58 protein-coding genes and 4 tRNA genes (1 of these 62 cut by a window edge) are annotated in these 55,213 nt (G+C 71.2%); 41 read left to right on the forward strand and 21 right to left on the reverse strand.

Features of this window, described 5'->3' with window-relative positions:
• Positions 1 to 337 precede the first annotated feature (337 nt).
• Genes NUV38_RS13090 through NUV38_RS13105 form a run of 4 tightly spaced genes read left to right on the forward strand, consistent with a single transcriptional unit; the run spans position 338 to position 4,514 of the window.
• The gene (locus tag NUV38_RS13090; RefSeq protein WP_257729548.1) at positions 338 to 1,360 is read left to right on the forward strand and encodes a 2-keto-3-deoxygluconate permease; all 1,023 of its coding nucleotides are present in this window, start codon (positions 338 to 340) and stop codon (positions 1,358 to 1,360) included.
• Complete coding sequence (locus NUV38_RS13095; protein WP_257729549.1) at positions 1,357 to 2,613, forward strand: four-carbon acid sugar kinase family protein; 1,257 nt, start codon at positions 1,357 to 1,359, stop codon at positions 2,611 to 2,613. The genes NUV38_RS13090 and NUV38_RS13095 overlap by 4 nt, the downstream gene beginning before the upstream one ends.
• Complete coding sequence (gene pdxA, locus NUV38_RS13100) at positions 2,610 to 3,650, forward strand: 4-hydroxythreonine-4-phosphate dehydrogenase PdxA (RefSeq protein WP_257729550.1); 1,041 nt, start codon at positions 2,610 to 2,612, stop codon at positions 3,648 to 3,650. The genes NUV38_RS13095 and pdxA overlap by 4 nt, the downstream gene beginning before the upstream one ends.
• A gap of 45 nt (positions 3,651 to 3,695) precedes the next feature.
• A complete protein-coding gene (locus NUV38_RS13105; RefSeq protein ID WP_257729551.1) occupies positions 3,696 to 4,514 on the forward strand; it encodes a GntR family transcriptional regulator in 819 nt (272 codons plus the stop codon).
• Between the two features lie 9 nt (positions 4,515 to 4,523).
• Here the strand turns inward: NUV38_RS13105 and rarD are convergent, their stop codons facing one another.
• Positions 4,524 to 5,465 carry an EamA family transporter RarD gene (gene rarD, locus NUV38_RS13110; protein ID WP_257729552.1) on the reverse strand — a complete coding sequence of 314 codons (942 nt, stop codon included), beginning with the start codon at positions 5,463 to 5,465 and terminating at the stop codon, positions 4,524 to 4,526.
• Positions 5,466 to 5,558: 93 nt separating this feature from the next.
• Between rarD and NUV38_RS13115 the strand changes: the two genes are divergently transcribed.
• The 4 genes from NUV38_RS13115 to NUV38_RS13130 all read left to right on the forward strand — a co-directional run bounded on the left by NUV38_RS13115 (position 5,559) and on the right by NUV38_RS13130 (position 7,855).
• On the forward strand, positions 5,559 to 6,146 hold the full coding sequence (locus tag NUV38_RS13115) for a bifunctional 2-polyprenyl-6-hydroxyphenol methylase/3-demethylubiquinol 3-O-methyltransferase UbiG (RefSeq protein ID WP_257729553.1): 588 nt from the start codon (positions 5,559 to 5,561) through the stop codon (positions 6,144 to 6,146).
• A 17-nt stretch (positions 6,147 to 6,163) separates the two neighbouring features.
• A complete protein-coding gene (locus NUV38_RS13120) occupies positions 6,164 to 6,904 on the forward strand; it encodes a TIGR02206 family membrane protein (protein ID WP_257729554.1) in 741 nt (246 codons plus the stop codon).
• 82 nt (positions 6,905 to 6,986) lie between these two features.
• Positions 6,987 to 7,367, forward strand: a complete 381-nt coding sequence (locus tag NUV38_RS13125; RefSeq protein ID WP_257729555.1) for a hypothetical protein — start codon at positions 6,987 to 6,989, stop codon at positions 7,365 to 7,367.
• A 116-nt stretch (positions 7,368 to 7,483) separates the two neighbouring features.
• Positions 7,484 to 7,855 (forward strand): hypothetical protein, encoded by a 372-nt coding sequence (locus NUV38_RS13130; protein WP_257729556.1) that lies wholly within the window; start codon positions 7,484 to 7,486, stop codon positions 7,853 to 7,855.
• Between the two features lie 18 nt (positions 7,856 to 7,873).
• Here the strand turns inward: NUV38_RS13130 and NUV38_RS13135 are convergent, their stop codons facing one another.
• The 3 genes from NUV38_RS13135 to NUV38_RS13145 all read right to left on the reverse strand — a co-directional run bounded on the left by NUV38_RS13135 (position 7,874) and on the right by NUV38_RS13145 (position 9,383).
• Positions 7,874 to 8,365 carry a YajQ family cyclic di-GMP-binding protein gene (locus NUV38_RS13135; RefSeq protein WP_055964084.1) on the reverse strand — a complete coding sequence of 164 codons (492 nt, stop codon included), beginning with the start codon at positions 8,363 to 8,365 and terminating at the stop codon, positions 7,874 to 7,876.
• A 138-nt stretch (positions 8,366 to 8,503) separates the two neighbouring features.
• Positions 8,504 to 8,989 (reverse strand): SRPBCC domain-containing protein, encoded by a 486-nt coding sequence (locus NUV38_RS13140; RefSeq protein ID WP_257729557.1) that lies wholly within the window; start codon positions 8,987 to 8,989, stop codon positions 8,504 to 8,506.
• Between the two features lies 1 nt (position 8,990).
• A complete protein-coding gene (locus tag NUV38_RS13145) occupies positions 8,991 to 9,383 on the reverse strand; it encodes a helix-turn-helix transcriptional regulator (protein WP_257729558.1) in 393 nt (130 codons plus the stop codon).
• A gap of 127 nt (positions 9,384 to 9,510) precedes the next feature.
• Here NUV38_RS13145 and NUV38_RS13150 point away from each other — a divergent pair.
• Positions 9,511 to 9,592, forward strand: a tRNA-Tyr gene (locus tag NUV38_RS13150).
• A 250-nt stretch (positions 9,593 to 9,842) separates the two neighbouring features.
• On the opposite strand, the gene NUV38_RS13155 is transcribed toward NUV38_RS13150, so the two are convergent.
• Entirely contained in the window at positions 9,843 to 10,757 is a 915-nt protein-coding gene (locus NUV38_RS13155; protein WP_257729559.1) for a dihydrodipicolinate synthase family protein, read from the reverse strand.
• 202 nt (positions 10,758 to 10,959) lie between these two features.
• Positions 10,960 to 12,225: an Nramp family divalent metal transporter gene (locus NUV38_RS13160; RefSeq protein ID WP_257729560.1), complete on the reverse strand. Its 1,266-nt coding sequence runs from the start codon at positions 12,223 to 12,225 to the stop codon at positions 10,960 to 10,962.
• Positions 12,226 to 12,488: 263 nt separating this feature from the next.
• On the opposite strand from NUV38_RS13160, the gene NUV38_RS13165 reads away from it, so the two are divergent.
• Positions 12,489 to 13,505 (forward strand): LacI family DNA-binding transcriptional regulator, encoded by a 1,017-nt coding sequence (locus NUV38_RS13165; protein ID WP_257729561.1) that lies wholly within the window; start codon positions 12,489 to 12,491, stop codon positions 13,503 to 13,505.
• 15 nt (positions 13,506 to 13,520) lie between these two features.
• Here the strand turns inward: NUV38_RS13165 and NUV38_RS13170 are convergent, their stop codons facing one another.
• Positions 13,521 to 14,990: an NAD-dependent succinate-semialdehyde dehydrogenase gene (locus NUV38_RS13170; RefSeq protein ID WP_257729562.1), complete on the reverse strand. Its 1,470-nt coding sequence runs from the start codon at positions 14,988 to 14,990 to the stop codon at positions 13,521 to 13,523.
• Complete coding sequence (gene gabT / locus NUV38_RS13175) at positions 14,987 to 16,339, reverse strand: 4-aminobutyrate--2-oxoglutarate transaminase (RefSeq protein WP_257729563.1); 1,353 nt, start codon at positions 16,337 to 16,339, stop codon at positions 14,987 to 14,989. The genes NUV38_RS13170 and gabT overlap by 4 nt, the downstream gene beginning before the upstream one ends.
• A gap of 108 nt (positions 16,340 to 16,447) precedes the next feature.
• On the opposite strand from gabT, the gene NUV38_RS13180 reads away from it, so the two are divergent.
• Entirely contained in the window at positions 16,448 to 17,371 is a 924-nt protein-coding gene (locus NUV38_RS13180; RefSeq protein WP_257729564.1) for a LysR family transcriptional regulator, read from the forward strand.
• Here NUV38_RS13180 and NUV38_RS13185 read toward each other — a convergent pair.
• Both NUV38_RS13185 and NUV38_RS13190 read right to left on the reverse strand, forming a co-directional pair.
• On the reverse strand, positions 17,355 to 18,077 hold the full coding sequence (locus tag NUV38_RS13185) for a cache domain-containing protein (protein ID WP_257729565.1): 723 nt from the start codon (positions 18,075 to 18,077) through the stop codon (positions 17,355 to 17,357). The two genes, NUV38_RS13180 and NUV38_RS13185, sit on opposite strands and share 17 nt — an antisense overlap.
• A gap of 5 nt (positions 18,078 to 18,082) precedes the next feature.
• Positions 18,083 to 18,871, reverse strand: coding sequence for a FadR/GntR family transcriptional regulator (locus tag NUV38_RS13190; protein ID WP_257729566.1), 789 nt, complete (start codon positions 18,869 to 18,871; stop codon positions 18,083 to 18,085).
• A gap of 129 nt (positions 18,872 to 19,000) precedes the next feature.
• Between NUV38_RS13190 and NUV38_RS13195 the strand changes: the two genes are divergently transcribed.
• The 10 genes from NUV38_RS13195 (at position 19,001) to NUV38_RS13240 (ending at position 27,451) form a co-directional block, all read left to right on the forward strand.
• Entirely contained in the window at positions 19,001 to 20,032 is a 1,032-nt protein-coding gene (locus tag NUV38_RS13195; RefSeq protein WP_257729567.1) for an ABC transporter ATP-binding protein, read from the forward strand.
• 38 nt (positions 20,033 to 20,070) lie between these two features.
• Positions 20,071 to 21,246 carry an extracellular solute-binding protein gene (locus NUV38_RS13200; protein WP_257729568.1) on the forward strand — a complete coding sequence of 392 codons (1,176 nt, stop codon included), beginning with the start codon at positions 20,071 to 20,073 and terminating at the stop codon, positions 21,244 to 21,246.
• A gap of 1 nt (position 21,247) precedes the next feature.
• The gene (locus tag NUV38_RS13205) at positions 21,248 to 22,168 is read left to right on the forward strand and encodes an ABC transporter permease (RefSeq protein ID WP_257729569.1); all 921 of its coding nucleotides are present in this window, start codon (positions 21,248 to 21,250) and stop codon (positions 22,166 to 22,168) included.
• A 9-nt stretch (positions 22,169 to 22,177) separates the two neighbouring features.
• Entirely contained in the window at positions 22,178 to 22,978 is an 801-nt protein-coding gene (locus NUV38_RS13210) for an ABC transporter permease (RefSeq protein ID WP_257729570.1), read from the forward strand.
• Positions 22,979 to 23,093: 115 nt separating this feature from the next.
• Positions 23,094 to 24,440, forward strand: coding sequence for an NAD-dependent succinate-semialdehyde dehydrogenase (locus NUV38_RS13215; RefSeq protein ID WP_257729571.1), 1,347 nt, complete (start codon positions 23,094 to 23,096; stop codon positions 24,438 to 24,440).
• Positions 24,441 to 24,604: 164 nt separating this feature from the next.
• Positions 24,605 to 25,696, forward strand: a complete 1,092-nt coding sequence (locus tag NUV38_RS13220; protein WP_257729572.1) for a quinone-dependent dihydroorotate dehydrogenase — start codon at positions 24,605 to 24,607, stop codon at positions 25,694 to 25,696.
• A 74-nt stretch (positions 25,697 to 25,770) separates the two neighbouring features.
• Positions 25,771 to 25,843, forward strand: a tRNA-Thr gene (locus tag NUV38_RS13225).
• Between the two features lie 29 nt (positions 25,844 to 25,872).
• Positions 25,873 to 25,946, forward strand: a tRNA-Met gene (locus NUV38_RS13230).
• Between the two features lie 56 nt (positions 25,947 to 26,002).
• The gene (rpmG, locus tag NUV38_RS13235; RefSeq protein WP_055964149.1) at positions 26,003 to 26,173 is read left to right on the forward strand and encodes a 50S ribosomal protein L33; all 171 of its coding nucleotides are present in this window, start codon (positions 26,003 to 26,005) and stop codon (positions 26,171 to 26,173) included.
• A 252-nt stretch (positions 26,174 to 26,425) separates the two neighbouring features.
• Positions 26,426 to 27,451, forward strand: coding sequence for a UDP-N-acetylmuramate dehydrogenase (locus NUV38_RS13240; RefSeq protein ID WP_257729573.1), 1,026 nt, complete (start codon positions 26,426 to 26,428; stop codon positions 27,449 to 27,451).
• A gap of 32 nt (positions 27,452 to 27,483) precedes the next feature.
• Here NUV38_RS13240 and NUV38_RS13245 read toward each other — a convergent pair whose 3' ends face one another.
• From NUV38_RS13245 to NUV38_RS13260, 4 genes are all read right to left on the reverse strand, one after another.
• On the reverse strand, positions 27,484 to 27,810 hold the full coding sequence (locus NUV38_RS13245; RefSeq protein ID WP_257729574.1) for a hypothetical protein: 327 nt from the start codon (positions 27,808 to 27,810) through the stop codon (positions 27,484 to 27,486).
• Entirely contained in the window at positions 27,807 to 28,817 is a 1,011-nt protein-coding gene (locus tag NUV38_RS13250; protein ID WP_257729575.1) for an adenosine deaminase, read from the reverse strand. The genes NUV38_RS13245 and NUV38_RS13250 overlap by 4 nt, the downstream gene beginning before the upstream one ends.
• Positions 28,814 to 29,311: a hypothetical protein gene (locus tag NUV38_RS13255; protein WP_257729576.1), complete on the reverse strand. Its 498-nt coding sequence runs from the start codon at positions 29,309 to 29,311 to the stop codon at positions 28,814 to 28,816. The genes NUV38_RS13250 and NUV38_RS13255 overlap by 4 nt, the downstream gene beginning before the upstream one ends.
• Positions 29,312 to 29,391: 80 nt before the next feature.
• The gene (locus tag NUV38_RS13260) at positions 29,392 to 30,816 is read right to left on the reverse strand and encodes an NAD-dependent malic enzyme (RefSeq protein WP_257729577.1); all 1,425 of its coding nucleotides are present in this window, start codon (positions 30,814 to 30,816) and stop codon (positions 29,392 to 29,394) included.
• A gap of 243 nt (positions 30,817 to 31,059) precedes the next feature.
• Between NUV38_RS13260 and NUV38_RS13265 the strand changes: the two genes are divergently transcribed.
• The 5 genes from NUV38_RS13265 to rplA all read left to right on the forward strand — a co-directional run bounded on the left by NUV38_RS13265 (position 31,060) and on the right by rplA (position 33,564).
• Positions 31,060 to 31,135, forward strand: a tRNA-Trp gene (locus NUV38_RS13265).
• A 54-nt stretch (positions 31,136 to 31,189) separates the two neighbouring features.
• On the forward strand, positions 31,190 to 31,411 hold the full coding sequence (gene secE, locus NUV38_RS13270) for a preprotein translocase subunit SecE (RefSeq protein WP_055964164.1): 222 nt from the start codon (positions 31,190 to 31,192) through the stop codon (positions 31,409 to 31,411).
• A gap of 16 nt (positions 31,412 to 31,427) precedes the next feature.
• The gene (gene nusG / locus NUV38_RS13275) at positions 31,428 to 32,285 is read left to right on the forward strand and encodes a transcription termination/antitermination protein NusG (RefSeq protein ID WP_257729578.1); all 858 of its coding nucleotides are present in this window, start codon (positions 31,428 to 31,430) and stop codon (positions 32,283 to 32,285) included.
• A 50-nt stretch (positions 32,286 to 32,335) separates the two neighbouring features.
• Positions 32,336 to 32,764 (forward strand): 50S ribosomal protein L11, encoded by a 429-nt coding sequence (gene rplK / locus NUV38_RS13280; RefSeq protein ID WP_055964170.1) that lies wholly within the window; start codon positions 32,336 to 32,338, stop codon positions 32,762 to 32,764.
• A gap of 83 nt (positions 32,765 to 32,847) precedes the next feature.
• Entirely contained in the window at positions 32,848 to 33,564 is a 717-nt protein-coding gene (gene rplA, locus NUV38_RS13285; RefSeq protein WP_257729579.1) for a 50S ribosomal protein L1, read from the forward strand.
• A 72-nt stretch (positions 33,565 to 33,636) separates the two neighbouring features.
• On the opposite strand, the gene NUV38_RS13290 is transcribed toward rplA, so the two are convergent.
• From NUV38_RS13290 to NUV38_RS13320, 7 genes are all read right to left on the reverse strand, one after another.
• Complete coding sequence (locus tag NUV38_RS13290; RefSeq protein WP_257729580.1) at positions 33,637 to 34,842, reverse strand: HAMP domain-containing sensor histidine kinase; 1,206 nt, start codon at positions 34,840 to 34,842, stop codon at positions 33,637 to 33,639.
• A complete protein-coding gene (locus NUV38_RS13295) occupies positions 34,835 to 35,557 on the reverse strand; it encodes a response regulator transcription factor (protein WP_308219700.1) in 723 nt (240 codons plus the stop codon). Before NUV38_RS13295 ends, NUV38_RS13290 begins: the two co-directional genes overlap by 8 nt.
• The gene (locus tag NUV38_RS13300) at positions 35,547 to 35,924 is read right to left on the reverse strand and encodes a hypothetical protein (RefSeq protein ID WP_257729582.1); all 378 of its coding nucleotides are present in this window, start codon (positions 35,922 to 35,924) and stop codon (positions 35,547 to 35,549) included. The genes NUV38_RS13295 and NUV38_RS13300 overlap by 11 nt, the downstream gene beginning before the upstream one ends.
• Positions 35,924 to 37,759 (reverse strand): Ig-like domain-containing protein, encoded by a 1,836-nt coding sequence (locus NUV38_RS13305; RefSeq protein ID WP_257729583.1) that lies wholly within the window; start codon positions 37,757 to 37,759, stop codon positions 35,924 to 35,926. Before NUV38_RS13305 ends, NUV38_RS13300 begins: the two co-directional genes overlap by 1 nt.
• A gap of 70 nt (positions 37,760 to 37,829) precedes the next feature.
• Positions 37,830 to 38,459, reverse strand: a complete 630-nt coding sequence (locus tag NUV38_RS13310) for a signal peptidase I (RefSeq protein ID WP_257729584.1) — start codon at positions 38,457 to 38,459, stop codon at positions 37,830 to 37,832.
• Positions 38,460 to 38,644: 185 nt separating this feature from the next.
• Complete coding sequence (locus tag NUV38_RS13315) at positions 38,645 to 39,172, reverse strand: CalY family protein (RefSeq protein WP_257729585.1); 528 nt, start codon at positions 39,170 to 39,172, stop codon at positions 38,645 to 38,647.
• Between the two features lie 132 nt (positions 39,173 to 39,304).
• Entirely contained in the window at positions 39,305 to 40,477 is a 1,173-nt protein-coding gene (locus NUV38_RS13320; protein ID WP_257729586.1) for a GAF domain-containing sensor histidine kinase, read from the reverse strand.
• Positions 40,478 to 40,624: 147 nt separating this feature from the next.
• On the opposite strand from NUV38_RS13320, the gene NUV38_RS13325 reads away from it, so the two are divergent.
• The 15 genes from NUV38_RS13325 to rpoB form a co-directional block, all read left to right on the forward strand.
• A complete protein-coding gene (locus tag NUV38_RS13325) occupies positions 40,625 to 41,434 on the forward strand; it encodes an LppX_LprAFG lipoprotein (protein WP_257729587.1) in 810 nt (269 codons plus the stop codon).
• Positions 41,435 to 41,704: 270 nt separating this feature from the next.
• Positions 41,705 to 42,346, forward strand: coding sequence for a 50S ribosomal protein L10 (gene rplJ, locus NUV38_RS13330; protein ID WP_257729588.1), 642 nt, complete (start codon positions 41,705 to 41,707; stop codon positions 42,344 to 42,346).
• 57 nt (positions 42,347 to 42,403) lie between these two features.
• The gene (rplL, locus tag NUV38_RS13335; RefSeq protein ID WP_257729589.1) at positions 42,404 to 42,799 is read left to right on the forward strand and encodes a 50S ribosomal protein L7/L12; all 396 of its coding nucleotides are present in this window, start codon (positions 42,404 to 42,406) and stop codon (positions 42,797 to 42,799) included.
• A gap of 337 nt (positions 42,800 to 43,136) precedes the next feature.
• Entirely contained in the window at positions 43,137 to 44,096 is a 960-nt protein-coding gene (locus NUV38_RS13340; protein ID WP_257729590.1) for an ABC transporter ATP-binding protein, read from the forward strand.
• 53 nt (positions 44,097 to 44,149) lie between these two features.
• The gene (locus NUV38_RS13345) at positions 44,150 to 44,869 is read left to right on the forward strand and encodes an ABC transporter permease (RefSeq protein WP_082480398.1); all 720 of its coding nucleotides are present in this window, start codon (positions 44,150 to 44,152) and stop codon (positions 44,867 to 44,869) included.
• Between the two features lies 1 nt (position 44,870).
• On the forward strand, positions 44,871 to 45,701 hold the full coding sequence (locus tag NUV38_RS13350) for an ABC transporter permease (RefSeq protein ID WP_055964208.1): 831 nt from the start codon (positions 44,871 to 44,873) through the stop codon (positions 45,699 to 45,701).
• Between the two features lie 2 nt (positions 45,702 to 45,703).
• Positions 45,704 to 47,167 (forward strand): MCE family protein, encoded by a 1,464-nt coding sequence (locus tag NUV38_RS13355; protein ID WP_257729591.1) that lies wholly within the window; start codon positions 45,704 to 45,706, stop codon positions 47,165 to 47,167.
• The gene (locus NUV38_RS13360; RefSeq protein WP_257729592.1) at positions 47,164 to 48,267 is read left to right on the forward strand and encodes an MCE family protein; all 1,104 of its coding nucleotides are present in this window, start codon (positions 47,164 to 47,166) and stop codon (positions 48,265 to 48,267) included. The genes NUV38_RS13355 and NUV38_RS13360 overlap by 4 nt, the downstream gene beginning before the upstream one ends.
• Positions 48,264 to 49,214 (forward strand): MCE family protein, encoded by a 951-nt coding sequence (locus NUV38_RS13365; RefSeq protein ID WP_257729593.1) that lies wholly within the window; start codon positions 48,264 to 48,266, stop codon positions 49,212 to 49,214. Before NUV38_RS13360 ends, NUV38_RS13365 begins: the two co-directional genes overlap by 4 nt.
• A complete protein-coding gene (locus NUV38_RS13370) occupies positions 49,211 to 50,392 on the forward strand; it encodes an MCE family protein (protein ID WP_257729594.1) in 1,182 nt (393 codons plus the stop codon). Before NUV38_RS13365 ends, NUV38_RS13370 begins: the two co-directional genes overlap by 4 nt.
• Positions 50,389 to 51,843: an MCE family protein gene (locus tag NUV38_RS13375; RefSeq protein ID WP_257729595.1), complete on the forward strand. Its 1,455-nt coding sequence runs from the start codon at positions 50,389 to 50,391 to the stop codon at positions 51,841 to 51,843. Before NUV38_RS13370 ends, NUV38_RS13375 begins: the two co-directional genes overlap by 4 nt.
• Positions 51,840 to 53,054, forward strand: coding sequence for an MCE family protein (locus NUV38_RS13380; RefSeq protein ID WP_257729596.1), 1,215 nt, complete (start codon positions 51,840 to 51,842; stop codon positions 53,052 to 53,054). The genes NUV38_RS13375 and NUV38_RS13380 overlap by 4 nt, the downstream gene beginning before the upstream one ends.
• A complete protein-coding gene (locus NUV38_RS13385; RefSeq protein WP_257729597.1) occupies positions 53,024 to 53,650 on the forward strand; it encodes a hypothetical protein in 627 nt (208 codons plus the stop codon). Before NUV38_RS13380 ends, NUV38_RS13385 begins: the two co-directional genes overlap by 31 nt.
• Entirely contained in the window at positions 53,647 to 54,591 is a 945-nt protein-coding gene (locus tag NUV38_RS13390) for a hypothetical protein (RefSeq protein ID WP_257729598.1), read from the forward strand. Before NUV38_RS13385 ends, NUV38_RS13390 begins: the two co-directional genes overlap by 4 nt.
• Before the next feature lie 293 nt (positions 54,592 to 54,884).
• Positions 54,885 to 55,213 carry the 5' portion of a DNA-directed RNA polymerase subunit beta gene (rpoB, locus tag NUV38_RS13395; protein WP_374627167.1) on the forward strand. 3,157 nt of this gene lie beyond the right edge of the window, so 329 of the gene's 3,486 nt are visible here — the first part of the coding sequence; the start codon lies at positions 54,885 to 54,887; its stop codon lies beyond the right edge, outside the window.

The following is a 55,213-nucleotide window of genomic DNA, read 5'->3' on the forward strand; positions in this document are numbered from 1 at the left end:
ACAGGGCCGACCTGCCCGACGTGCCGGCCCGCCGCGCCCTCGAGGCGCTCTGCGACTCCCTCGCCACCCGCCTCGCCTGAGGCCCACCCGTCGGGCGCCGCCCGGCCGTGCTGCGCCGGCACGGGACGTCGGCGACCGCTCGCGTCGACCTGTGCAGGGGTCGGCGGTGTCGTGCCCTGGGCGCGGGGTTTCGCCCGCGGTCGGGTCGTGCCTGCGGGTGCCTCGGCGCGAGGGCGCGAGGGCGAGCCCTTGACACGGGGCGGTGTGCTGGGTCACAGTACGTACAACCTGTACGTACAACTCGTACGTATCCTGCTACGCTCCACGGAGATCCCCCATGACGAACCCCGCAGCCGATCGCACCATCGTGCCGATCTACGACTTCATGAACCGCCTCCCCGGCGGGCTCATGCTCATCCCCCTGGTGCTCGGCTCGATCGTGGGCACGTTCGCGATGCCCGCCCTGGAGATCGGCAGCTTCACGACGGCGCTGTTCCGTGACAGCGCCCTCGCTCTCATCGCGCTGCTGATCTTCGCGACCGGCACGCACATCACGGCCAAGACGTCGGGTCCCGTGCTGGCCCATGCCGGCGTCCTGCTGCTGACCAAGTCGCTCATCCCGGCGACCCTGGTGGTCGCGCTCGGCCTGGTCGTCGGTGTCGACGGCGTCGCGGGCGTGTCGATCCTGGCCCTCCTGGTGGTCGTCGACAACTCCAACGGGGGCCTCTGGCTGGCGTTCACCGGACGCTACGGCGACAAGCGTGACCGCGGGGCGTACATGGCCTCGGCCATCAACGACGGCCCCTTCCTGTCCATGGTCTTCCTCGGGGTGTCCGGCCTCGCGTCCATCCCCGGCACCCTGCTGCTGGCGGCCGTCGTGCCGTTCCTGCTCGGCATGCTGGTGGGCAACCTCGACCCGAAGTTCCGCGAGGTGCTGCGGCCGACGCCCAGCATCGTCATCCCGTTCTTCGCCTTCGCGCTCGGCACCGGCATCGATCTCGGCAACGTGGTGCGAGGTGGCGCCTCCGGCCTCCTCGTCGGCGTGATCGCCGCACCGATCACCGGGTTGTTCGTCTACCTCGGCTACAAGCTGATCCTGCGCCGCGGAGCCAAGAGCGGGATCGGCTTCGCGGCCGGCACGACGGCTGGCAACGCGATCGCCACGCCGGCCATCGTCGGTGCCGCGGACCCGACCTTCGCGCCGTACGTCGAGACCGCGACCGCGCAGGTCGCCGCCGCGGTGCTGGTCACCGCCGTCGTGGCCCCCACGCTCGCGGCCTGGGTGCTGCGGCGTGAGGGCGGGCTCACCGTCGTCGACGAGGATGGCGTCGTGCTCGAGGACGAGGACGTCCGCCTGTGACGCGCGACCCCGGCGTCCGTCGCGTCCTGGTGGTGGCCGACGACCTGACGGGCGCCAGCGACACGGGCGTGCAGTTCGCCGGGGCCGGCTGGAGCACGGTGCTGCGGTTCGGCCCGGGCGAGCCCGCGTCCGCGGCGCCCCCCGGGTCCACGGTGGCGGTCTCCGCGGACTCCCGCGCCCTGGGTGCCGACGACGCGCTGGCCGCCACGGCCGAGGCCATCTCGACCGAGGCCCTCGACGGCACCGACCGGCTGTACCTCAAGATCGACTCGACCCTGCGCGGCTCCGTCCCCGCGCAGGTCGCCGGGGCGCTCGCGGTGCGTCGGCGCACGGTGCCCGACGCCGTGGTGGTGCTCAGCCCCGCCTACCCGGCCATGGGTCGGACCGTGCAGGACGGTCGACTGCTCGTGCACGGAGAGCCGGTCTCGGCCTCGCCGGCCGGTCGTGACCCCGTCACCCCGGTACGCGTCGACACGGTCGCCGAGATCGTCCCGGGCGCGGTGCCGGTCGCGGTCCGGCCCACGGCCGCTGCCTGGGCCGACGCCCTGCTCGCCGCCGGTGACCAGGGTGACGTCCTGGCCGTCGACGCCACGACCGACGACGACCTCGTCCGCCTGGCCGAGGCGGTCGACCTGCTCGGCGCCCGGGCCGTGCCGGCCGGCTCGGCCGGCCTGGCCGCACCGCTCGCCGCTCGCTGGTGGGGCGGGGACGCGCCGCCACAGGCCGCCGCACCCGCGGTTCGACGTCCGCTGTTCCTCGTGTCCTCCCACCACGCCGTGGCACGCGGCCAGGTCGCGGCCCTCGCGCACGACCAGGCCGACGTGACGCTCGTCGAGACCCAGGTCGACGCCCTGCTCGGCGGGCAGGAGCTCGACGCTCCCGGCTCGGGGAGCGCCGTGCTGCTGTCGCCGCACGGGCGGGCCGGGGTCGATGTCGCCCCCGCGCTCGCCGTGGCCCTCGCAGGCCACGCCGCCCGGTGGCTCACGGCGCCCCGTGACGCACTCGACGACCGGTGGTTCGACGCCGTCGTCCTCGTGGGCGGCGACGGAGCCGAGGCCTTCCTCAGGGCGGTCGGCGCCCACGGCATCGAGATCCACGGCCGCCTCGCCGAGGGCGTCCCGCACGGCCGGATCGCCGGGGGGCCCTGCGACGGTCTGCCGGTCGTCACGAAGGCCGGCGGCTTCGGCGACGACACCACCCTCACCACCGTGCTGCGCACCCTGCGCAGCCCCATCGGATCGGAGTCACGATGACCAGGCCCACCCTCGCCCTCACCCTCGGCGACGTCGCCGGGATCGGCCCGGAGATCACCGCGCGGACCCTCCTGCACCACCCCGACCTGCGCGAGCGCTGCGTGCCCGTCGTCGTCGGGGACGCCGACGCGATGCGCCGCGGCTGCGAGACCATCGGCGCCGACCCGGCGGTCGTGCGGGTGCTCGACGACGTCGCCGACGCGACGAACGATCCCGGCCTCGTGGAGGTGGTCCAGTCCGGACCCTCCCTCGCCCACGTCCCGTTCGGCGAGATCCACCCGGACGCCGGCGACGGGTCGCACCGCTACGTCGTGACCGCCGTCGACCTCGCCAAGCAGGGCAAGGTCCAGGGCATCGTCACCGCCCCGCTGAACAAGGCCGCGATGCACGCCGCGGGACACCAGTTCCCGGGCCACACGGAGCTGCTCGCGCACGAGTTCGGGGTGAAGAACTTCTCGCTCGTGCTGTCGGCCGGCGACCTCTACTTCTTCCATCTCACGACGCACGTGTCGCTGCGCCGCGCCATCGAGGACGTGACGCCCCAGCGCACCGACGCCGTGCTGAAGCTCGTGGGCGCCTTCACGAAGGCGCTCGGGCGTCCGCGGGAGCGGATCGGCGTCGCGGGACTCAACCCGCACGCCGGGGAGAACCGGATCTTCGGCGACGAGGACGCCGACGTCCTGGCGCCCGCGGTCGAGCGGGCCCGCGCCGCCGGGCTCGACGTGCACGGTCCGTTGCCCGCGGACGCACTCATCCCGCAGGCGGTCAAGGGTCGCTGGAACCTGGTCGTGGTCTGCTACCACGACCAGGGCCACGCCCCCTTCAAGGCGGTCTACGGCGACGACGGCGTCAACATCACCGTCGGCCTGCCCGTGGTGCGGGTCTCCGTGGACCACGGGACCGCGTTCGACATCGCCGGTGAGGGTGTGGCTCGCGAGGCCAGTCTCGTGCTGGCGGCCGAGCGAGCCGCGGACCTGGCGCCCGGCTGGGACCACGTGTGGCGCACGGCCCAGGAGGCGGAGGGCGCACTAGTCTGACGGTCCAGGCCCGGACGGGTGAGGGTCGGCGCAGGAGGAGGGAACGTGGCCAGGACGCCGCTGCACGCACGCATCGCCGCCGACCTGCGTGGCCGCATCCAGGACCGTGAGCTCACCCCCGGCGACCTGTTGCCCAGCGAGAGCGCTCTTCAGGAGCAGTTCTCGGTCTCCCGTTCGGTCGTGCGCCAGGCCCTCGGCACGCTCGAGGCCGAGGGCCTGGTGCGGCGCGCCCGGGGCCGCGGCACCATCGTCGCGCCCCGCCCGGAGCTGCGCCGCGACGTCGACCTCACCTCGGGGCTGATGTCCCAGCTGGAGCTGATCGGCAACCGCACGAGGACCGCGGTGCTGCGGTTCGAGTCGACGGCCCCGCCCCAGCACGTCGACCACCTCGGCGAGGAGGTGGTCGTGCTCGAGCGCCTGCGCAGCGTCGACGACCAGGTGGTGGCGTTCATCCGCACCTACCTCCCGCGCGACGTCGGGGCAGCCCTGGATCCCACCGCCCTCGTGGACGGCTCGCTGCACGGTGCGGTCCAGGCGGCCACGGGACGCCGGGTGCTCGACGGGCGGCGGACGGTGCGTGCGGTGGCGGCGGCGCCGCCGCTCGACGCGGCGTTGGACGTGCCGGCCGGGTCGCCGCTGCTGCTGCTGGAGGGCTCGAGCCTCGACCAGGACGGGCTGCCGATCGAGGTGTTCTCCACCTGGCACCGCTCCGACCTGGTGGCCTTCGACCTGGCGCTGCACCCGCGTCCGGACACGGCCGTGGGCGACGACGACGCCGCGGCGGTGGCGCCGAGCCGGCTGGACCGCGCCATCGCCCTGGCCGAGGAGCTCGCGGCGGAGCTGAGGGCCGCACGCGACGCCTGAGGTCGGTGCTCAGCAGGCCTCGGCGTTGGCGGCGGTCTGGCGCAGGATGCGGCGTCGGTTGCCGATCGCGTCGATCGTGAAGATCACGAGTGCCGACCACACGAGGGCGAAGCCGATCCAGCGTGCGGTGCTCATCGCCTCGTCGAAGACGAACAGGCCGAGCAGGAACTGCAGGAACGGTCCGAGGTACTGCAGGAGCCCGATGGTGGTGAGCGACAGCCGGGTGGCGGCGGCGCCGAACATGAGCAGCGGGATGGCCGTGACCACTCCGGTCCCGACGAGGAGCGTCGCGTTCGCGGCACCGGCGTGGCCGAAGGTCAGGTCGCCGCGCAGCTGGAGGACGACCAGGAACGCGACGGCCACGGGCGCGAGGATGAGCGTCTCCATGCCGAGTCCCTCGAAGGCCCCGAGCGAGGCCCGCTTCTTGAGGAAGCCGTAGGTCGCGAACGAGCCGGCGACCAGCAGGGCGATCCACGGGAGGCGCCCGTAGTCCACGGTGAGCACGACGACGGCCACGAACCCGATGCCCACGGCGGCCCACTGGGCGGGCCGCAGCGTCTCCTTGAGCACGAACACGCCGAGCAGCACGGTGACCAGCGGGTTGATGAAGTAGCCGAGCGACGTCTCGATGACGTGCCCGTTGGTGACGCCCCAGATGAACCCGCCCCAGTTGAGCGCGATCGTGACCGACGCGAGCGCGAGGAACAGCATGAGCGTCCGGTCACGGGCGATGTCGCGGAAGCGTCCCCAGCGGCGGGTCGCGGCGATGAGCACCAGCACGAAGACGAGCGACCACACGATGCGGTGGGCCAGCACCTCCAGCGGTCCGGCCGGCTCGAGCAGCGGCCAGTACAGCGGGAACAGGCCCCAGCAGAGGTACGCGCCGATGCCGTAGGGGAGCCCGCTGCCCTCCCGAGGCGCCGTCGTGGTGGGGGTGTCCTGCTGCGTCACCGTCCGAGCGTAGGCCCGGTCCGGTCCGGGTCGATGCGACGGTCCGTCCGGTCGGACGCGCAGGGGTGTGGGCGATCGTCCACGATGGTGTCCATGACGTCGACGCCACGCTGGTTCACCGACACCGACGAGAACCACTCCACCTGGTACCGCGACCGGTTCCGCGCGCTGGCGGCCGAGGGTGCCGACCTGGAGGGCGAGGCGCGCCTCGTCGACGCTCTCAGCCCGCGCGGCGCCCGGGTGCTCGACGCCGGGTGCGGCGCGGGACGTCTCGGCGGGACCCTGCACCGGCGGGGCCACGACGTCACCGGCGTCGACGCCGACGAGGTGCTGGTCGCCGAGGCGCAGGCCACGCACCCCGGACCTCGCTGGCTCGTCGCCGACCTCGCCGACCTCGACCTCGGCGAGACGTTCGACGTCGTGGTCACGGCCGGCAACGTGATGGTCTTCCTGGCCCCGGGGACCGAACGGCGGGTGGTGGAGCGGCTCGCGCGCCACGTGACCGACGACGGAGCGCTGGTGCTCGGCTTCCGCCTCGACTGGCACTACGGCCTGGCCGACCTCGACGCCGACCTCGACGCCGCCGGCCTCGCCATGGAGCAGCGGTTCGCCACGTGGGACCTACGTCCGCTCACGCCGGCGTCCGACTTCGCCGTGACGATCGCCCGGCGGCCCGCCTAGCGGTCTACGCTGCGGTCGTGGTGGTCGACGGACGGGACGTGCTCGCAGCGGGGGAGTTCCAGGCCTACGACACCAGCCACGTGACGGTGCTCGTGCTGTTCGCCGTCGGCCTGGTGCCGATCGTGCTGCTCGGACGGCGGGTGCGCGGAACGGCGGGGGAGGCCATGACGAGCCGCGTCCTCGCCGTCGGCATCGTCGGGGTCACGGTGCCCCTGCAGGTCCTGCAGCTGCTGCCGGCGGAGTGGAACCCGCGCACGTCGCTGCCGTTCCAGCTGTGCGACCTGGCCTGGATGTTCGCGGTGCACGCCCTGTGGACGCGCTCTCGTCTCACGTCGACCGTGACCTACCTCTGGGGACTCACCCTCACGACGCAGGGCATGGCCACCCCCGACCTCGCCTCGGCGTGGCCCGAGCCGAGGTTCGTCATGTTCTGGGCGATGCACCTGCTCATCGTGTGGGCCGCGGTCTACCTCGTCCTCGGGCTCGGCGTGCTGCCGACGTGGTCGACCTACCGCCGCACGGTCGTGATCACGCTCGTGTGGGCGGCGTCGGTCATGGTCTACAACACGCTCGCCGACACCAACTACGGCTACCTCAACGGCAAGCCGAGCCGCGCCTCGCTGCTCGACGTCCTCCCGGCATGGCCGTGGTACGTGGCGGTCGAGATCGCGGTGGTCGCCGGCGTCTGGGCGCTGCTGGTCTGGCCGTGGACGCGCGCTCGCGCGGACACCCGCGCCGGCGCCCCGCGCCCTGCATGAGAAGCCTCTCACCGTCGCGTCATGCCGCTCTCACGCACGGGGCCTTGCATGGGGACCACACCAAGCCCCCGAGGAGAATCCCATGAAGACCACCCGCCTGCTCGCCGCCTCCGCCACGGCCCTCGTCCTCGCGCTCGGCGTGAGCGCCTGCGGCTCCGGCGATGACGACGTCGTCCCCGCCGCCACCTCGTCCGCGCAGTCCTCCACCGAGAGTGCGCCGACGTCGCAGAGCCCGTCGGCCGGCTCCACGGACGGTGGCGACGGCGACGACGTGACCGACGCCGAGCTGCGGGGCCAGCTCGAGAAGGTCGCCCTCGACGAGGTCGGCCAGGGTCGGGTCACCGACGTCGAGTACAGCGACGACCGCGACCACGCCTACGAGGTCGAGGTCGACCTCGGCAACGACGACGACGTCAGCGTCGAGATCGCCGAGGACATGTCGGTGGTCCGCGTCGACCGCTGACCCGCTCCGCGACCCGGGCGTCGCTAGCCCGCCGGACCGCGTCCGGAGTGGCGCTGCGCCGCTGCACGCGAGAAATGGCTGGGAGCTCGGCGTCGCTCGCCGCTAGGGTCGCCCGCATGGCGACGCCCGAGACACCGACCGAGCCGATCGATCGTGAACGTCAGTGCTTTCACTGCGGTCGAGAGGTCGACGCCGACGGGGAGCAGGCGATCAAGCTCGTCGTGGGACGCTCCGAGCTGCTCGACCGGGGCGAGGAGCGGCTCTTCCGCCGAGAACAGGTCTTGCTGTTCTGCGACCTGGCGCACGCCAATGCCCGCCTCTCCCGTCATCCTCTGCAGGATGAGTGGCCGGACTCTGAGGTCGTCGACCTCGGTGACGGGAGCTTCCTCGGGGTCATCGGCTGCTTGCTGCTCGCCGTGGCGCTGCTCGTCGTGCTCGGCGTCGGGGCCACGGTCAGTGCCGCGTGGCTCTGGGAGGCGGTGGCCTGAGCCCCCGCACGCCGCGCGTCAGCGGTAGTTGACGAACTGCACCGCGAAGTCGAGGTCGGCGCCCTTCAGCAGCGCGATGACCTCCTGCAGGTCGTCGCGCTTCTTGCTGGTGACGCGCAGCTCGTCGCCCTGGATCTGGACCTTCACGCCCTTGGGCCCCTCGTCGCGGATGAGCTTGGAGACCTTCTTGGCCTGCTCGGTGCTGATGCCCTGGCTGAACGTGCCGTTGATCTTGACGTCCTTGCCGCTCTGGCGCGGGTCGCCGGTCTCGAGGGCCTTGAGGCTGATGCCCCGCTTGACGAGCTTCTCCTTGAACACGTCGAGCACGGCGAGGGCGCGCTCGTCGGCGTTCGCGGTGATCTCGATGCCCTCCTCGCCCTTCCACTCCAGCAGGGCGCCGGTGTTCTTGAAGTCGTACCGGGTGGAGATCTCCTTCATCGCCTGGTTGAGGGCGTTGTCGGCCTCCTGACGGTCGAGCTTGCTGACGATGTCGAACGAGGAGTCGGCCACTGTTCTCTCTCCTGTGCTGGCTGGGACGGCGAAGGGGCGGGACCTGCGGGTCCCGCCCCTCAGACTAGGCGCTCGCCTCGAGCGCCCGCCGTGCCGTCTGCCGCCCCAGGCCGTGACGCAGCCCCGGCACCTGCCGGGTCAGGCCGCCAGGAAGTCGTCGATCTGGCCCATGGCGGCTCGCGCACCCTCCTCGACGCCCATGTCGAGCACCTGCTGCAGGGCCTCGGCCGAGGGGTAGGTCGAGACGTAGGTGGCGCGGGTGCCCCCGTCGACCGGCTCGAAGCGGAAGCTGTTGGTCGAGGACGGCATGCTCTCGACGGGGTTCAGGTCCTCGTCGGCGAACCCGTCCCGCACCTCGAAGCCGTGCGGCGCGTCGACGGAGACCACGTCCCAGTAGCCGCCGTACTTCTCGCCCTCCGGGCCGGTCATGTAGTAGGTGATGCGGCTGCCGGGCGTGAGGTCGTGGTCGACGAACGTCGCCGGGTGGGTGGGCGGCCCCCAGATCTTCTCCAGCTGGCGGGGGTCGGCGTAGATGCCGAACACGCGCTCGACGGGAGCGGCGAACTCGGCGGTGATGGTGATGGTGCGCTGGTCCAGGTCCTTCTGGACGTCGATGACGGGCATGTCACTTCTCCTGGGTGGTGTGGGTGGTGGTGTCGTGCTGCTCGGACGGTGTGGCAGGTGGTGCGGCGGGGTCGGCGAGCAGGTCGTCGATCCGGGCGACGCGTCCGCGCCACACGGCCTCGATCTCGCCGAGCATCGAGGCGACGGACCGCACGGCCTCGACGTCCCCGCTCGCGAGGGCCTCGCGGCCGACCCGGCGCTTGGTGACCAGGCCGGCCCGTTCGAGCACCGCGACGTGCTTCTGCACGGCGGCGAAGCTCATCGGGTAGTGCTCGGCGAGCCGGCTCACGGAGTGCTCCCCGGCCAGCACGCGACGCAGGATGTCGCGCCGGGTCCGGTCGGCCAGGGCGCCGAACAGGGCGTCGGCCCGGTCGTCGTCCTGGTGATCACTCATGGCCACAATCTACAACTAAATGGTTGTAGGTTGTCAACCCCTACGCCGGCGCGGATGCGGTTGGGTCCCGCAGGCCCCTCTGCGGTATGGTTTCTCGTCGTTGCCCGTCTCGGCGGGCGGCATCCCTGGCAGGTTGCCCGAGCGGCCAAAGGGAGCTGACTGTAAATCAGCCGGCATTGCCTTCGCAGGTTCGAATCCTGCACCTGCCACAGCGTGAAAGAGTCGCTGGAACCGACGGGCCTCGTCGGGCGAGAGCCCGGCGGGGCCCGTCGTCGTCGGTGCGGAGACGACCTCGCCCCCGACCATCGTGGTCGGGGGCGAGGTCGTGTGCGGCACGGTCGGCCCGGTGGCTCCCAGGGTCGTGCCCCGTGCCGGACCCGTCAGGTGGGTCCGAGCCCCGCGTGTCCACACGGCGGGTCGGGGCACGACGCCGGGAGCCACCGGGTCGCGGGGGAGGGATCAGATGATCCCGGCCTGCTTGAGGGCCAGGCTGATCTCGCCCTGCGCCTCGGGGGCGAGGTCGAGCAGCGGCGGACGGACGGCGGCGTGCTCGAGCTTGCCGCGCTCCACGAGGGCCAGCTTCAGCGCCACGGTGCCCTCCATGTGCGAACCGCGGTGGTAGACGTTCTTCGTCACCGGGAGCAGGGCGTCGTGGATAGCGCGGGCCGCGGGGTAGTCGTGCGCCTTGCCGGCGGCGATGAGCTCGACCAGCAGCTCGGGCGCGATTCCTCCGTAGCCGACGAGCAGGCCGTCGACGTCGAACATCGTGTGCAGCAGGTACTCGTCGTGGCAGGAGAGGATCTGCAGGTCGGGCAGCTCCTGGCGCAGGACGGGGATCTCGGTGTCCCACCGGCGCATGTTGCGCACGCCGTTCTTCGTCGCGAAGACGCCGGGCTGCGCGCCGATCTCGAGCTGGGTCTGCAGGTCGTAGGAGGCCTTGGTGGCATCGGGGTACTGGAACAGGATGAGCGGCAGGCCCGACTCCTCGTGCACGATGCGGTAGCGCTCCTGCGGTGCGCCCTGCTGGTAGCCGAACCGGAGCCAGCCGTGCGAGGGGTACAGGAGTCCGGCGCTGGCACCGGCGTCGACGGCGCGCTTGGCCTCGAGGCCAGCGACCTTGTCGCCCTCGCCGGTGATGCCGGCGATGACCGGCACGTCGCCCGCGTTCTCGACGGCCACCTCGATGACCTTGACCTGCTCCTCCTGGGTCAGGTAGGTGCCCTCGCCCGCGTGGCCGAGGTAGACCAGGCCGGTGATGCCGGGGATGGAGGCGTACCAGCGGGTCAGCGACGCCACGGCGTCGTAGTCGACCTCGAGGTCGCGGGTGAACGGGGTGACGGGGGCCGGGGTGAGGCCGCGGAGGTCGAGCGTCATGGTGGGTCCTCTTCGAGCGGGTCGGTCGGTGGTTACGGAACGTTCGCGGGAACGTTCCCATATCGAGTGTGCGTGACGCGGGTCACCGTGTCAAGGGCCGAGCGGAGCCCGACACGAGATCGATCGGGACGGCCTCCGCCAACGCCGTCGGCCCCGCTCCTCGAGAAGGAACGGGGCCGACGTCGGCGTGCTGTGCGGCGGGTCAGAGAACGATCGTGAGCAGTCGGTAGCAGAGGGCGAAGATCGCCACGAGTCCCACCACCCCGAGCGCGTTCTGCCACCACCGGTTCGCGTAGCGACCCATCAGGTCGCGGCGCGTGGTCATGACGAACAGCAGCAGGCCGAGCAGCGGTGCGACGATCACCGTGAGGGCCTGTGCCGTGATGATCAGCTCCACGGGGGAGCCGTTCGAGACGAGCGTGACCGCGAGCCCGAAGGCCAGGACCGCGAACATGCCGAGCTTGACGCTCACCCGGTCCATCGTGTTGCCGCGTCCGAGGCCGTCGGAGAGCAGCGTGCCGCCGGCTGTCGCGTTGGCGACCATCGACGAGAACGCAGCGGCGGAGAAGCCGAGCCCGAACAGCGTGGCGCCGAGGTCGCCCGCCACAGGGCGCAGGACGTTCGCCAGCTCGGGGAAGGTGGCGGCGCCGGTGCCGGTGTTCTGCAGCGCGGCGGCCGCGGTGACGATGACGAGGGCCGTCATGATGCCGGGCGCCAGGATGCCGGGGATCGTGTCCGCGATCGTCGTCGTGCGGTAGTCCGCGGCCTTCAGGCCCCGCTCGCGCGAGGCGTACCCGGTGAAGAACGCGGCGTTGATCGAGAAGTTGGTGCCCACGAGGGCGATGATCAGCAGGCCCGCGTCGGAGGGGACGGTCGGGAAGAGGCCGTCGGCCGCGGCGACCCAGTCGGGCTTGGACAGGAAGGCGCCGAGCACGAAGCCGATCCCCATCAGCACGACCAGCCCGAGCACGGCGCGCTCGAAGAGCTTGTAGTAGTTGGGCGCCCAGGCCACCGCCCCGACGACGACGGTGCAGCCGATGGTCCAGAGCGTGGGGGAGCCCCCGAACAGCATGGAGAAGCCCAGGCCCGACCCGACGGCGTTGCCGACGGAGAAGCAGAGGCTGATGAGGAAGACGCCGATGCCGGCGGCCGTCCCGACGGGGCGGCCGAGTCGGTCCTTGATCGTCTGCACGAGCGAGCCGGGGGAGACGATGGCCAGGCGCACGCTCATGTCGGTGAAGACGATCATGAGGAGGGTCGAGACGGCGATGACCCAGATGAGGGCGTACCCGTGGGCGCTGCCGGCCTGCACGGCCGACGCGAGGTTGCCGGGTCCGAACTGCCAGGCCCCGGCGATGAAGCTGGGTCCCATGAGGGCGAGCGTCGCGGCGAGCCCGCGGCGCGAGCGGCGGGATCGGTCCGAGGCGGGGCCCGCCTGGTCGGCGGGGGCGGGGGCGGTGTCTGTCATGGTCGTCCTTCTCTGTCTATCCCACGGAGGGCTCATCCGTGTGTCCGTCCGGTCGGTCCGGGCGGGGTCCTCGTGGTGGACGGACGTCGTCGGGGCGTGGCTGAGAGTGTGACAACGTTCACGGGAACGTTCCCATCGTGTGTGACCGGGACCACGCTGTCAACCGTTTCGGGCGAGCGTCTTCGGGGGCGCGCAGCTGGGTGCGAGCACCGGCTGCGCCTATGCTGGCCAGCACCCGGCTCGTCGACCAGAGGAGGACAGCGGTGACCGAGACGCCCGTGCGTCCCCCCACGATCCTCGACGTCGCCCGCGAGGCGGGCGTCTCGAAGTCGACCGTCTCGCGCGTGCTCGACGAGCGGCTGCCGCCGTCGAGCAGTCCGGCCGCGGAGCGCGTCCGTGAGGCCGCGCGACGGCTGGGCTACCGACGCGACCGCTTCGCCTCCGCGCTGCGACGCCAGCAGACCCGCACCATCGGCGTGCTGGTGCCACGGCTCACCGACACGGTGATGGCCATGACCTTCGAGCAGCTGGCTGCGGCGTGCGCCCGCCGCGGTCAGTTCGCCATCGTCGCCACGACCGACGACGACCCGGCGGCCGAGGCCGAGGCCGTCGAGCAGCTCCTCGACCAGCGGATCGACGGTCTGGTGCTCACGACGGCGCGCCTCGACGACGAGGTGACGTCGGGGCTGCGTGGGCACGGGGTGCCGGTGGTGCTGGCGCTGCGCTCCGACGGAACCACTCCGTCGGCCACCGGTGACGACGAGCTCGGTGGCTACCTCGCCACCCGGCACCTGCTCGACCTCGGTCACCGCCGCATCGCCCTGGTGGCCGGGCCCTCGTTCGCGTCGAGCGCGGTCGGCCGTCAGACGGGCTTCCGGCGCGCGATGGCCGAGGCCGGCGTGGCGGACGTCGACGACCTGGTGCACGAGTCGGCGTTCAGCATGGAGTCCGGCGAGCTGGTCGCGCGCGAGGTGCTCGCGGCGGACGACCGGCCGACCGCGGTGTTCGCGGTCAACGACAACACGGCCATCGGGGTGCTCGCTGCCGCCCAGGCGCTCGGGCTCTCCGTGCCCGACGACCTCTCCGTGGTGGGCTACAACGACGTCCCGGTCTCGGCCCGCCTGCCCCGTCCGCTCACGACGGTGCGCGTGCCGTTCGACCAGGTCGCCGCCGCCGCGCTCGAGCTGCTCGACGAGGCCCGCGCCGGCGTGCCGCCGCGCCACGTGGCCGTCGCGCCCACGCTCATCCCGCGCAGCACGTCGGCGCGTCCCCCGCGCTGACGAAAGCGCGCGACGTCAGGCGGGCCAGTCGACGCTGAGGTACTGCGTCTCGGTGTACTCCTCGAGGCCCTCGCGGGCGCCTTCGCGGCCCAGTCCGCTCTGCTTGACGCCGCCGAACGGGGCCGACGGGTCGGAGACGAGGCCGCGGTTGACGCCCACCATGCCGGCGTCGAAGGCCTCCCCGAGCCGGATCGCGCGCTGCAGGTCGCGCGAGAAGACGTACGCGGCCAGGCCCATCTCGCTCGCGTTCACGAGCCGGAGCAGCTCGGCGTCGTCGTGCCAGGTGACGATCGGGGCCACCGGGCCGAACAGCTCGTGGTCGAGGATCGTGGCCTCGGCCGGGACGTCCACCAGCACGGTGGGTGCGAAGAAGTGGCCGGGCGCGTCGGGCAGCTCGGCGCGGTGGCTGATGCGCGCACCGGCCTGCACCGCCTCGTCCACCACGCGGGCCAGGGTCTCGACCGCCGTGGCGGAGATGAGGGGACCGACCGCGGCGCCGCTACGTGCCGGGCCGACGGACAGCCGCTCGACCTCGGCGCCGAGGCGCTCGACGAACGCGTCCACGACGTCGGCGTGCACGTAGAAGCGGTTTGCCGCCGTGCACGCCTGGCCGCCACCGCGGAATTTCGCGACCATCGCGCCGGCCACGGCCGCGTCGACGTCGGCGTCGTCCGCCACGACGAACGGGGCGTTGCCGCCCAGCTCCATCGACGCGTTCACGACGCGCTCGGCGGCCTGGCCCAACAGGATCGAGCCGACGCGGGTGGACCCGGTGAACGAGATCTTGCGGACCCGCGGGTCGGCGAGCCAGTGGCCCACGACCCCGGCGGCGTCGGTCGTCGGCACCACGTTCACGACCCCGTCGGGCACGCCGGCCTCGGTCAGCAGCCGGGCGACGGCCAGAGCCGTCAGCGGCGTCTCGGCGGCGGGCTTCAGCACCACCGTGCAGCCGGCCGCGAGGGCCGGCGCGATCTTGCGCGTGGCCATCGCGGCCGGGAAGTTCCACGGCGTCACGAGCGCGGCCACGCCGACGGGTCGGTGCGTCACGATCGTGCGCGTGCCACCGGCGGGGGAGGAGCCGTAGTCGCCGTGCGGGCGCACCGCCTCCTCGGCGAACCAGCGGAAGAACTCCGCGGCGTACACGACCTCGCCCCGCGCGTCGGTGACGGACTTGCCGTTCTCGCTGACGATGAGGTCGGCCAGCCGGTCGGTGTCGCGGATCATCAGCTCGAACGCCCGGTGCAGCACCACCGACCGCTCGCGCGGCGACGTGCGACGCCACGAGGTGAATGCCTCGGCCGCGGCGTCGACGGCCGCGGTGGCGTCGCCCAGGTCGCCGTCGGACACCTGGGCGACGACCGAGAGGTCGGCCGGGTCGACGACGTCGAAGGACCCTGAGCCCCCGGCCCGCCAGACTCCACCCACGAGTACCCCACGGGTCGGGTCGAGGGCCTCGGCGTGGGCAGACGCGACCTGCACGGTCATCGGGTCGCCTCGGACCGCGCTGCAGCGGCGAAGGCTGCCTCCAGGACGTCCAGGCCCTCGCCGAGCAGGTCGTCGCCGATGGCCAGCGGCGGGAGGAAGCGCAGCACGTTGCCGTAGGTGCCGCAGGTCAGCACGATGACGCCCTCGGCGTGGGCCGCCGACGCCACGGCCTTCGCGAGGTCGGGGTCGGGGTCGGTCGTGCCCGGCCTCACCAGCTCGACGGCGATCATCGCGCCGCGTCCGCGCACGTCGCCGAGCCGGTCGTCGCGTGCCTGCAGGGCTCGAAGCCGCTCCGTCATGAGCGTCCCGACCTCGCGGGCCCGCTCGACGAGTCCCTCGGCCTCGATGGTCTCGATTGCAGCCAGTGCCGCGGCACAGGCCAGCGGGTTGCCGCCGTAGGTGCCGCCGAGCCCCGCGACGTGCGCGGCGTCCATGATCTCGGCGCGGCCCGTCACGGCCGACAGCGGCAGGCCGCCGGCGATGCCCTTGGCGGTGACGATCAGGTCGGGCACCACGCCCTCGTGGTCGCAGGCGAACAGGTCGCCGGTGCGGGCGAAGCCGGTCTGGACCTCGTCGGCCACGAACACCACGTCGTTGGCCCGGCACCACGCGGCCAGGGCCGGGAGGAAGCCCGACGCCGGCTCGATGAAGCCGCCCTCGCCCTGCACGGGCTCGATGACGATCGCGGCGAGGTTGGCCGCCCCCACCTGCTTCTCGACCACGTCGAGTGCGCGGGCGGCCGCGGTCGCGCCGTCGAGGTCGCCGTCGCGGAACGGGTAGGAGAGCGGGGCGCGGTAGACCTCGGAGGCGAACGGGCCGAAGCCGTGCTTGTAGGGCATCGACTTCGCGGTCATGGCCATCGTGAGGTTCGTGCGGCCGTGGTAGGCGTGGTCGAACACGACGACGGCCTGCCGCTTCGTGTGGGCGCGGGCGATCTTGACGGCGTTCTCGACGGCCTCGGCGCCGGAGTTGAACAGGGCGGTGCGCTTGTCGTGGTCGCCCGGCGTGAGCCGGTTGAGCGCCTCCGCGACGGCCACGTAGCCCTCGTAGGGCGTGACCATGAAGCAGGTGTGGGTGAAGGCGGCGACCTGGTCCTGCACGGCCGCCACGACGCGCGGCGCACTGTTGCCGACCGTGGTGACGGCGATGCCGGACCCCAGGTCGATGAGGCTGTTGCCGTCGACGTCCACGACGATGCCGCCCCCGGCCTCGACGGCGAAGACCGGCATGGTCGTGCCCACGCCGGCGGCGACGGCGGCGTGCTTGCGGGCCATCAGCTCGCGCGAGCGCGGTCCGGGCAGCTCGGTGGCCAGGTGGCGCTTCTGGACGACGGGCGGTCGCACGGACATGGGTTCCTCCTGGGGCGCGGTGACCACGCCAGTCTCGTGCCGGTCACCCCATGCCGTCCAATGCCGATATCGGATCAAGTCAATGCCTCACAGGCATATAGTGGGGGGATGGAGCTGCGCACCCTCACCTACTTCGTCGCGGTGGTCGACGCCGGGACCGTGAGCGCGGCGGCCGACCGCGTTCGGGTGACCCAGCCGTCGCTCTCGCGCCAGGTCCGCCAGCTCGAGCGCGACCTGGGTGTCGACCTGTTCGAGCGGCACGGCGGCCGGCTCGTGCTCTCCTCCGCCGGGCGCAGCCTGCTGCCGCTGGCCCGCGACGTGCTGGCCTCGGCCGACGCCCTGCGCACCGCTGCCCGCGTCCGGGCCGAGGGCGGGCTCGACCGCGTGACCATCGCTGCTCCCGCCACCACGCTCACCGACGTCGTGTCGCCGTTCCTCGCCAGCCTCGCACCCGACGACCCCACGCCGTCGGTGGTCGAGACCGACCCGCTCGACGTCGACGAGGCGCTGCGCCGGGGGGCGGACCTCGTGGTGACCACCCGCCGACCGCGCCGACCGCTGCGCTCGGCCGCGCTGCCGGAGCTGCCGGTGTGGGCCTTCGTGCCTGCCGACCACCCGTGGGGCGGTCGCGAGAGCGTCGGGCTCGCCGAGCTGCTCGAGCAGGTCGTGGTCACCGTTCCTCCCACGTTCGCCGCCCGGCAGGTGCTCGACGCGGTGGTTGAGCGCGAGCAGCGCTGGCCGGCGTCGCTCGTGGAGGCGAGCAGCGGCACCGTGGCACAGGCGCTCGCCGCCGCCGGCCGCGGCGTGGCGGTGGTCTCCGACGACAGTCGGTACGGCCTGCACGGGGTGCGCGTCCGGGCCGGCGGAGGCGACCTCACGGTCCGGCTGTTCGTGGCCTGGTCCTCGACGCATCCGGCACAGGAGACGCTCGCCGCCCTGGCCGAGCGGTTGCGGACGTTCGTCGTGGACGCCTACCCGGGCGCGGGTCCCGCCTCGTCCCGCGACCCTGCGCGGGTCAGACCAGCACAGTGAAGGGCAGTCCCGGGCACGGGACCTGCGTCGTGAAGTCGCCGCGGTCGACCGGCTCGCCGGCGAACAGGTGCACGTGCGAGGACAGCACCACTCGGTCGTGGTCGTTCACGAGCGTCGCGTCGGCGGTGCGGAAGACCTCGAGCAGCGTCCGCTCGACGGTCTCGGCCAGCACGTCCGCCCCCATGACCCCGAGCATGTGCCCGTCACGCTCCACCGGGACCGTGGAGGTGAGCATGAACTCGTCGGTGCACACGTAGTCGATGTAGGGGCCGGTCACGTGCGACGCGTGCGTGCGCTGCGGGGTGCGGAACCACTCCTGGCGGCTGTAGTCCGTCGACTGCACGAGGGCGATCGAGTCGGGGATGAGCCCCTGGTCGTCGCCCTGCCACCACGCGAGCAGGTAGGTCTCGTCGGTGAGGATCCCCGGTGAGACGACGAAGCCGGCGCCCACGGTGTGCGGGTCGGCGAGCACCTCGAGGGCGTGGGGGCGGGACGCGGTGAGCACCCGTGCCGCGTCGACGGGCCCGTCGAAGAGCGGGGCCAGGGCCTCGCCGCTCTCGCGCAGCGTCACCAGCAGCGGGTGGAACAGGTCCTCGACGGCCTGCACGCAGGCCGCCACCTGCGGGGGCACCTCGGTGCCGGGACCCGGGGCCTGGTCGTTCGGGGGCTGGGTGTTCGGGGGCTGAGTGTTCGGGGTTGGGGACATCGCGCTCACCTGATCCTTGCGTGGAGCTCGGCGAGCTCGCCGAGCAGTCGTCGCACCCGGGCGCGCACCACGCGTCGGGCCTCGTTGCCGTCGTGGTCCGCGATGGCCGCGAGCAGCGTCGCGTGGTGGTCGCGCAGGTCGGCCTGCTGCTCAGGGTTGCCGAACCCGAGCCGCAGGAGCGTGCCGAACTCCATCTCCAGGCGCATCACCTCGCGGGCCAGGTGGGCCGAGTGCGAGAGCGCCGCCACGGCGAGGTTGAGCTCGGTGTCGACGTGGCGCCACGTGGCCGCGTCGTCGGTGTCGTCGGGGGGCAGGATCGCCCGCAGGTCCTCGACCTCCTCGACGTTGGCCCGCTCGGCGGCCAGCTCGGCGCACCCGCTCAGCACCGTGGCGTAGTGGATGCCGTGGTCGGCGATGTCGACGCGGGTCATGGCGGCCACACGACGCTCGAGGACGTCGTCGGTCGCGCCGACGGGCCGGGTGACGAACGAGCCGCCGCCACGTCCGCGCATGGTCGTGACGAGCCCCTGCGCGCGCAGCGACACGAGCGCCTCGCGCGCCGTGACGGTCGCGACGCCGAGCATGCTGGCCAGCTCGGACTCGCTCGGGAGGCGCTCGCCGTCCTCGAGGATCCCCGAGCGGATGGCCTGGGCCAGACGCTGCTCCACGCGGACCGCCCGGCCGAGCTCACCGATGGGCGCGAACACGGCGGTGCGCGCGCGGGTCGAGCGTCGTCGCACGGCGGCCATCGATCTCCTCGTGTCCTCGGGCCGGCGGGCTGCCGGTCCGGACATGTTTACCGAATCGTGACACGAGAGTGTGGACATTTAACATCCAAGACCATATGTTTTGCGGCGGAAGGTGATCCACACCACTCCTCCCGACCGTCAGGACGGACGGGGAGAAGCCGTCGAAGGAGCCCGATGACCGGCACCGGAGCCACGCCCGCGATCCGACTGAGCGGCCTGCAGAAGCACTTCGGCGAGGTGCGGGCCGTCGACGGCGTGGACCTGGAGATCGCCGACGGCGAGTTCTTCTCGATGCTGGGTCCGTCGGGGTCCGGCAAGACCACGGTGCTGCGTCTCGTGGCCGGCTTCGAGCAGCCGACCGCGGGCTCGATCGAGCTCGGGGGACGCGACGTCACCGGCTCGGCACCGTTCGAGCGCGACGTCAACACCGTGTTCCAGGACTACGCGCTGTTCCCGCACATGAGCGTGCTGGAGAACGTGGCGTACGGACTGCGGGTGCGTGGCGTCGACCGCCGCGAGCGCCAGGCCCGTGCCCTCGAGGCCCTCGAGACGGTGCGCCTGCAGCACGTGGCCGACCGTCGCCCCACGCAGCTCTCCGGCGGTCAGCGCCAGCGCGTGGCCCTGGCCCGTGCTGTCGTGGTCCGCCCGAAGGTGCTCCTGCTCGACGAGCCCCTCGGCGCCCTCGACCTCAAGCTCCGCGAGCAGATGCAGGTCGAGCTCAAGCAGCTGCAGCGCGAGCTCGGCATCACCTTCGTCTTCGTCACGCACGACCAGGAGGAGGCGCTCACGCTCAGCGACCGCGTCGCCGTCTTCAACGAGGGCCGCATCGTGCAGCTGGGCAGCCCCCGCGACGTCTACGAGACCCCGGTCGACGAGTACGTCGCGTCGTTCGTCGGCACGTCGAACCTGTTCGACCCCGACGCCTCGCGCACCGTCCTCGGCCGGGAGGGTCGCTACGCGCTGCGGCCGGAGAAGATCCAGCTCGCGGCCTCCGGGACGTCGAGCGACCCGGGCGACGGTCGCGACAGCGTCCGCGGCGTCGTCGCCGAGACCATCTACCTCGGCATCGGTCGGCGCGTCGTCGTCGACACCGAGCAGGGCGCCCGCCTGGTCGTCCTCGAGCCCTCCACCGCCCTGGCGGCGGTCGAGCGGGGCGACGCCGTCGTCGCCTCGTGGCGTCGCGACGACCTCGTGACGCTCACCTGATCCCCCCACCACACCCACAGAAGAGAACGGAATCCGAGATGATCCCCACGACCAGGAGAGGCCGCGTCGGCGCCATCGCCGCCGCCGTCACCTGCAGCCTCGCTCTCGCCGCCTGTGGCGGGGGCTCCGACGACGACGCCGCCACGGGTGCACCCACGGAGCTCGGCAAGACCGAGGGCCAGGTCTCGATCCTGGCGTGGCCCGGCTACGTCGAGGACGGCAGCAACGACCCCGACGCCGACTGGGTCACCTCCTTCGAGGAGGAGACCGGCTGCCAGGTCACGAGCAAGGTCTACGGCACGTCCGACGAGGCGTTCAACCTCGCCAAGTCCGGCGACTACGACGTCGTCGCCGCGTCCGGCGACCTCACGCTGCGCATGATCGCGGCCAAGGCGGCCGCCGAGGTCAACACCGACCTGGTGCCGAACTACGAGAAGGTCTTCGACTTCCTCAAGGACCAGGAGTGGAACACCGTCGACGGCAAGAACTACGGCGTCCCGCACGGCTACGGCGCCAACCTGCTCATGTACAACGCCGACGTCGTGAAGGACGAGCCCACGTCGTGGGACGTCGTGTTCGACAAGTCCTCGCAGTACAAGGGCAAGGTCACGGCGTACGACTCGCCGATCTACATCGCCGACGCGGCCATGTACCTGATGTCGACGCAGCCGGAGCTGAAGATCGAGAACCCCTACGCCCTCGACGAGAAGCAGCTGGCCGCCGCGGTCGACCTGCTCAAGGGCCAGCGCGCCAACGTCGGCGAGTACTGGTCGGACTACCTCAAGGAGGCCTCGGCCTTCAAGACCGGCGACTCCGTGGTGGGCACCACCTGGCAGGTCATCGCGAACACGATCGACCAGGACAACGTGAAGGTCACGGTGCCGAAGGAGGGCGTCACGGGTTGGAACGACACCTGGATGATCGCGGCCAAGGCCAAGAACCCCAACTGTGCCTACCAGTGGCTGAACCACATCGAGGACCCGGAGACCAACGCGCAGGCCACCGAGTACTTCGGCGAGTCGCCGAACAGCGAGGAGGCGTGCGACTTCGCGAGCGAGGGCTTCTGCGAGACGTACCACGCCGGCGACAAGGCCTACTCGGACAAGATCTGGTACTGGCGCACGCCGATCGCCGAGTGCCTCGACGGCCGCACGGACGTCGAGTGCACCGACTACTCGGACTGGACCAAGGCCTGGACCGAGATCAAGGGCTGACGTGACCCAGTCGACCACGTCCGAGGTGGCCGCCCCGTCCCTGTCCGGGACCGGGGCGGCCACCCGCCGGGCCTCCTCCTTCCTCGCCACGCGACCGCGGCTGAGGCTCGGGCTGTTCCTGAGCGCACCCCTGACGTGGCTCGTGCTCGTCTACGTCGTGGCGCTCTCGGCGCTGCTCGTGACGGCCCTGTGGTCGGTCGACAGCTTCACCGGCGAGATCGACCGTGGCCTCACCCTCGACAACCTGCGCGAGGTCGTCACCAACTCGCTCTACCGCACGGTCACGCTGCGCACGCTCGGTGTCGCGGCCCTGGTGACGGTCGTCGACGTCGCGATCGCGCTGCCGATCGCCTTCTACATGGCCAAGGTCGCGTCGCCGCGTGCGCGACGCCTGCTGGTGGTCGCGGTCCTCACGCCGCTCTGGGCGAGCTACCTCGTCAAGGCGTTCGCCTGGCGGTCGCTGCTCAGCGAGGGCGGACTCGTCGACTGGGTGCTGAACCCGTTCGGCGGCCAGACCCCCGGCTACGGCCTGACCGCCGTCGTGCTCACGCAGGCCTACATCTGGTTGCCGTACGTGATCCTGCCGATCTTCGCCGGCATGGAGCGTGTCCCCGACTCGCTGCTGGAGGCCGCGGGCGACCTCGGCGCGTCGGCGGGCACCACCGTCCGGACCGTCGTGATGCCCCTGCTCCTGCCGTCGGTCGCCGCGGGCTCGATCTTCAGCTTCTCCCTCACGCTGGGCGACTACATCAGCGTCAACATCGTGGGCGGTGCCAACCAGATGCTCGGCAACCTCGTCTACACGAACGTCGGCGCGGCCAACAACCTGCCGCTGGCCGCCGCGATCGCCCTCATCCCCATCGTCGTCATGCTCGGGTACCTCGCGGCGGTCCGCCGCACGGGCGCCCTGGACACCCTCTAGGAGCGCGTCGTGACCCTCAGTCCTCTCGCGCGCCGTCTGCTGCTCGGCGTGACCGGCCTCGTGCTGGTGCTCATGTACGCACCACTGCTGGTCGTGGTGGCCAACTCCTTCAACCCCGACCCGTCGATGACGTGGCCGCCCGAGGGGTTCACCACCCAGTGGTGGGTGCGCGCGTTCCACAGCGCGGGCGCCCGCGACGCGGTGCTCACGAGCGTCCAGGTGGCGCTGGCCTCGACCGCCGTTGCGCTGCTGCTCGGCACGCTCATGGCCTTCGCGCTGCAGCGGTTCGCATTCTTCGGGCGCAACACGGTGAACCTGCTCGTGATCCTGCCGATCGCCCTGCCCGGCATCGTCACCGGCGTGGCGCTGAACAACGCCTTCCGCGGGATCCTGGCCATCGAGCTGGGCGTGGCCACGCTGGTCGTCGCGCACGCCACCTTCTGCATCGTCACGGTGTTCAACAACGTCATCGCCCGGCTGCGCCGCATGGGCGGCAACCTGGAGGAGGCCTCGGCCGACCTGGGCGCGGGCCTCTGGACGACGTTCCGACTCGTCACGTTCCCGCAGCTGCGCTCGGCGCTGCTCGCCGGTGGGCTCCTGGCCTTCGCCCTGAGCTTCGACGAGATCATCGTGACCACCTTCACGGCCGGGCCGGGCACCACGACCCTGCCGATCTGGATCCTCAACAACCTGTTCCGCCCCAACCAGGCCCCCGTGGTCGCGGTCGTGGCCGTGGTGCTGATCGTCGTCTCCGTGGTGCCGATCTGGATCGCCCAGCGCATCGCCGGCGAGGCGGAGACGGTTCGATGAGCCGCGCATCCGTCCCGCCGCTCGTCCCCGGGCCGAGGACCCGCGCACCGCGTACCGTCGGACTCCCGACCTCACGACCAGCCACCACCGTCCGCCCTGATCCAAGGAGCCCCCGATGAGCCTCTACGCCGTCACGAACCCCGCCACCGGCGAGGTCGTCCAGGAGTACCCCACCGCCAGCGACGCCGACGTCGAGAACGCGGTCACGGCCGCGCACGAGGCGTTCCGCACGTGGTCGCGGTCCTCCACCGTGGCCGACCGAGCGGCACTCGTGCGCCGCGTCGGCGCGCTGCACCACGAGCGTCGCGACGAGCTGGCCGCCATCATCCAGCGCGAGATGGGCAAGCCGCTCGAGGAGTGCCTGGGCGAGGTCGACTTCTGCACCGCCATCTACGACTTCTACGCCGACAACGCCGAGGCGTTCATGGCCGACGAGCCGCTCGAGCTGCTCGAGGGCGAGGGATCGGCCGTCGTGAAGCGGACGGCCGTGGGCGTGCTTCTCGGGATCATGCCGTGGAACTTCCCGTACTACCAGATCGCACGCTTCGCCGGCCCCAACCTCGCGACCGGCAACACCATCGTCCTCAAGCACGCACCGCAGTGCCCCGAGTCCGCGGCGGCGCTCGAGCGGATCTTCCTCGACGCCGGCTTCCCCGAGGGTGCCTACGTCAACGTCTACGCCACGAACGAGCAGGTCGCCGACGTCATCGCCGACCCGCGGGTCCAGGGCGTCTCGCTCACCGGGTCCGAGCGCGCCGGTGCAGCGGTGGCCGAGATCGCCGGTCGCCACCTCAAGAAGGTCGTGCTCGAGCTCGGCGGGTCCGACCCGTTCGTGGTGCTGGGCACCTCCGACCTCGACGAGACGGTCGACCAGGCCGTGGCGGCGCGGCTCGACAACACGGGACAGGCCTGCAACGCGGGCAAGCGGTTCATCGTCGTGGAGGACCTCTACGACTCGTTCGTCGAGAAGTTCACCGCAAGGATGCTCGCGGCCGCCGAGGGCATCGCGCCGCTGTCGTCCGTGGCCGCGGCCGAGCGGCTGGCCGACCAGGTGGAGCGTGCCGTCGAGCAGGGCGCGCACCTGGAGAGCGCGGGGGAGCGCGACGGCGCCCACTTCCCGCCCGGCGTGCTCACGGGCGTGAAGCCCGGCGACGACGCCTTCCACGAGGAGCTGTTCGGCCCGGTCGGCATCGTGTTCAAGGTCGGGTCGGAGGAGGAGGCCGTGGAGCTCGCGAACGACACCCCGTTCGGTCTCGGCTCCTACGTGTTCACCGACGACGCGGACCAGGCGCAGCGGGTCGCCGACCGCATCGAGGCCGGCATGGTCTTCGTCAACGGCGTCGGCGCCGAGGGTGCGGAGCTGCCGTTCGGCGGCGTCAAGCGGTCCGGGTTCGGCCGCGAGCTCGGGCGCTTCGGCATGGACGAGTTCGTCAACAAGAAGCTCATCCGCACGGTCGGCTGAGCGCCGCACCCCGACGGAGTGGCCGGTCCCGCGTCATGACCGGGGTCCTGCTCCGTCCTCGTAGGTGCCGGTCCCGCTCGGCAACAGGGCGGGCGGGGCCGGCACCCCGGGCCACGGCGGCGTCGCCGCGAACGGCCTGATCGGCCCGGACTAGGCTGGCGACCGTGGCCTACGACGCGCTGTTCTCGACGGTCTTCGCCCGCATGGACCCCGAGGTCGCGCACGAGCAGGCGTTCCGGGCGATCCGCCTCGGGGGCCGCCTCGCGGCTCCGCTCACGTCGGTGCCCCCGGCGCCCCGCACCGTGATGGGGGTGGAGTTCCCCAACGCGTTCGGGCTGGCGGCGGGCTTCGACAAGAACGCCCGCGCCGTCCCGGGGCTGCTGGGTCTGGGCTTCGGGCACGTCGAGGTCGGGACGGTCACGGCGCGCCCGCAGTCGGGCAACCCACGGCCGCGCCTGTTCCGTCTGCTCGAGGACGAGGCGATCGTGAACCGGATGGGGTTCAACAACGACGGCGCGGCCGTCGTGGCGGCCCGCCTCCACCGCCTGCGCCGCACCCGTACCGGCGCCGACGCGGCGATCGGCGTCAACATCGGCAAGACGAAGGTCGTGCCGGCGTCCGAGGCGGTGGCCGACTACGTGGAGAGCGCGCGCCTGCTCGCCCCGTACGCGAGCTACCTCGTGGTCAACGTCTCGAGCCCGAACACCCCGGGCCTGCGCGACCTGCAGGCCGTCGACGCGCTGCGGCCCATCCTGGAGGCGGTCCGTGGTGTCACCGAGCGCGCCGCCCCCGGCGGGGGTGCCGGGCCCTGGGCGGCGACGGCGCCCGGGGGTGCCGGGCCGTGGGTGGCCAACAGCAGGGTTCCTCTGGTGGTCAAGATCGCGCCGGACCTCGCCGACGCCGACGTGGACGCGGTGGCCGACCTGGCGCTCGAGCTGGGCCTGGACGGCATCAGCGCGACCAACACGACGATCGCGCGCCCGGACTCGCTGCGCACGGCCCGGGCGACGGTCGAGGCGGCCGGGGCCGGTGGCCTGTCGGGCCCGGTCCTGGCGGACCGCTCGACGGAGGTGCTGCGTCGGCTCAGGGCGCGTGTGGGCGACCGGCTGGCCCTGGTCGGCGTCGGTGGCGTGACCACCCCACAGGACGTCCGCGACCGGCTCGACGCGGGTGCGGACCTGGTGCAGGCGTACACCGGGTTCGTCTACGGCGGGCCGCTGTGGCCGGCCCGTCTGGCCCGCGCTTCCGGGCGCTGAGCGCCCCCGGCGAGGGAGGGGCACCCCCCGATTTCGTCCTGCGCCGACCATTGGGTACTGTTGGCTGTCGGCTTGCCCCTTTAGCTCAGTCGGCAGAGCGTTTCCATGGTAAGGAAAAGGTCTACGGTTCGATTCCGTAAAGGGGCTCTGAGAGACGAGGGCACTCGTCCCTCCGCGGCTGGGTAGCTCAGGTGGTTAGAGCACACGACTCATAATCGTGGTGTCGCGGGTTCGAGTCCCGCCCCAGCTACCGAAGTTCCCCCAGACGCGCACAGCACCACCCCCAGACCAGAAGAGGCGAGACCAGTGGCGAGCAAGAGCTCCGACGTTCGACCCAAGATCACCTTGGCTTGCACCGAGTGCAAGGAGCGCAACTACATCACCAAGAAGAACCGTCGCAACGATCCCGATCGTCTCGACCTCAAGAAGTTCTGCCCGCGCTGCAAGACCCACCAGGTCCACCGCGAGACGCGCTGAGCTTCCGCACCACCGTCACGAGACCCCCGGCCGCACGGCCGGGGGTCTCGTGCGTCCCGGGGAGCACCGGCCGAGAGCGCCTCTGCTCCCCGGGGCCCGACTCGTCAGAGGTAGGTGAGGCACCGAACCACGGGCGCAGGTAGATGTCGAACCTCATCCGGGCCCGATTCGGTGCCCCACCTACCTCTGACGTCATGGTTCGGTGCCTCACCTACCTCCCACGGCCGTGGGTGCGGGTCCTAGGCTCGACGCATGGATCTCGCGCAGCTGACCACCCTGCGCCTCGGGGGGCCGGCGCGCGACGTCGTCGAGGCCACCACCGAGCAGGAGCTCGTCGACGCCGTGCGGGCGGCCGACGACGCCGGCGTCCCGCTCCTGCTGGTCGCGGGTGGCAGCAACCTCGTGGTCGGTGATGCCGGCTTCGACGGGACCGTGGTCCTCGTGCGCACGACGGGACGCCAGGTCGACGCCGACGCCTGCAGCGGCGCCATGGTCACCGTGCAGGCGGGGGAGTCGTGGGACGCGCTCGTCGCCCTGGCCGTCGAGTCCGGCTGGGTCGGGCTGGAGGCGCTGTCGGGCATCCCCGGGTCCGTGGGGGCCACACCGATCCAGAACGTCGGGGCCTACGGCCAGGAGGTCGCGCAGACCATCGCCTCGGTGCGGGTCTACGACCGTACGGAGCGGCGGGTGCGCACCCTCTTCGCCGTCGACTGCGGGTTCGGCTACCGGCACAGCCGCTTCAAGGCCGAGCCCGGCCGGTTCGTGGTGCTCGCCGTGGCGTTCCAGCTGCGTCTGGGCGACCTGTCGGCGCCCGTCGCGTACGCCGAGCTGGCCACCCGCCTGGGCGTCGACGTGGGCGACCGCGCCCCCCTGGCCGACGTCCGCGGGGCGGTGCTCGCGCTGCGGGGTGCCAAGGGCATGGTGCTCGACGCGGACGACCACGACACGTGGAGTGCCGGGTCGTTCTTCACCAACCCCGTCCTCGACGCCGACGCTGCCCGGCGTCTGCCCGAGGAAGCCCCGCGGTTCCCCCAGCCCGACGGCACCGTCAAGACCAGCGCGGCCTGGCTCATCCAGGCCGCCGGTTTCGAGCGCGGTCATGCGGCGCCCGGTGGGCGGGCCGCGGTCTCCTCCAAGCACACCCTGGCCCTCACGAACCGCGGCGACGCGACGGGCGAGGACCTGCTCGCCCTGGCCCGGGAGGTGCGCGACGGCGTGCGCGACGCCTTCGGCATCACGCTCGTGCCGGAACCGGTGCTCGTCGGCTGCACGATCTGAGCGGTCCCGCGGACGTTCCTCGCGGAGGAGGGTCAGTACCCCGTGTCCGCCGACAGCTGTAGGTGAGCCTGCACGGCGAAGCCCACCAGGACGAGCAGGCCGACGACGACCAGCGCCGTTGCGAGCGCGCCGAGGACCATGCCGGCCGACGCTCGTCGTCGGCCGAGCCACCGGGTGGGGTCGCGGTCGATCTCGCGACGCGTCGAGACCCCCAGGTGCCAGACGTACGGACCGAGCAGGGCGGGCAGCACGAACACGGCCCCGACGACGGACAGCAGACCCAGCACGTAGGCCCGGTCCGCACCGGGATGGACGGCGGGCCCGGGGCGGTCGACGTCCGGCACGTCGGTGCTGCTCACGACGTCCGCCACCGGTCGACGTCGGCCAGGGCCGCGGCCTTGAGGTCGTCGGGGGCGTGCGAGCGGCGCAGGGACATCGCGGCGAGGTCGGCCAGCTCGTCGTCGCTGAAGTCCTGCGCGGCCCGCAGGACGTTGTACTGGCCGGCCAGCCGCGAGCCGAAGAGCAACGGGTCGTCGGCGCCGAGCGCGACGTCGACTCCGGCCTCGACAAGGGTGCGCACCGGCACCTCTTCCAAGGTGGCGTAGACGCCGAGCGCCACGTTGGAGGTGGGGCACACCTCCAGGGCCACGCCGGCCTCGGCGACCCGGTCGAGCACGGCCGGGTCCTCGCTCGAGCGCACGCCGTGGCCGAGGCGGGTGGGGTGCAGGTGGTCGAGGCACTGCGCCACATGGGCAGGTCCGCGCAGCTCGCCGCCGTGGGGCACGAGCGAGAGCCCGGCCCGCTCGGCGATGGTGAAGGCCGGGGCGAAGGCGGCCGTGTCACCCCGCCGCTCGTCGTTCGAGAGCCCGAAGCCGACCACACCGCGTCCGGCGTACTGCCCGGCCAGGCGCGCCAGCGTGCGGGCGTCGAGGGGGTGGCGGGTGCGGTTCGCGGCCACCACGACCGCCATGCCGGTGCCGACACGCTCGCCCGCGTCGCGGGCGGCGTCGATGACGAGGTCGGTGAACGCGGTGATGCCACCGAACCGGGCTCCGTAGCCGGACGGGTCGACCTGGATCTCGGTCCACACCGCGCCGTCGCGGGCGTCGTCCTCGGCCGCCTCCAGGACCAGGCGCCGCACGTCGTCCTCCGTGCGCAGCACCGAGCGGGCCACGTCGTAGAGCCGCTGGAACCGGAACCAGCCCTTCTCGTCGGTGGCCACGAGCTGGGGCGGCCACTCCTCGACGAGGGCAGGCGGCAGCCGGATGCCGTCGCGCTCCGCGAGCTCCACCAGGGTCGCGTGGCGCATCGACCCGGTGAAGTGCAGGTGCAGGTGCGCCTTGGGCAGCGTGGCGACGGGCCTCACGGGGTGAGGGCCTCCGCCACGTACGAGCGGGCGCCGCGTGCCTCGAGCCCCGCCCGGACCCGCTCGATCGTGCCAGGTCGCACCAGCACGTGGAACAGCATGGCGGGCACCCCCACGACGACCGCGAGGACGAACGGCCACGGGCCCTCGTCGAGCACGAACGACAGCGCCAGCGCGGCGATCAGCGGGGCCTCCGTCAGGACGAAGCGCAGGATCATCGTTGTCTGGAACGCCTGGACCGAGGCCCGCCGGGCGTCGGCCTCGTCGAGCCCGGGCTCCAGCGCGGCCACGCGGTAGCCGATCGTCTGCGCGGCGACGAAGCCGAGGACCACGGCACCGAGCGCGACGGCCGCGCCGACCACCGAGAGCTCGCCCTGGTCGGGAGGCAGCACGAACAGGATGGCGACCAGCACGATGATCGGCGACGTGCCCAACGTGAGCGCGAGGATGCGCAGCGAGCGACCGGGGGACGGGGCGGGTTGGGCGACGCTCATGGCGTCACCGTATCGGCCGGTGCCGACCCCGCGCCCGTCCACCGCCGGGTGCGTCGCCCGTGCGCCGGGAGGGCCCGCGACTACTGCGAGGCGCGGGCGGCACGCTCGACCGCGTCGGCCACGCGGTGGTGGACCTCCGGGTGGAAGACGCTCGGCACGATGTAGTCGGCATTGAGCTCGTCGTCCTCGACGCACGCGGCGATGGCCTCGGCCGCCGCCAGGAGCACCGGCACGTCGATGCCGTGGCTGTGGGCGTCGAGCAGACCGCGGAAGATCCCCGGGAAAGCCAGCACGTTGTTGATCTGGTTCGGGTAGTCCGACCGACCGGTGGCGACGACGCGCGCGTGCTCACGGGCGAGGGCCGGGTCGATCTCCGGGTCCGGGTTGGCGAGGGCGAACACCACGGCGTCGTCGGCCATCGTCGCCACGTCGGCCGCACCGAGCAGGCGCGGTGCACTGACGCCGATGAAGACGTCGGCGTCGACGAGGGCGTCCTTCAGGGTGCCCGAGACGCCACGCGGGTTGGTGTTCTCCCCGATCCAGGTGAGCGTGGGGTCGGTGTCGCCGCGCTCCGTGGAGACGATGCCGTCCACGTCGCACACGACCACGTCGCGCAGGCCGGCTCCGAGGAGCAGCCGCAGGATCGCGGTGCCGGCGGCGCCGGCGCCCACCAGCACCACGCGCACGTCCTCGAGCGACTTCTCGACCACGCGCAGGGCGTTGCGCAGCGCGGCCAGCACCACGATGGCGGTGCCGTGCTGGTCGTCGTGGAAGACGGGGATGTCGAGCCGCTCGCGCAGGCGTGCCTCGATCTCGAAGCACCGCGGCGCCGAGATGTCCTCGAGGTTGATGCCGGCGAACCCGGGGGCCACGGCGGCGACGGTCTCCACGATCTGGTCCACGTCCTGGGTGTCCAGGCACAACGGCCAGGCGTCGATGCCGCCGAAGGTCTTGAACAGGGCGGCCTTGCCCTCCATGACCGGCAGGGCCGCGTGCGGGCCGATGTTGCCGAGACCGAGCACGGCCGAGCCGTCGGTGACCACGGCGACGCTGTTGCGCTTGATGGTGAGGCGCCGGGCGTCCTCGCGGTCGGCCGCGATGGCCTGGCAGATGCGGGCGACGCCGGGGGTGTAGACCATCGAGAGGTCGTCGCGGTTGCGCAGCGCGTGCTTGGAGGCGGTCTCGATCACCCCGCCGAGGTGCATGAGGAAGGTGCGGTCGGAGACCTTCTTGACGGCGACGTCGGGGATCGCCCGCAGCCCCTCGACGATGCGGTCGGCGTGGGCGGTGTCGCCGGCGGCGATCGTCAGGTCGATGCGCAGGGCGTCGGCACGCGAGGCGGCCACGTCGAGCGCGGTGACGATGCCACCGCTGGACTCCACCGTGGTCGTCAGGTGGCTCACGGCGGTACCACCGGCCGGCACCTCGAGGCGCACCGTGATGGAGTGGGACACGTTCGGGGCGGGGGACGCGCCGACGGCACTTTCGGTCGTGGAATGGCTCACGATCCTCTGTTCTACGGGACCGGGCGGGTTACCCGCGAGTCGTGCACATTGAGTTCACGCAGGGGTGCACCTCGACGGGGCTCGGCGACCTCCGGGCCGGGGGCGGCGACGAGCCCTGCCGGTCGGTTCGACTCGGCCGGTGCGCACCCCGTACACTGGACGGACCGGTGAGATCTCACTCTGTTTCGTCATGCCCTCGTGTCCTGCACGCAGGACGGGGGAGACGGTCCGAGGCGCCGGTGGACGGCACTAGCTCAACTGGCAGAGCATCGGTCTCCAAAACCGAAGGTTGGGGGTTCAAGTCCCTCGTGCCGTGCCAGCACCAGCACCACATCGCACCATCCAGACCAGCACGACCAACGAAGGGGACACCGTGAGCGATCGCCACGAGACGTCGGCCACGAAGGAACGGCGCACGTCGCCGTTGACCTTCTACCGGCAGGTCGTCGCGGAGCTGCGCAAGGTCGTGTGGCCCACGCGGCCGCAGGTCGTCAACTACTTCTTCGTCGTGCTCGTCTTCGTCCTGATCATGATGGCGTTCGTCGCCGGCCTGGACTACGGGTTCGGCAAGGCGATGTTCGCCGTGTTCGCGTGAACTGCAGAGGAAACCAGTGACTGAACAGTCCCCCGAGACGAGCAACGTCGAGGTCGAGGAGCTCTCCGACGTCGAGGCGTCGGACGAGTCCGCCGCGTCGATCGACGCGGCACCCGAGGTCGAGGACGTGCCCGAGGGCGCCGACGAGACCGTCGACGCCGACCAGGCCGCCGAGGCCGAGGTGGACGCCGAGCTCGACGCCGACGTCCCTGCCGACGAGGCCGGCGCCGACGAGGAGTCCGGCGAGGACGCCCCCGTCGACGCGCTCGCGGAGTTCCGCGAGCGGCTCTACAGCCAGTTCGGCGACTGGTACGTCGTGCACACCTACTCCGGCATGGAGAAGCGGGTGAAGGCGAACCTCGAGAACCGCATCACCTCGCTCAACGCCGAGGACTACATCTTCGAGATCGTCGTCCCCACCGAGGAGGTCGCCGAGATCAAGAACGGGCAGCGCAAGCTCGTCAAGCGCACCGTCCTCCCCGGCTACGTCCTGGTCCGCATGGACCTCACCGACGAGTCGTGGGGCGTCGTGCGCCACACCCCGTCGGTCACCGGCTTCGTGGGCAACTCCCACCAGCCGGTGCCCCTCAGCCTCGCCGAGGTCGAGCAGATGCTCGCCCCGGCGGTGGAGGCCGAGGTCGCCCAGCAGGCGGCCGACGCCCCCGAGCAGCAGCAGGCCGCCTCGTCCCCGAAGGTCGAGTTCGCCGACTTCACGACGGGTGACTCCGTCATGGTCGTCGACGGTCCGTTCGCCACGCTCCACGCGACGATCACGGAGATCAACCTCGACGCGCAGAGGGTCAAGGCCCTCGTCGAGATCTTCGGTCGCGAGACCCCGGTCGAGCTGAGCTTCACCCAGATCCAGAAGGTCTGAGCCGGCTCCTCCGGCCTGCACCACCCATCCACAGAAGGACCCGAAGAACAATGCCTCCCAAGAAGAAGGTCGCCGCACTCGTCAAGGTGCAGCTCAACGCCGGCATGGCGAACCCGGCGCCCCCCGTCGGTACCGCGCTCGGCCCGCACGGCGTGAACATCATGGAGTTCTGCAAGGCGTACAACGCCGCCACGGAGTCCATGCGCGGCAACGTCGTCCCCGTCGAGATCACGATCTACGAGGACCGCTCGTTCACGTTCGTGACCAAGACGCCGCCGGCCGCCGAGCTGATCAAGAAGGCCGCCGGCCTGTCCAAGGGCTCGTCCACGCCGCACACCGACAAGGTCGGCAAGCTCAGCAAGGACCAGATCCGCGAGATCGCCACGACCAAGCTGCCGGACCTGAACGCCAACGACCTCGACCAGGCCATGAAGATCGTCGAGGGAACCGCCCGCTCCATGGGCGTCACCACCGACTGACACACCCACCCCGACCAGCAACACGTGGCAGGGCCGGCTGGGCCCGCGAGACCACACCTGGTGCACACCGAAGGAAGCCAGACATGACACAGCACAGCAAGGCGTACCGCGCCGTCGCCGAGAAGATCGACAAGGACGCCGTCTACACCCCGCTCGAGGCCACCACGCTGGCCAAGGAGTCGGGCAGCAAGAACTACGACTCCACGGTCGACGTCTCCGTCCGTCTCGGCGTCGATCCCCGCAAGGCCGACCAGATGGTGCGCGGCACCGTCAACCTGCCCCACGGCACCGGCAAGACCGCCCGGGTCCTGGTCTTCGCGACCGGCGCCAACGCCGACGCCGCCCGTGAGGCCGGCGCCGACCACGTGGGTGCCGACGAGCTCGTCGACAAGGTCAACGAGGGCTGGCTCGACTTCGACGCCGTCGTCGCGACGCCCGACATGATGGGCAAGGTCGGTCGTCTCGGCCGCGTCCTCGGCCCGCGCAACTTGATGCCGAACCCCAAGACCGGCACGGTGACCACCGACGTCGCCAAGGCCGTCGGCGACATCAAGGGCGGCAAGGTCCAGTTCCGCGTCGACCGTCACGCCAACCTGCACTTCGTGATCGGCAAGGCCTCGTTCTCGGCCGAGCAGCTCGCCGAGAACTACGGCGCGGCCCTCGAGGAGATCCTGCGTCTCAAGCCGGCCAGCTCCAAGGGTCGGTACCTGAAGAAGATCACCGTCTCCACGACGAACGGCCCGGGTGTCCCCGTCGACACGACGCACCTGCGGAACTTCACCTCCACCGACGAGGCCTGAGCCTGCGTCGACCTCGAACCCCCTCCGCCCCTCGGATGGAGGGGGTTCGTGCGTGCGGAGCGCGTCGCGACCTCAGTGGTGGGGCAGGATCAGCATCACGCGTGACTGCGGCGCGTCCTGGACCGTGACGTAGCCGCCCACCGACTCGGCGGTCACGGCGGCCTCGTCCAGGCCGTCGACACCGGCGTCGCCGTGCAGCACGCCGCTCGGCAGGCGGCGCGGGCCCTGGTCGCTCACGCGGACGCGCAGCACGGTGCGCAGCACCGAGACGTCGACGGTGACCGTGCCCGTGCCCGCCTCGCTCGCCTGCGCCAGCAGGGCGTCGAGGACCTGCTGCACCGGCTCGGTGGCCACCTTGGCCGGCACGGGTCCGGACGATGCGAGGACGAGCTCGCGCCCGTGGGCGGACAGCCGGTCCCGCCAGCGCTCGGCGACGGTGGAGGTGAGGTCGACGAGGTCCACGTCGACCTCGACGTCGAGCGCGTCGTCGCGACGCTCCTCGAGCAGCTCGGTGACGGCGACGCCCAACCGGTCCACGGCGACGATCGCGCTGGTCAGCTCCGCGGCCACCTCGGGCGGCACCTGCCTCCACAACGCGAGGTCCTCCAATGAGAGGCGCAGGGCGGTGATCGGGGTCCGGAGCTCGTGCGATGCGTTCACGGCGAGCGAGCGCTCGCGCTCCAGCAGGACGTCGAGTCGTCGACCGGTGTCGCGCAGCGCACGACCCAGCTCGTCGGCCTCCCGGACCCGGTAGCGGGGGACCGGCGTGTCGAAGCGGCCGGCGCCGATCTCCGCGGCCACGACCGACAGCTCGCCGAACGGACGGGCGAAGCGCCGTGCCATGACCACCGCCACGACGCCCGCGACCGCGGCGAGCGCGAGGGAGAGCAGGACCAGGGGCAGGACACCGGCCGAGACGCGGTCGGCCATCGACCGGCCGGAGACGCTGAGGGTCACGCTTCCACCACCGTCGACCGACCGGGTGCTGCGGGGGCCGTCGCCGGTGACCGTCCCTGCGGTGATGGGCGTCCCGGCGGGGGTCCGGTAGTCCACGCGCTCGTCGTCCCGCAGCAGGGACGTGAAGTAGTCCTGGTCGACCGTGGCCCCCGCGGCCAGCCGGGCGCCGACCGCGGCCGCCACCAGGGCAGCGGTGCGGTCGGTGCGCTCGCGCTCCTGGTCCTGGACGACGTCGGCCACCACGTAGGACGCCGCGACGGCGAACAGCGCCAGCACGAGCAGGGTCAGCCCGACGAACGTCGCGACCAGACGGTCACGCATCCGCGGCGTCGATCTCCCAGCGGAAGCCGACGCCCCGCACCGTCACGACACGGCCCGGGGCGCCGGCGTCCTCGAGCTTCTGGCGCAGTCGACCGATCGTGGTGTCCAGCGTCTTCGTGGAGCCGAACCAGTTCTCGTCCCACACCTCGTCCATCACGCGCTCGCGCGTGACCACGCTGCCGCCGGCGGCCTCGACCAGGGCCAGCACGTCGAACTCCTTCACCGTCAACGTGAGCTCGGAGCCATTCACCCAGGCGCGTCGGGTGTCGCGGTCGACGCGGACACCGTCGGTCGCCGGATCCTCGGCGGACGCGACGGCGGTCACGGGATCGAACCTCGCGCTGCGCCGCAGCAGGGCCCGCACGCGGGCCAGCAGCTCGGCGAGGGCGAAGGGCTTGGCGAGGTAGTCGTCCGCGCCGACGTCCAGGCCGACGACGCGGTCCAGCTCCCCACCCCGGGCGGTCAGGATCATGATGCCGCCCTCGAACCCGTCCGCCCGGGCTCGTCGGCAGACCTCGAGCCCGTCGAGGTCGGGAAGTCCGAGGTCGAGCAGCACCAGGTCGACGCCGCCGCCGGCCAGCCGCTCGAGAGCGTCGGTGCCGGTGGCCACGCGCTCGACCAGGTGGTCCTCGCGCTCCAGGGTGCGGATCAGGGGAGCGGCGATCTGGTCGTCGTCCTCGACGATCAAGAGAGTGTGAGACACCTCATCGAGCATAGAGGTCACCTGCGGACACGCGCTCCTGCTCGGGTGCCACGACGAGGGCCAGGGCGACGGCGGCCGTCAGCCCGAGCGCGAGCGTCGTGACGTCGACCGGGTGCGCGGTCGACCCGGGAGGGCCCACCGTGCTCGCGAGCACGACGCCCGCGACCGTCGCCAGGGCCACCGCGGCCGCGGCCACCCGGGACTCGATGCACCTGGCCGTGCACAGCCGGACCGCTGCGAGGAGCGCGACGCCGGCCAGGACCCCGAGGAGCACCGCCGTGTACGGCTCGTGCGCGGTGGACGCCGCCGCCCGCCCGAGCAGCAGTCCGAGGAGGGCGGTGCCTGCCGGGGCGAGGCGGGACGCCTCGACGCGCGCCATCAGAAGTCCCGGTCGGCCGTGCCGGTCTCGGCGGCCGGAGCCGTCGAGCACTTCTGGCCGGACAGGTCGGTGGCGGTCGCGGACGGCGTCCACAGCATGGTGGGCGTGCTGCTGACGGTGCGCAGTCCCGACCCGGAGGTCACGGCGCCGAGCCTCACGGTCACGACGGTGCGGGTCGAGGTGCCGACGGTCACGGTCGTGGCCGTCATGCTGCCGGCCCACTGGACGGTCTTGCCGCTCTTGACGTAGTCCGCCTTCAGGTTGACGGCGCCGAGGTTGGCCCCGGTCACGTCGAGCGTGTCGTCCTTGGCGCCGCCGCCGACCAGGTTGCCGTCGCGCAGTCGCACGGTGACGGCCTTGGCGGTGCCGTCCCACCCGGACACCACCGAGGCGAGGTTCAGCTTCTCGCTGTAGGTGAGGGTGACCGTGTCACCGTTGTCCAGACGACCCACGGTGCCGCCGCCGTTGGCGGACTGGACGTCCAGCGTACGCACCGGGCTGTTGTCGACGAGGCGGCCGCCGACGACCGCGGAGGTCGTGACGGTGCCGCGGGCGTCGACCAGCTGGGCGCGCAGGTCGTAGCTGCCGTCGCCGACGGTCCTGGTGTCGAACGCGCACGTGTACGGGGCGGTCGTGGCGGAGCAGACGTCGGTCCACGTGGTGCCGCCGGACGGTGCCCGCTGGATCCTGACGGAGGCGACCCCGGCGGAGGAGTTGGCCGCTGCGGTCAGCGTGACGGTGCCGGTGAGGTACTGGCCGGGGTCGTCCAGCGACACCGAGGAGACGGTGTTGTCGACGACCCGGTTGGCCACGGTCGCGGAGATCGACTGCAGCCCCGCGGCGTCGGTCGCCACGGCTCGGAACGCGTAGGTGCCGCCCGCCAGGGCCGTGGTGTCGTAGCGGCACGACCACGGCGCGGAGGTCACGGTGCACAGCGTCTTCCACGTGCCGGTGGTCCCCGGCGAGTACTGCAGCTCGACCGTCTCGACCCCGGAGCCGGCGTCGGTGGCGGTGGCGGCGAAGGTGCGCGTCCCGCTGAGCGGCGTGCCCGGGTCGGTCATGCTGACGGCCGGCTTGGTGTTGTCGACGAGCACGTCGGTCTGGACCGTCGACGCGGAGCCGGAGTAGGTGGCGCGGAGGTCGTACGCGCCGTCGGGCACCGAGGTGGTGCTCCACTGGCAGGTGGTGGCCGTGTTGATCAGCAGGAAGGCACTGCACGCCGTCGCCCAGCGGGTCGTCCCGGCCGGTGCGTACTCGAGGCGGACGGAACCGAACGTGAGGCCTGCGTTGTAGACGGTCATCGATGCGGTCTCGGTCCCGGTGAGGACCTCGCCGAGCGGAGCCAGGACGACGGCGAAGGTGTTGGCGACGTAGGTCCGGACGACCTCGGAGGTGGTGCTGTAGCCGGCCTTGTCGGTGGCGATCGCCCGCAGGTCGTACGGGCCGTCCGGCGTCGCGCCGTTCGCCCGGGTGTCCCACGTGCAGGAGTAGGGGGCGGTGGTGTCGGTGCACAGCGTGACCCAGCTCGAGGCGTCGGCGGGCTGGTACTGCAGGACCACCTGGGCGACGCCCGACTGCGCGTCGCTCGCGGTGGCGGTGATCGTCGTGGTGCCGCTCACGGTTCCACCGGCGGGCTGCGTGACCGCGACGGTCGGCGGTGTCCAGTCCGACGCGGCCGTCACGGTCCCGACCGGGTTGACGGTGCGGGCCGAGAAGCTGGCCGAGGAGAAGCCGGTCACGGAGAACGCGAGCGCGGCCAGGAGGACGACGACGCCCGCCAGCGGCGCGCGGCCCCGCTGGGGCGACGGTGCTCGGTGGCGGGCGTTCATGCTCATGTCCTCAACGGTAGGGAGATCGACTCCACGGGGACCCCACGTGAAGGTCACACGACCTCCACGGAACCCGTCAGGAGTGGACGGGTGCGGGGATGGGGATCGCGACGGGGACCACGGGGGTGATCGGCTGGGCAGGTGCCTCGGCCCGTTCGCGGCGTCCGCCGCTGCGCAGGGCGCCGATCAGCTGGACACCGCTGGCGAGGGCGATCAGGCCGGCCGGCACGCCGATCACGATCAGCCGGACGTCGCGGTCGGCGAGCGCCACGAGGGCCCAGCCGACGTGCGGGACGTGGAACTCGACCACGGGCTGGTCCGGCGCGGTGAGGGAGAAGGACCAGGGGTCGGGCTGGGGGTTGGCGTCGCCCTGGGTGCGGAACAGACGGGCTCCGCTCTCGGACCTGCCGATGTCGATGATGCGGTGCGTCACGAGGTTCGTGACGCCGCTGTCGGCCGGGGGCTGGTAGGTGATCACGTCGCCGACGGCGAGGTCGGCGACGGGGGTGGCCTTCTCGAAGGCGATCGCGCCCTTCTCGATCGTGCCGGACATGGACCCGCCGGTGATGACGTACCGCTCGTAGCCCAGGAGGCTGGGCGTCAGGTAGGCCAGTCCGGCCACGGTCGCCACGAGCAGGAGGGAGTTGACGATGACCGGGAGGACCCGGCCTGCGCGTCGGGGGGTGCGGCGGTGCGGGATGGTCATGGCGTGCTCCTTCTCCTGCTCGTGGCGGGTGGTCGTACCGTGCGGTCCCTCTCCTCGTACGAGGACCTGCACGCGTCGTGCGTCCGGCCGTGGCCCGCGAACCCGGTGCAGGTGCGCGGACCATCCCTGTCGGCCGGGGGACACCCGGACGTCGGCCTCCCTCACGGTCGGCGTCCGGGTGAGGCTCACTGGTTGGTGGTGGTCGCCGAGAGCTGCGTGGAGTCCCAGCTGTACGCGGCGGAGGCGGTCTTGCCCTGCTGCGTGTTGTCGGCGGTGTCGGCGAGGCGCACCGAGAAGGTGTAGGTGTTGACGACGCCGGGCTCGACGGTGCCCAGGGCGTTCTTCTTGCCGTCGACGAGGCCGCCGAAGGAGCCGTTGTACACCTGGGTGCCGGAGGTCGTGTTCGTGATCGTGAGCGACAGGGCGTCGTCGGCGAACTGGTTCGTCGAGGTGGTCTCGGTCAGGCTGAACGCGGCCGGCAGCGAGCCGGTGTTCGTGATGGCCAGGCTGCCGTTGACGACGTCGCCGGGCTTGATGTTCGTGAGGTTGAAGACGGCGGCGTTGCTCTTGGAGTTGGTGTGCGTCAGCGTGCCGGAGGTCACCGAGCTGATGGTGTTGGCCGTGCTCGAGGTGAACGTGGCACCCGAGCCGATGGCGACGGCGCCGGCGGCGAGCAGGGTGGCGAGGGGGACGAGGACCTTCTTGGTGTTCATGGCGGTTCTTCCTGTGTGGACCGGTGGGGTTCGACCGTGGTCGAGGTGATGGCTAGAACGCTACGGAGCCCAGATCCACACGTTTGCCCCACGAGGTCCCCACGACCTCCACATCTTCGAACCTCTCGGCGGCTACCTCGTCGGGAGCTCGAACCACACGGCAGCGCCACCGGTGGGTGAGTCGTCCACGCCCACCCGGCCCCCGTGCGCGTGGACGAGACGCCGTGTGGTCGCCAGGCCGATCCCGTGCCCGCCGGGGTCCTCGCCGCGGTCGAACAGGTCGAAGATCGACGTCCGACGCGAGGGCTCGATGCCGCGGCCGTTGTCCGCCACGACGACCCGCCAGGCGTCGGGGCGGCGCTCGGCGCTGACGACCACCTGGGCGGGCACGCCCTCGCGGGTGAACTTCAACGCGTTGGTCAGCAGGTTGAGCACGACGGAGTAGAGCATGTCGGCGTCGGCGGCCACGGTGGGCAGCGACTCGACGGTGATCGTGGCCCCGCCGCGGCGCACGACGGGCTCCAGGTCCGCGAGGGCCAGCGTGAACACGTGCTCCAGCGGCGTCTCGACGAGCGACAGCTGCCCACCCCGCACCGCGAAGTCGAGCATCTCCTCGATCATGCGGTTCATGCGCCGACCCGCCTCCGACACGGCGCGCACGACGGCTCCGAGGTCGTCGTGGGTGACCACCACGGGCTCGGTCTCGAGCAGCTCGGCGTTGGCGAGGATGGCGGTGAGCGGGCTGCGGAGGTCGTGGCTGACCTGCCCCGCGAAGAGGGCCAGGTGGTGGTTGGCCCGCTCCAGCTCGCGGGTGCGCAGACGCAGCTCGAGGACGTCCATCACCTGCCCGGCCACGGTGCGCAACGAGACCTCCTGCGCGGGGGTCAGCGTGCGGGAGGCCTCGTCGAAGAGGCACAGGCGCCCGAGGTGCACGTCGTCGGGCGTGATCAACGGCGACGACGCGTAGAAGCGCACGTGACCGATGTCGCCGGTGACGAACGGGTTGGTGCGGAACCGCTCGTCCTGCGTCGCGTCGGGCACGACGACGTTCCCGACCTCGGCCATGACCGCGGCGCACATGGAGTCCGACCGCGAGCAGACCGACGGCTCGATGCCCGCCGTCGCGACGATCTGGTGCTGCTGGTTGCGCGTGATGATGTTGATGGCCGCGCCCGAGACGTCGCACGCCTGGGCGACGAGGTCCACGAGGGCCTGGAGGTCGCGGCCCACCGGCTCGGTGAGCACGGCGTAGCGCTCCAGCTCCTGCTCCTGCTGCTCGATCGTTCCCCCGACGACGGTGCTCATCCGGACCTCCTCAGTCGCTGTGACCGACCATGTCACACCGGCTGCGGCTCTGCGAGGTGCCACGATCCGCCTCTCCGTCGCCGGACGGACGTCCGGACGGTGCCGGTCGGAGGCTGGATCGACGAAAATGAGAGGTACGATCCAGACATGAACCTGCGCCTCAAGAAGTCCGCCGCCGCGGTGGCCATCGTCCTGACCGCCGGCCTCGGCCTCGCCGCCTGTGGCGGTGACGACTCCTCCAGCGCCAAGGGCGACACGTCCTCCGTCGGCGAGAAGGCCGACACCGAGCTCACCCAGGAGAACTTCTTCACGGAGGTGACCAAGGCCCAGCAGGACGCCAGGACCAGCCACGTCGAGATGGCGTTCGGCGTCGGTGGCCAGGACATCAAGGCCTCCGGCGACGTGTCGACCGGCAAGACCGCGGCCGACTCCGCCATGAGCATGACCATGACCCTCGGCGCCCAGGGCGAGATGGAGATGCGTCTCGTCGACGGCGTCCTCTACATGAACATGGGCGCGATGTCGCAGAACAAGTTCGCGAAGATCGACCTCACCGACAAGAGCAACCCGCTGGGCGAGCAGTACGGCAGCCTGCTCGACAGCGTCGATCCCTCCAAGCAGATCGAGCAGATGCAGGAGGCCGTCACCGGCTTCGAGCAGAAGGGCGACGCCGAGAAGCTCGACGGCGTCGAGGCCACCCCGTACGTCGTGACCGTGGACTCCAGCAAGCTCACCGAGCAGCTGGGTGCCACCGGCCAGGACGCCGCCCAGGTCCCGGAGACCCTCACGTACACGATGTACATCGGTCCGGACAACCTGCCGCGTCGCATCCTGATGGACGTCGCCGGCACCAAGATGACGATGGACTACACCAAGTGGGGCGAGGACGTCACCATCGAGGCGCCGGCGAAGGACCAGATCTCCGACGTCGACCTCTCCCAGATGGGTGGCGCCTGAGCCCGAGCGAGCCCGCCCGGCACGTGCCGGGTGACGCCGCTCGTCCCGACAGCACCCGAGCCCCCGTCGCACCGATTTGGTGCGGCGGGGGCTCGTGCGTAGACTGAGCAGGCCGAAGACCGCTGGCCGGGTCCCGTGAGGGATCCGCGAAGTGCCTCGAACGAGGCGGCCCGCGCAGGTGTCCTTCCGAGGTTGGTTCATCAGTTCCTCCCGACGACGAGCACCGCAGTGCGTGCGTCGGTCGAGGCAACGACCACCAGAAGGAGACCCATGGCAAGCCCGGACAAGGTTGCTGCCGTCGCCGAGCTCACGCAGAGCCTGCGCGACTCCGACGGCATCGTCCTCACCGAGTACCGCGGTCTCACCGTGAAGCAGCTGCAGGAACTGCGGCGCTCGCTCGGTGAGGGTGCGAGCTATGCCGTCGCCAAGAACACGCTGACGAGGATCGCGGCCAAGGAGGCCGGGGTCGACCTGTCGGACGACCTGCTCACCGGCCCGACCGCCATCGCCTTCATCAAGGGCGATGTCGTCGAGGCCGCCAAGGGTCTGCGTGACTTCGCGAAGGCCAACACCACCCTCGTCATCAAGGGAGGCTTCCTCGACGGGAAGTCGCTCGATGCCGACGAGGTCAAGAAGCTGGCGGACCTCGAGTCGCGCGAGGTCCTCCTCGCGAAGCTCGCCGGCGCCATGAAGGGCAGCCTTCAGAACGCCGCGTCCCTCTTCAACGCCCCGCTCGCCCAGACGGCCCGCCTCGTGGCGGCCCTCGAGGCGAAGAAGGCCGAAGAGGCTCCCGCCGAGGCTTCTGCCGACACTGCTGCCGAGGCCCCCGCGGCCGAGGCGGCACCCGAGGTCGAGGCTCCCGCCGAGACCGCCAACGACACTGCGTCTGACGACGCGGGCACCGAGGGCTGACCGCCCGATTCACATCGGGACCCCCTCGGGGTCTCATCAACGAAAGGACGCCACATCATGGCGAAGCTCAGCACCGACGAGCTGCTCGACGCATTCAAGGAACTGACCCTCATCGAGCTCTCCGAGTTCGTGAAGGCCTTCGAGGAGACCTTCGAGGTCACCGCCGCTGCCCCCGTGGCCGTGGCCGCTGCCGGCGCCCCCGCGGCTGCCGGTGGTGACGCCGGCGGCGACGCCGCCGAGCAGGACGAGTTCGACGTCGTCCTCGAGTCGGCCGGCGACAAGAAGATCCAGGTCATCAAGGAGGTGCGCGGTCTCACGAGCCTCGGCCTGAAGGAGGCCAAGGACCTCGTCGAGGGCGCTCCGAAGCCCGTCCTGGAGAAGGTCGCCAAGGACGCCGCCGAGAAGGCCAAGGAGGCCCTCGAGGCCGCCGGCGCCACCGTCACGCTCAAGTGACCTGGCTGTCAGCCTGACGTCCTCGTGACGTCGACGCAGACCCCCGCCGCCCCGGTTCCGACCGGGTCGGCGGGGGTCTCGTCATGTCCGGGCGCGCCCGTCGTGAGGCCGACGGGCGGGCCGAACGACAGGGGGCAGGACGTGACCGAGGCCACCTTTGTGACTCGCAGTTGCATGAGGTACGGTCTCTGAGACCTGCGACACGTTACTCGCGGGTCATCACGACGGAGCGAACTCGTAACCGAGTCGCCCGAAATTCGTTAGGCTGGGTGGCCCGGGTCACATCGACTGCGGGCCCGGTACGGGGACCGGCCGAGCTGGAGTGGAGGAGGGGTCCGTGGGCGTCGAGGTCAAGGTCGAGAACCTGACGAAGAGCTTCGGTTCGCAGCTGATCTGGGGCGACGTCTCGTTGACCCTCCCCGCAGGCGAGATCTCCGTGATGCTCGGTCCGTCCGGCACGGGCAAGTCGGTGTTCCTCAAGACGCTGATCGGTCTGCTGAAGCCCGACGAGGGCCACATCTGGATCGAGGGCGTCGACATCGCGACGTGCAAGGAGAAGGAGCTCTACGAGATCCGCAAGCTGTTCGGCGTGCTGTTCCAGGACGGCGCCATGTTCGGCTCGATGGACCTCTACGACAACTGCGCGTTCCCGCTGCGCGAGCACACCAAGAAGTCCGAGTCCGAGATCCGTCAGATCGTCATGGACAAGATGGACATCGTCGGTCTGGCCGGTGCGGAGAACAAGCTCCCCGGCGAGATCTCCGGCGGCATGCGCAAGCGCGCCGGCCTGGCCCGCGCCCTCGTGCTGGAGCCCGAGATCCTGCTGATCGACGAGCCCGACTCCGGTCTGGACCCGGTGCGCACCGCCTACATCAACCAGCTGTTCATCGACCTGAACGCCCAGATCGACGCCACGTTCCTCATCGTCACGCACGACATCAACTCCACTCGCACGGTGCCCGACAACATCGGCCTGCTCTACCACAAGCACCTGGCGATGTTCGGCCCGCGCGAGATGCTGCTGTCGAGCACCGAGCCCGTCGTCGCGCAGTTCCTCAACGCCCAGCGCGTCGGCCCCATCGGCATGTCCGAGGAGAAGGACGCCGACGAGCTCGCGGCCGAGTCCGAGATCGAGATGCCGCCGCTGCCGCCCATCCCGCGCCAGCTCGAGCCGTCCGACGGCCGTCCTCGCGTCGCGCAGCGCGAGCCGGGTGCCTGGTGCCGCGACAACGGCATCACGCCCCCGCCCGGGTCGTTCGACGAGAACATGAGCCTCGCTCCGGGCAGCACCGCGTGAGCGCAACCAAGATCGCGGCGCCCGCACGGATCGCAGGTGGCCTCTTCGCCTTCATGCTCGACGTCACCGTCGCGCTGTTCCGGCGACCGTTCCAGCTCAAGGAGTTCCTGACCCAGGCCTGGTTCATCGTCACCGTGACGATCGTGCCGACGGCCCTGGTCTCGATCCCCTTCGGCGCCGTCATCGCCCTCCAGGTCGGCGGGCTCATCAAGCAGTTCGGTGCGCAGTCGTTCACCGGCTCCGCCGCGGTGCTGGCCGTCGTGCGCGAGGCCGGCCCGATCGCCACCGCGCTGCTGATCGCCGGAGCCGCCGGCTCGGCCATCGCGGCCGACTTCGGCTCGCGCAAGATCCGCGAGGAGCTCGACGCCATGATGGTGCTGGGCATCGACCCGATCCAGCGCCTCGTCGTGCCCCGCGTGCTCGCCGCGATGCTCATCGCCGTCTTCCTCAACGGCCTGGTGACGATCGTCGGTGTCGCCGGTGGCTACGTGTTCAACGTCGTGCTCCAGGACGGGACACCAGGGGCCTACCTGGCCTCGTTCACGGCCCTGGCCCAGCTGCCCGACATGTACCAGGGCATGGTGAAGGCCGTCATCTTCGGCTACATCGCGGCCATCGTGGCCGCGTACAAGGGGATGAACGCCAAGGGCGGGCCGAAGGGCGTGGGCGACGCGGTCAACGAGGCGGTCGTCATCACCTTTCTGCTGCTGTTCATCGTGAACTTCTTCGTGTCGTCCATCTACATCCAGCTCGTCCCACCGAAGGGGATGTGACATGGCGACGAAGATCAGTGCCGTCTACGAGCGCCCCGCGGCAGCGCTGGAGGGCCTCGGCACCCAGCTGCTGTTCTACCTGCGCGTCCTGCGGGCCATCCCGTTCACGATCAAGAACTACAGCCGCGAGATCCTGCGGCTGCTGGCCGAGGTTGCGCTCGGCTCCGGCGCCCTCGCCGTCATCGGCGGAACCGTTGGCGTCATCGTGGCCATGTGCTTCTTCACCGGAACCGAGGTCGGCATCCAGGGCTTCGCCGCGCTCGACCAGCTCGGCACCGCTGCACTGTCCGGCTTCGTCTCGGCCTACTTCAACACGCGTGAGATCGCGCCGATCGTCGCCGGCATCGCGCTCGCCGCGACCGTCGGCTGCGGCTTCACCGCCCAGCTCGGCGCCATGCGGATCTCCGAGGAGGTCGACGCGCTCGAGGTCATGGCCGTGCCGTCGATGCAGTTCCTCGTCACCACGCGCGTGCTGGCCGGGCTCATCGCCGTGGTCCCGCTCTACGTCGTCGGCCTGCTGTCGTCCTACTTCGCGACCAGGTTGACGATCACGCAGTTCCTCGGGCAGAGCACCGGGACCTACGACCACTACTTCTCGACGTTCCTGCCACCGGGTGACGTGCTGTGGTCGTTCGGCAAGGTGCTGATCTTCGCCGTCGTGGTGATCCTGATCCACTGCTACTACGGCTACTACGCCTCCGGCGGACCTGCGGGCGTGGGTGTGGCCGTGGGCCGCGCGGTCCGCACGTCGATCGTCGCCGTCAACGTCGTCGACCTGCTCGCCTCCATGGCGATCTGGGGCACGACTGTCACCGTCAGATTGGCAGGTTGACGATGGCTGCCACTCCCTTCGCCGAGCGCCCCACGAGCCTGAAGCTCCTCGGGGCCGGCCTCGTCGTCCTCATGGCGTTCTTCGTCTGGCTGACGTTCGCCTTCTTCTCCAAGACCTTCGTGGCCACCGACGACGTCACCGTCGACACGGGCAAGGCCGGCCTGAACCTGCCGCAGAGCGCCGACGTCAAGCTGCGCGGCATGATCGTGGGCGAGGTCAAGGACGTCGAGCCGCGCGACGGCGGCGTGCGACTCGTGCTCGGCCTCAAGCCCGACCTGATCGGCCAGGTGCCGGCCGACGTCACCGCGGAGATCGTGCCCAAGACGCTCTTCGGCGAGAAGTACGTCGCGCTGATCCCCGCCGACGACGCCGGCAGCGAGCGGCTGAAGGCCGGCGACACGATCCAGCGCGCCGAGGTGCCGATCGAGGTCGAGGAGCTGCTCAACGACCTCTACCCGCTGTTGCAGGCCGTGGAACCGGCCGAGCTGTCGTACACGCTCACGGCGGTCTCCCAGGCGCTCGAGGGACGCGGTGAGAAGCTCGGCGAGACCCTCGTGTCGGCCAACGAGTACCTCACGGCACTCAACCCCGACGTCCCGACGCTCGTCGACGACCTCACCAAGCTCGGCACCGTCTCCGACGGCTACGCCGCGCAGATGCCCACCCTCGGGCGCCTGCTGAAGAACACGGTCGTCACCGGCAACACGGTGGTCGCCAAGCGCACGCAGCTCGCGGCGTTCTTCGACGAGGGCACCCGGCTCGCGAACACGCTGACCGACTTCGTCGACGCCAACGGCGAGAACCTCGAGGTGCTCGCGAAGCAGAACCGTGAGCTGCTCGGCGTGACCGCCGACTACGCCAGCACCTTCCCCTGCTTCACCGGCGGCATGGCCACCGTGCTGCCGAAGCTCGACAGCGTCCTGCGCAACAACACCGTGCACATCGACCTGGAGCTCCTGGCCGAGCAGCCCACCGGCTACCAGCTGGGGGAGAACGCCGTGGTGCCCGACAACAAGACCCTCGACGAGGCCGAGCAGACCGACCCGAACAAGGTGAAGTACATCGACGCGCCGGACAAGGACAACGGTCGGCTCCCCAACACCCTGGGCGCCGTGTGCGAGGACCTCAAGGTCTTCAAGAAGAACGCCAACGACCCGAGCAAGTGGCCCTACAACCAGGCCGACCCGTTCCAGGTCGCTCCGGAGATCTACAAGCTCGTGGGCGTCGAGAACAGCCACAACGGCAAGTTCGGCAGCGAGGCGGACTTCGATCGCGCGGCCGTGGCCAACCTCGACTCGGCCGGCTTCTGGAACCCCAGCCTGGCCGACACCGACAGCGCCCAGCAGCGTGACGACGTGCGCCAGATGGCCGCCGCCGTGGCCGGTGTCGACGCCGACCGCGTCCCCGACGCCGCCTCGCTCCTGCTCAGCCCGATCCTGCGCGGCACGGAGGTGACCATTCGATGAGCAAGGCTCTGGACCGCGAGTCCATCTCCGCGATCGTCAAGCTGTCGATCTTCTTCGTCGTCACCGGTGCGGCCACGTTCCTGCTGATGCTGACCCTCAGCGGGGCCAACCTCGGCAGCAGCAACGAGTACAAGGCCGTCTTCTCCGACGTCACCGGCGTGGCCAAGGGCGACGACGTCCGCATCGCCGGCGTCTCCGTCGGGTCGATCAAGAAGGTCGAGATCCACGACACCGACGAGGCCATCATCACCTTCTCGGTGCGCACCTCGACCCCGCTCACCCGGGACACCAACGCGCAGCTGCGGTTCCGCAACCTCGTCGGCCAGCGCTACCTGGCGCTCTTCCAGGGCGGCGAGGGCGGCACCGCACGTCTGGCCCCGGGCTCGACCATCCCGCAGGACCGCACCGAGGAGGCACTCGACCTCAACGTGCTGCTCAACGGCTTCAAGCCCGTCTTCCAGGCGCTGTCGCCGTCGGACACCAACAAGTTCGCCTTCGAGATCGTCCAGACCCTGCAGGGCGAGGCCGGCAACGTCCAGAGCCTGCTGGCCCGCACCGCGTCGCTGACCAGCACGCTCGCCGACCGCGACGAGCTCATCGGCGACGTCGTGGTGAACCTGTCCGACGTGCTCGACACGATCGGCAGCCGCGACCAGCAGCTCACGGCCACGATCGACACCCTCCAGCAGTTCGTGACCGGTCTGAAGGGCGATCGTGAGGCGATCCTCGGCTCGCTCGACTCCATCTCCGACCTCACCACCGAGACCTCCAACCTGCTCGTGGAGGGCCGGCCCGACCTCACGGCCGACGTCAAGCAACTGCGCCGCCTGACCAAGAACCTGTCGAGCGAGCGCAACCTCAAGACCATCGAGGAAGCCGTGCAGATCCTGCCCATCAAGATGGAGAAGCTGGGCAACCTGACCTCCAACGGCAGCGTGTTCAACTTCTACGTCTGCGAGCTGAACGTCGACGTCTCCCAGCTCACCGGGACGCCGCTCGACGGCCTGCTCGACGGCCTGATCAGCGAGCTGGGCGCCGTCCAGGCCGGCGGCGACCGTTGCCGTACCGGCAACGGCGAGTACGGGAAGGCCGCGTCATGAAGCCCTTCCGCGAACGCAATCCCGTCATCATCGGCCTGATCGGCTTCTCCCTGATCGCGCTGCTGCTCGTCGCGGCCTTCCGCGCCGACCGGCTCCCGATCATCGGCGCCGGCGACACGTACCACGCCGAGTTCTCCGAGATCGGCGGCCTCAAGGACGGCAACGAGGTCCGCGTGGCCGGCGTGCCGGTCGGCAAGGTGCGTGGCATCGAGCTCGCCGGCAACAAGGTCAAGGTCACGTTCAAGGTCGACAAGGGCACGCGGCTGGGCCGCGAGACGGGTGCGGAGGTCCGCATCCGCACGCTCCTCGGCGCGCAGTTCCTGGCGCTCACGCCCTCGGGCTCGGGCCGTCTCGAGAAGGGCACCACGATCCCGGTGTCCCGCACGGTGCCGCCGTACGACGTGGTGCAGGCCTTCTCCGACCTCAGCACCACCACCGACGCGCTCGACGTCGGCCAGATCTCCGACGCGCTCGAGACGCTGTCCGACGTCGCTGCCCAGACCCCCGAGGAGTTCCGCGGCGCGATCCAGGGGGTCTCGGACCTCTCGCGCAACCTCGCGGCCCGCGACGACCAGATCAACACCCTCCTGGTGAACCTCAAGAAGGTCACGGGTGTCATCAACTCGCGCGACGACCAGCTCGTTCAGCTGGTGAAGGACTCCTCGGTGCTCTTCGACGCCGTCACCGAGCGGCGCGAGGCCATCCACCGCCTGCTCGTCTCGACGCAGGAGATCTCCGAGCAGCTCAGCGCCCTCGTGGACGACACGGAGGCCGACCTCAAGCCTGCCCTCCGGCAGCTGCGCGCCGTCACGACCATGCTGGCGCGCAACGAGCAGAGCCTCGACCGCGCCCTCACCGTGATGCCCGGCTTCCTGCGGGTCTTCGCCAACGCCCTGGGCAACGGTCCGTGGTTCGAGACCTACGTCAAGATCGGAGGTGCCGGATGACCAGGCTCGCCGGCGTCGCCCGCATCCTCACCGTGCTCGTCGCCCTCGTCCTCGTCGTGGGACTGGTGATCGTCTTCGGCCAGCGCGACGCGAAGAACACCATCACGGTCGACTTCGCCCAGACCAACTCGCTGTACGAGGGTTCCGACGTGCGCATCCTCGGCGTGGCCGTCGGCACCGTCGACCGGCTCGTGCCGCGCGGCCAGACCGTGCGCGCGACGATCTCCTACGACGCCGACGTCAAGCTGCCGGCCGACGTCAAGGCCGTCGTGGTCTCGCCGTCGATCGTGGGGGACCGGTTCGTGCAGCTGGCCCCGGCCTACGACGGTGGCCAGGTGCTGGCCGACGGTGCCCGCCTGGGCGTCGACCGCACCGCCGTCCCCGTGGAGCTCGACCAGATCTACAAGTCGCTCGACGACCTGTCGGTGGCCCTGGGTCCTGACGGCGCCAACAAGGACGGTGCCGTGAGCAACCTGGTGAAGGACACCGCGGCACAGCTCGACGGCCAGGGCACCCAGCTCAACGAGACGCTGCGCAACTTCGGCAAGCTCAGCCAGACGCTCTCCGACAACAAGGACGAGCTGTTCGGCAGCATGCGCGAGGTGGACCAGTTCGTGCAGCTGCTCCAGACCAACGACCAGGCGGTCCGCGACTTCTTCGACAGCACGGCGGAGGTCTCCACCGTGCTCGAGGGGGAGCGCGAGGACCTGCAGGCCACCGTGAAGGCGCTGGCCAAGGCCCTCGTCGAGGTGCGCGGGCTGGTCAAGGACAACCGTGCGGAGCTGCGCGGCAACGTCAAGCAGCTCGCGACGATCGCCGAGGTCCTGGGCGACCACCAGAAGGACCTCGAGGAGTTCACCGTGAGCGGCCCCACGGCGCTGTCGAACGTCGCGCTGGCCTACAACGGCGACTCCGGCACGCTCGACAACCACGCCGACGTCCTGGGTCTCGTGCTCGGCGCCGCCGAGAACCCCGGCGACCTCCTGTGCAACCTCAGCGAGCAGCTCCCGATCGACCTCAACGGACCCTGCGAGGACGTGCTCGGCCCGATCCTCGACGGGATCGTCTCGCCGATCATCGGCGGGCTCCCGCTCCCGCGTGCCGCCGTGGCGAACGAGCCCCCGTCGCCGGACCGGACGGACACGTCCCTCTCCCAGATGCTGGCGGTGGACCGATGAGCACCCGCACCGTGACCACCTCCACGCGACGACGCCCCTGGCGCACCGCGGCCGTCGGCGCGGCGAGCGCCGTGCTGCTCTCGGGCTGCTCGTTCTCGCCCTACGAGCTCCCCCTGCCCGGCGGTGCGGACCTCGGGTCCGACCCGTACACCGTCACGGTGCAGTTCCGCGACGTCCTCGACCTGGTGCCGCAGAGCGCCGTCCGGGTCGACGACATCGCGGTCGGCAAGGTCACCAAGATCCGGCTCGACGGCTGGACGGCCACCGCCACGCTCAAGATCAACCGCGACGTGGAGCTGCCCGACAACGCCGAGGCCCAGATCCGCCAGACGAGCCTGCTGGGCGAGAAGTTCGTCTCGCTCGCCCCGCCGTCCACCGGCGGCGTGGGCCAGCTCGGCAACGGCGACCGCATCCCGCTCGACCGCTCGGGCCGCAACCCCGACATCGAGGAGGTGCTGGGCGCGGCGTCCCTGCTGCTCAACGGTGGTGGGCTCGAGAAGACCAACACCATCGTCAAGGAGCTCAACAAGACGCTCGACGGCAACGAGCCGGAGATCAAGCAGCTCCTGCAGAGCACCACGACCTTCGTGGGTCAGCTCGACGACAACAAGGCCGACATCATCACCGCGCTCGAGAAGGTCGACAACCTCGCCCGGGCCACGCAGGACCAGGAGGGCGCCATCACCGCCGCACTCGACGACCTGCCCGAGGCCCTGCGGGTGCTGGACGACCAGCGCGACGACCTCGTCGGCCTGCTCACGTCGCTCGACCAGCTCAGCGACACCGCCACCGGGGTCATCCGCCGGTCGAAGGACGACACGCTGGCGGTGCTGCGCGACCTCGAGCCGACGCTGCGCGAGCTCGCGAACGCCGGAGACGACCTCGCGACCGCGAGCCAGCTGATCTTCAGCTTCCCGTTCACCGATGCGATCGTCGGCGGCAGCCCCGCCCGTGCGAGCAACCCCTGCACGGCCTACAACCCCGACGACGCCTCCACGCAGAACGATGCGACGGTCCGCCAGAACGTGGCCGACGGCGCCTGCTACGGCGACTTCATGAACCTCGACATCAACCTGTCGCTCAACACCAACCAGCTCACGAGCCTGGTCCAGGGCCTGCTGTCGCTCGGCAACACGCTCGTCCCGGCCGGGGCCACCGCCGAGGCGCCCGCGCAGGACGAGACGGCGACGGACCCGGCAGGCCAGCTCGTCGACCTGGTCGAGGGCCTCACGTCCCTGCCCACCGACGGGCTCGGGTCGCTCACCGGCTCGACGCCGAGGCCCAGCGCCTCGCCGTCGGCGGGGTCGAGCAGCTCGGGCCAGGGCGGATCAGGTGGCAGCGGGATCTGCGGGCTGCTCGGCAACTGCCGGGTCACCACCACGAGCCAGCTGATGGCCGAGCAGACCGAGGACGTCGGCCGGCTCGTGCTCGGACCGGTGGTGTCGCGATGATCACCAGGCTCACCAAGATCCAGCTCGTCATCTTCGCCATCATCGTGGCGGTCGGCGCGACCTTCGTCGGCGGCAAGTACGCCCAGCTCGACCGCCTGTTCATCGACCGGACCTTCCCGGTCACGGCCGACTTCGCCGACTCCGGTGGCATCTTCGCCGGCGCCGAGGTGACCTACCGCGGCATCGCGGTGGGCAAGGTCAAGCAGCTGAAGTTCACCGACGACGGCGTGGACGTGATCCTCGACATCGAGAAGAGCGCCCCCAAGATCTCCGACGACGTGGTCGCCACGGTGGCCAACAAGTCGGCCATCGGCGAGCAGTACGTCGACCTGTCGCCGCGCTCCAACCAGGCCCCGTACCTGAAGGCCGGCACCGTCATCCCGCGTTCGGACACGAACATCCCGATCTCCACCACGACGCTGCTGCTCAACCTGAACTCGCTGGTCTCCAGCATCGACACCGGCAGCCTGAAGACCGTGGTCGACGAGCTCGGCGCCGCCTTCGAGGGGACCGCACCCGACCTGGAGCGCATCCTCGACACGTCGTCGGAGTTCATCGAGGCCGCCCAGGAGAACCTCGGCGTGACGCAGAGCCTGATCCGCAACTCCTCGGGCGTCCTGCAGACCCAGATCGACAAGCAGCCCCAGCTCGCGACGTTCGCCCAGAACCTCGCGCTGCTCTCGGACACGCTGGTCGACGCCGACCCGGACCTGCGCCGGCTGGTCGACGAGGGGGCACCGAGCGCGGCGCTCGTCAACGACGTGGTGGAGGAGAACGCCGCCGAGCTGCAGATGATCTTCGCCGACCTGCGCACGGCCACCGAGCCGCTCGCGCGCAACGCCAAGTCGCTGCGGGTGCTGGCGATCCTGTACCCGTACCTGCTCGAGGGCTCGTTCAGCGTGGTCGCCCCGGCCAAGCAGGCCGAGGGCGAGTTCGACGCCACGTTCGGCCTGGTCATCACGAACCCGGCCGACCCGGCCGCGATCAAGCCGTGCGACGAGGACGACAACGGGCAGCGCCCGCGGCGCGAGCCGCAGGAGCTCTACGACATGCAGTTCGACCTTGAGGCCGGCTGTATCGTCAAGGACAAGGTCCCGCGCGGGCCCGACAAGACCGTGATCAACCGTGACCGGGCCGCCGTGGGAACCGGGGCGGACGCCGCCGGAAAGGACTCGTGGAAGTGGCTCCTGCTCGGACCGGCGACCAGCTGACCGCGCACCGCACCTCCCGCATCCTCGTCGTGCTCGCCGTCCTCGGCGTGCTCGTGGGGGTCGCAGGCCTGGTGGTGCCGCGGGTGCTCGGCGACGGTGGCGAGGACTCCGACCGCGCCGCCGTGGCGGCGCGCGTCAACGACTTCGCCACGGTGTACAACACGTACGACGTGGCCGACCTGCCGGACTACCAGCAGCGGATGAAGCCGCTGCTCACGCCGGGCTACTACACCGAGTTCGAGCGGATCACCGGTGCCGTCTTCGGCGCCCTGGAGTCCAAGGACCAGAAGAGCGGCGACGCCAACGTGCTCGGGGTCGCCGTCGACAGCATCGACGACGACTCGGCCGTGGCCATCGTCGCCGTCGACGCCTCGATCACGACGTCGGCCGACGAGGCCGCCGTGCAGCGTCGCTTCCGCTGGAAGGTCACGCTGTCGCGCAGCGGCGACGACTGGCTCGTGAGCCAGTTCGAGACCGTCGTGCCACTCGACGCGACCACGGGCGAGCCCGGCACGGACGAGGGCGCCACGCCGGCGCCGAGCGCCACCCCGAGCGAGGGCGCGGAGCCCCAGGAGACGCCGGAGGCCGACCAGTGAGCACCCACGACGGATCCTCCCGGCGCCGCCGCATCGCCGGCGAGAGCAAGCCGAGCGACGCGCCACGACCCGGACCGGCCAAGAAGGTCGTCAAGAAGCCCGTCGCGCGACCCGGCACACCCGCGACGTCGACGCCCGGCGCGACCCCGCGCGAGGAGACCACGCCCGTCGAGGAGCCGACCACGCCCGTCGAGGAGTCGACGACGGATGCTGCCGCACCCGAGGCGACCCCGACCGAGGACCGTGCCGCCGACGCGGCCGACCCCGCAGAGGCCGGGACCGACGCCGACCAGGACCACGGCGAGGACCGGGTCGCCGCACCACGCGTGGCTCCGCGCGTCGCGCGTCGTCAGGACCGTGCTGCCGCAGCCACGGCCACCGACGGAGAGACCACGACGGAGACCTTGTCGGGCGTGCCGACGGAGCCGAGCGGTCCGCGTGGCCGTCTCCCGCTCGGCCGGGTCCTGCTGCTCGCCATGGTGGTGGCCTCGCTCGTGTTCGGCGCGTTCTTCGGGTACCGCGGCGTGGCCGAGTGGCGCCAGACCCACGGCGTGGACGGCGCCCACGCGCAGGCGGCCGAGACCGCGGCGTCGGCGGCGGAGACGATCTTCACGTACCGCTACGACCAGCTCGACCAGTACCTCGAGGACTCCAAGGACGTCATGACGCCCTCGTTCGCGAAGGACTTCGAGACCATCTCGCCGGCCCTCAACGACCTGGCCCCGCAGCGCAAGATCCAGGTCGAGGCCACGACCCGCGACTCCGCCGCGCTGCCGTGCGGGGACGACTGCACGCGCAGCGAGGCGAAGGTCCTGCTCTTCGTCGACCAGGCCCGGCTCGCCGACGGGTCGCAGGTGCCGACGGTGTTCGGCAACCGGGTCGAGCTCACCATGGTCGAGCGCGACGGTCGCTGGCTGGTCGACGACATCCAGGCGCTCTGAACCGACGACCGCCCCGGACGAGGCCGCTCCGCCCGGTGCCGACCCGCGGCAGTCGCGTGGTCGAGAATGCCTGGCATTGCAGCCCCAACGCGCTGCTCGCCGTGCGGGCGGCCGAATACTCTGACCCATACCGGCCGTCTTGTCAAGGACCAGGCTTGCGTGCGTGTGGGCCCGGGGGCTAGACTGACTCTTCGCGCCCACCTCGTCGCCCTCGTTGCCCCTTGACTGGGGGCGTCAGTCATGCGCGCAGTCCATCCGTGACACCCCTTTGCGAGCCTTTGGAAGGACCCCTCTTGGCCGCCTCGCGCACCGCCGCCGCACCTGTCCAGAACACCGGGGACAAGAACGCCCCCCGCCGCATCTCCTTCGCCAAGATCTCCGAACCGCTCGAGGTTCCCGAGCTCCTGGCCCTGCAGACCGACAGCTTCGACTGGCTGATCGGCAGCGAGAAGTGGAAGGCCGAGGTCGAGGCATCCCTCGCTGCCGGCCGCACCGACATCTCCACGAAGTCCGGTCTGGAGGAGATCTTCGAGGAGATCTCGCCCATCGAGGACTTCTCCGAGACGATGAGCCTGTCGTTCCGCGACCACCGGTTCGAGCCGCCGAAGTACTCGGTGGAGGA

Source organism: Aeromicrobium sp. 50.2.37 (assembly GCF_024655735.1).
Lineage (GTDB): Bacteria > Actinomycetota > Actinomycetes > Propionibacteriales > Nocardioidaceae > Aeromicrobium.

Coding starts and splice junctions, on each gene's coding strand:
- NUV38_RS13310 (WP_257729584.1), bottom strand. CDS start 38,459: ATGACCATCCCGCACCGCCGCACCCCCCGACGCGCAGGCCGGGTCCTC.
- NUV38_RS13130 (WP_257729556.1), top strand. CDS start 7,484: ATGGCGACGCCCGAGACACCGACCGAGCCGATCGATCGTGAACGTCAG.
- NUV38_RS13380 (WP_257729596.1), top strand. CDS start 51,840: ATGATCACCAGGCTCACCAAGATCCAGCTCGTCATCTTCGCCATCATC.
- NUV38_RS13360 (WP_257729592.1), top strand. CDS start 47,164: ATGAGCAAGGCTCTGGACCGCGAGTCCATCTCCGCGATCGTCAAGCTG.
- NUV38_RS13365 (WP_257729593.1), top strand. CDS start 48,264: ATGAAGCCCTTCCGCGAACGCAATCCCGTCATCATCGGCCTGATCGGC.
- NUV38_RS13090 (WP_257729548.1), top strand. CDS start 338: ATGACGAACCCCGCAGCCGATCGCACCATCGTGCCGATCTACGACTTC.
- pdxA (WP_257729550.1), top strand. CDS start 2,610: ATGACCAGGCCCACCCTCGCCCTCACCCTCGGCGACGTCGCCGGGATC.
- NUV38_RS13115 (WP_257729553.1), top strand. CDS start 5,559: ATGACGTCGACGCCACGCTGGTTCACCGACACCGACGAGAACCACTCC.
- NUV38_RS13185 (WP_257729565.1), bottom strand. CDS start 18,077: ATGTCCCCAACCCCGAACACTCAGCCCCCGAACACCCAGCCCCCGAAC.
- NUV38_RS13180 (WP_257729564.1), top strand. CDS start 16,448: ATGGAGCTGCGCACCCTCACCTACTTCGTCGCGGTGGTCGACGCCGGG.
- NUV38_RS13255 (WP_257729576.1), bottom strand. CDS start 29,311: ATGAGCGTCGCCCAACCCGCCCCGTCCCCCGGTCGCTCGCTGCGCATC.
- rplK (WP_055964170.1), top strand. CDS start 32,336: ATGCCTCCCAAGAAGAAGGTCGCCGCACTCGTCAAGGTGCAGCTCAAC.
- NUV38_RS13295 (WP_308219700.1), bottom strand. CDS start 35,557: ATGCTCGATGAGGTGTCTCACACTCTCTTGATCGTCGAGGACGACGAC.
- NUV38_RS13320 (WP_257729586.1), bottom strand. CDS start 40,477: ATGAGCACCGTCGTCGGGGGAACGATCGAGCAGCAGGAGCAGGAGCTG.
- NUV38_RS13290 (WP_257729580.1), bottom strand. CDS start 34,842: ATGCGTGACCGTCTGGTCGCGACGTTCGTCGGGCTGACCCTGCTCGTG.
- NUV38_RS13195 (WP_257729567.1), top strand. CDS start 19,001: ATGACCGGCACCGGAGCCACGCCCGCGATCCGACTGAGCGGCCTGCAG.
- NUV38_RS13200 (WP_257729568.1), top strand. CDS start 20,071: ATGATCCCCACGACCAGGAGAGGCCGCGTCGGCGCCATCGCCGCCGCC.
- rplL (WP_257729589.1), top strand. CDS start 42,404: ATGGCGAAGCTCAGCACCGACGAGCTGCTCGACGCATTCAAGGAACTG.
- NUV38_RS13305 (WP_257729583.1), bottom strand. CDS start 37,759: ATGAGCATGAACGCCCGCCACCGAGCACCGTCGCCCCAGCGGGGCCGC.
- rplJ (WP_257729588.1), top strand. CDS start 41,705: ATGGCAAGCCCGGACAAGGTTGCTGCCGTCGCCGAGCTCACGCAGAGC.
- NUV38_RS13370 (WP_257729594.1), top strand. CDS start 49,211: ATGACCAGGCTCGCCGGCGTCGCCCGCATCCTCACCGTGCTCGTCGCC.
- gabT (WP_257729563.1), bottom strand. CDS start 16,339: ATGTCCGTGCGACCGCCCGTCGTCCAGAAGCGCCACCTGGCCACCGAG.
- NUV38_RS13375 (WP_257729595.1), top strand. CDS start 50,389: ATGAGCACCCGCACCGTGACCACCTCCACGCGACGACGCCCCTGGCGC.
- rplA (WP_257729579.1), top strand. CDS start 32,848: ATGACACAGCACAGCAAGGCGTACCGCGCCGTCGCCGAGAAGATCGAC.
- NUV38_RS13170 (WP_257729562.1), bottom strand. CDS start 14,990: ATGACCGTGCAGGTCGCGTCTGCCCACGCCGAGGCCCTCGACCCGACC.
- NUV38_RS13345 (WP_082480398.1), top strand. CDS start 44,150: ATGCTCGACGTCACCGTCGCGCTGTTCCGGCGACCGTTCCAGCTCAAG.
- NUV38_RS13350 (WP_055964208.1), top strand. CDS start 44,871: ATGGCGACGAAGATCAGTGCCGTCTACGAGCGCCCCGCGGCAGCGCTG.
- NUV38_RS13190 (WP_257729566.1), bottom strand. CDS start 18,871: ATGTCCGGACCGGCAGCCCGCCGGCCCGAGGACACGAGGAGATCGATG.
- NUV38_RS13300 (WP_257729582.1), bottom strand. CDS start 35,924: ATGGCGCGCGTCGAGGCGTCCCGCCTCGCCCCGGCAGGCACCGCCCTC.
- NUV38_RS13155 (WP_257729559.1), bottom strand. CDS start 10,757: ATGACGCTCGACCTCCGCGGCCTCACCCCGGCCCCCGTCACCCCGTTC.
- NUV38_RS13215 (WP_257729571.1), top strand. CDS start 23,094: ATGAGCCTCTACGCCGTCACGAACCCCGCCACCGGCGAGGTCGTCCAG.
- NUV38_RS13355 (WP_257729591.1), top strand. CDS start 45,704: ATGGCTGCCACTCCCTTCGCCGAGCGCCCCACGAGCCTGAAGCTCCTC.
- NUV38_RS13315 (WP_257729585.1), bottom strand. CDS start 39,172: ATGAACACCAAGAAGGTCCTCGTCCCCCTCGCCACCCTGCTCGCCGCC.
- NUV38_RS13140 (WP_257729557.1), bottom strand. CDS start 8,989: ATGCCCGTCATCGACGTCCAGAAGGACCTGGACCAGCGCACCATCACC.
- NUV38_RS13160 (WP_257729560.1), bottom strand. CDS start 12,225: ATGACAGACACCGCCCCCGCCCCCGCCGACCAGGCGGGCCCCGCCTCG.
- NUV38_RS13145 (WP_257729558.1), bottom strand. CDS start 9,383: ATGAGTGATCACCAGGACGACGACCGGGCCGACGCCCTGTTCGGCGCC.
- NUV38_RS13325 (WP_257729587.1), top strand. CDS start 40,625: ATGAACCTGCGCCTCAAGAAGTCCGCCGCCGCGGTGGCCATCGTCCTG.
- NUV38_RS13240 (WP_257729573.1), top strand. CDS start 26,426: ATGGATCTCGCGCAGCTGACCACCCTGCGCCTCGGGGGGCCGGCGCGC.
- NUV38_RS13125 (WP_257729555.1), top strand. CDS start 6,987: ATGAAGACCACCCGCCTGCTCGCCGCCTCCGCCACGGCCCTCGTCCTC.